This window comes from Flavobacterium qiangtangense (assembly GCF_042658345.1).
Lineage (GTDB): Bacteria > Bacteroidota > Bacteroidia > Flavobacteriales > Flavobacteriaceae > Flavobacterium > Flavobacterium qiangtangense.
The window spans coordinates 401,980-459,650 of the sequence record NZ_JBHSQB010000004.1 but is presented as its reverse complement, the minus strand read 5'-3'; the positions used below and the strand labels follow the sequence as shown (position 1 = coordinate 459,650).

General features: G+C 35.5%; 52 protein-coding genes (2 of these 52 only partly in view). 33 read left to right on the top strand and 19 right to left on the bottom strand.

Annotated features, from left to right (window positions below):
- Positions 1–433, top strand: the final stretch of a protein-coding gene (locus ACFPVY_RS05210; protein ID WP_379790830.1) for a GAF domain-containing sensor histidine kinase. The gene continues 809 nt to the left of window position 1, outside the view; only the last 433 of its 1,242 coding nucleotides appear in the window; the start codon falls outside the window, past its left edge; it ends in the stop codon at positions 431–433.
- 50 nt (positions 434–483) lie between these two features.
- Here ACFPVY_RS05210 and ACFPVY_RS05205 read toward each other — a convergent pair whose 3' ends face one another.
- The 3 genes from ACFPVY_RS05205 to ACFPVY_RS05195 all read right to left on the bottom strand — a co-directional run bounded on the left by ACFPVY_RS05205 (position 484) and on the right by ACFPVY_RS05195 (position 3,319).
- Positions 484–1,254 carry a dienelactone hydrolase family protein gene (locus ACFPVY_RS05205; RefSeq protein ID WP_379790828.1) on the bottom strand — a complete coding sequence of 257 codons (771 nt, stop codon included), beginning with the start codon at positions 1,252–1,254 and terminating at the stop codon, positions 484–486.
- Between the two features lie 111 nt (positions 1,255–1,365).
- The gene (locus ACFPVY_RS05200) at positions 1,366–2,649 is read right to left on the bottom strand and encodes an inorganic phosphate transporter (RefSeq protein WP_379790826.1); all 1,284 of its coding nucleotides are present in this window, start codon (positions 2,647–2,649) and stop codon (positions 1,366–1,368) included.
- Between the two features lie 25 nt (positions 2,650–2,674).
- Positions 2,675–3,319 (bottom strand): DUF47 domain-containing protein, encoded by a 645-nt coding sequence (locus tag ACFPVY_RS05195; RefSeq protein WP_379790824.1) that lies wholly within the window; start codon positions 3,317–3,319, stop codon positions 2,675–2,677.
- A gap of 173 nt (positions 3,320–3,492) precedes the next feature.
- On the opposite strand from ACFPVY_RS05195, the gene ACFPVY_RS05190 reads away from it, so the two are divergent.
- Genes ACFPVY_RS05190 through ACFPVY_RS05175 form a run of 4 tightly spaced genes read left to right on the top strand, consistent with a single transcriptional unit; the run spans position 3,493 to position 7,880 of the window.
- Positions 3,493–5,121, top strand: a complete 1,629-nt coding sequence (locus ACFPVY_RS05190) for an acyl-CoA carboxylase subunit beta (protein ID WP_379790822.1) — start codon at positions 3,493–3,495, stop codon at positions 5,119–5,121.
- A 45-nt stretch (positions 5,122–5,166) separates the two neighbouring features.
- Positions 5,167–5,832, top strand: a complete 666-nt coding sequence (locus ACFPVY_RS05185) for a class I SAM-dependent methyltransferase (protein ID WP_379790820.1) — start codon at positions 5,167–5,169, stop codon at positions 5,830–5,832.
- Complete coding sequence (locus ACFPVY_RS05180) at positions 5,833–6,264, top strand: RDD family protein (protein ID WP_379790818.1); 432 nt, start codon at positions 5,833–5,835, stop codon at positions 6,262–6,264.
- Entirely contained in the window at positions 6,261–7,880 is a 1,620-nt protein-coding gene (locus tag ACFPVY_RS05175) for a M1 family metallopeptidase (protein WP_379790816.1), read from the top strand. The genes ACFPVY_RS05180 and ACFPVY_RS05175 overlap by 4 nt, the downstream gene beginning before the upstream one ends.
- Before the next feature lie 35 nt (positions 7,881–7,915).
- Here ACFPVY_RS05175 and ACFPVY_RS05170 read toward each other — a convergent pair whose 3' ends face one another.
- Both ACFPVY_RS05170 and ACFPVY_RS05165 read right to left on the bottom strand, forming a co-directional pair.
- Positions 7,916–8,965, bottom strand: coding sequence for an AMP-binding protein (locus ACFPVY_RS05170; protein ID WP_379790814.1), 1,050 nt, complete (start codon positions 8,963–8,965; stop codon positions 7,916–7,918).
- A 17-nt stretch (positions 8,966–8,982) separates the two neighbouring features.
- Positions 8,983–9,885 (bottom strand): CPBP family intramembrane glutamic endopeptidase, encoded by a 903-nt coding sequence (locus ACFPVY_RS05165; protein WP_379790812.1) that lies wholly within the window; start codon positions 9,883–9,885, stop codon positions 8,983–8,985.
- Between the two features lie 101 nt (positions 9,886–9,986).
- Between ACFPVY_RS05165 and arsC the strand changes: the two genes are divergently transcribed.
- Together arsC and ACFPVY_RS05155 are read left to right on the top strand one after the other, a co-directional pair.
- Positions 9,987–10,328: an arsenate reductase (glutaredoxin) gene (gene arsC / locus ACFPVY_RS05160; protein WP_379790809.1), complete on the top strand. Its 342-nt coding sequence runs from the start codon at positions 9,987–9,989 to the stop codon at positions 10,326–10,328.
- 96 nt (positions 10,329–10,424) lie between these two features.
- Positions 10,425–12,923: a TonB-dependent receptor gene (locus tag ACFPVY_RS05155; protein WP_379790807.1), complete on the top strand. Its 2,499-nt coding sequence runs from the start codon at positions 10,425–10,427 to the stop codon at positions 12,921–12,923.
- Between the two features lie 100 nt (positions 12,924–13,023).
- Here ACFPVY_RS05155 and ACFPVY_RS05150 read toward each other — a convergent pair whose 3' ends face one another.
- The gene (locus ACFPVY_RS05150) at positions 13,024–13,194 is read right to left on the bottom strand and encodes a hypothetical protein (protein WP_379790805.1); all 171 of its coding nucleotides are present in this window, start codon (positions 13,192–13,194) and stop codon (positions 13,024–13,026) included.
- A gap of 174 nt (positions 13,195–13,368) precedes the next feature.
- Between ACFPVY_RS05150 and fumC the strand changes: the two genes are divergently transcribed.
- The gene (gene fumC, locus ACFPVY_RS05145; protein WP_379790803.1) at positions 13,369–14,766 is read left to right on the top strand and encodes a class II fumarate hydratase; all 1,398 of its coding nucleotides are present in this window, start codon (positions 13,369–13,371) and stop codon (positions 14,764–14,766) included.
- 118 nt (positions 14,767–14,884) lie between these two features.
- Entirely contained in the window at positions 14,885–15,241 is a 357-nt protein-coding gene (locus ACFPVY_RS05140; protein ID WP_379790801.1) for a hypothetical protein, read from the top strand.
- Positions 15,242–15,244: 3 nt separating this feature from the next.
- On the opposite strand, the gene ACFPVY_RS05135 is transcribed toward ACFPVY_RS05140, so the two are convergent.
- Positions 15,245–15,943, bottom strand: a complete 699-nt coding sequence (locus ACFPVY_RS05135; RefSeq protein ID WP_379790799.1) for a DUF1003 domain-containing protein — start codon at positions 15,941–15,943, stop codon at positions 15,245–15,247.
- A gap of 55 nt (positions 15,944–15,998) precedes the next feature.
- Entirely contained in the window at positions 15,999–17,078 is a 1,080-nt protein-coding gene (gene corA / locus ACFPVY_RS05130) for a magnesium/cobalt transporter CorA (RefSeq protein ID WP_379790797.1), read from the bottom strand.
- A 251-nt stretch (positions 17,079–17,329) separates the two neighbouring features.
- Between corA and hutI the strand changes: the two genes are divergently transcribed.
- Complete coding sequence (gene hutI / locus ACFPVY_RS05125) at positions 17,330–18,565, top strand: imidazolonepropionase (RefSeq protein ID WP_379790795.1); 1,236 nt, start codon at positions 17,330–17,332, stop codon at positions 18,563–18,565.
- A gap of 263 nt (positions 18,566–18,828) precedes the next feature.
- On the opposite strand, the gene ACFPVY_RS05120 is transcribed toward hutI, so the two are convergent.
- The gene (locus ACFPVY_RS05120) at positions 18,829–19,710 is read right to left on the bottom strand and encodes a hypothetical protein (RefSeq protein ID WP_379790793.1); all 882 of its coding nucleotides are present in this window, start codon (positions 19,708–19,710) and stop codon (positions 18,829–18,831) included.
- Positions 19,711–19,818: 108 nt separating this feature from the next.
- Between ACFPVY_RS05120 and ACFPVY_RS05115 the strand changes: the two genes are divergently transcribed.
- From ACFPVY_RS05115 to ACFPVY_RS05080, 8 genes are all read left to right on the top strand, one after another.
- Positions 19,819–20,856: a formimidoylglutamase gene (locus ACFPVY_RS05115; RefSeq protein WP_379790791.1), complete on the top strand. Its 1,038-nt coding sequence runs from the start codon at positions 19,819–19,821 to the stop codon at positions 20,854–20,856.
- Between the two features lies 1 nt (position 20,857).
- Complete coding sequence (locus ACFPVY_RS05110) at positions 20,858–21,532, top strand: response regulator transcription factor (protein ID WP_379790789.1); 675 nt, start codon at positions 20,858–20,860, stop codon at positions 21,530–21,532.
- A gap of 103 nt (positions 21,533–21,635) precedes the next feature.
- Entirely contained in the window at positions 21,636–22,988 is a 1,353-nt protein-coding gene (locus tag ACFPVY_RS05105; RefSeq protein ID WP_379790787.1) for a HAMP domain-containing sensor histidine kinase, read from the top strand.
- Between the two features lie 94 nt (positions 22,989–23,082).
- Positions 23,083–24,369 (top strand): TolC family protein, encoded by a 1,287-nt coding sequence (locus ACFPVY_RS05100; protein ID WP_379790785.1) that lies wholly within the window; start codon positions 23,083–23,085, stop codon positions 24,367–24,369.
- A 22-nt stretch (positions 24,370–24,391) separates the two neighbouring features.
- The gene (locus ACFPVY_RS05095; protein WP_379790783.1) at positions 24,392–25,471 is read left to right on the top strand and encodes an efflux RND transporter periplasmic adaptor subunit; all 1,080 of its coding nucleotides are present in this window, start codon (positions 24,392–24,394) and stop codon (positions 25,469–25,471) included.
- A gap of 132 nt (positions 25,472–25,603) precedes the next feature.
- Positions 25,604–28,693: an efflux RND transporter permease subunit gene (locus ACFPVY_RS05090; protein WP_379790781.1), complete on the top strand. Its 3,090-nt coding sequence runs from the start codon at positions 25,604–25,606 to the stop codon at positions 28,691–28,693.
- 231 nt (positions 28,694–28,924) lie between these two features.
- Entirely contained in the window at positions 28,925–30,184 is a 1,260-nt protein-coding gene (locus tag ACFPVY_RS05085; RefSeq protein WP_379790779.1) for a DEAD/DEAH box helicase, read from the top strand.
- Positions 30,185–30,235: 51 nt separating this feature from the next.
- Positions 30,236–31,072, top strand: a complete 837-nt coding sequence (locus ACFPVY_RS05080) for an endonuclease/exonuclease/phosphatase family protein (protein ID WP_379790777.1) — start codon at positions 30,236–30,238, stop codon at positions 31,070–31,072.
- On the opposite strand, the gene ACFPVY_RS05075 is transcribed toward ACFPVY_RS05080, so the two are convergent.
- The 6 genes from ACFPVY_RS05075 to holA all read right to left on the bottom strand — a co-directional run bounded on the left by ACFPVY_RS05075 (position 31,073) and on the right by holA (position 37,703).
- Positions 31,073–33,274, bottom strand: coding sequence for an ATP-binding response regulator (locus tag ACFPVY_RS05075; RefSeq protein WP_379790775.1), 2,202 nt, complete (start codon positions 33,272–33,274; stop codon positions 31,073–31,075). It lies immediately after the preceding gene.
- Positions 33,275–33,351: 77 nt separating this feature from the next.
- Positions 33,352–35,046 (bottom strand): energy-dependent translational throttle protein EttA, encoded by a 1,695-nt coding sequence (ettA, locus tag ACFPVY_RS05070; protein WP_379790773.1) that lies wholly within the window; start codon positions 35,044–35,046, stop codon positions 33,352–33,354.
- 86 nt (positions 35,047–35,132) lie between these two features.
- Complete coding sequence (locus ACFPVY_RS05065) at positions 35,133–35,309, bottom strand: CAL67264 family membrane protein (protein WP_379790771.1); 177 nt, start codon at positions 35,307–35,309, stop codon at positions 35,133–35,135.
- Positions 35,310–35,393: 84 nt separating this feature from the next.
- Positions 35,394–36,209 (bottom strand): alpha/beta hydrolase, encoded by an 816-nt coding sequence (locus ACFPVY_RS05060; protein WP_379790769.1) that lies wholly within the window; start codon positions 36,207–36,209, stop codon positions 35,394–35,396.
- 6 nt (positions 36,210–36,215) lie between these two features.
- Positions 36,216–36,689 carry a GyrI-like domain-containing protein gene (locus ACFPVY_RS05055; RefSeq protein WP_379790767.1) on the bottom strand — a complete coding sequence of 158 codons (474 nt, stop codon included), beginning with the start codon at positions 36,687–36,689 and terminating at the stop codon, positions 36,216–36,218.
- Positions 36,690–36,698: 9 nt separating this feature from the next.
- Positions 36,699–37,703, bottom strand: a complete 1,005-nt coding sequence (gene holA / locus ACFPVY_RS05050; RefSeq protein WP_379790765.1) for a DNA polymerase III subunit delta — start codon at positions 37,701–37,703, stop codon at positions 36,699–36,701.
- A gap of 97 nt (positions 37,704–37,800) precedes the next feature.
- Here holA and ACFPVY_RS05045 point away from each other — a divergent pair, with 97 nt between their 5' ends.
- The 3 genes from ACFPVY_RS05045 (at position 37,801) to ACFPVY_RS05035 (ending at position 40,209) form a co-directional block, all read left to right on the top strand.
- Positions 37,801–38,247, top strand: coding sequence for a type I restriction enzyme HsdR N-terminal domain-containing protein (locus ACFPVY_RS05045; RefSeq protein ID WP_379790763.1), 447 nt, complete (start codon positions 37,801–37,803; stop codon positions 38,245–38,247).
- Positions 38,248–38,297: 50 nt separating this feature from the next.
- Positions 38,298–39,305 carry a glycosyltransferase family 2 protein gene (locus tag ACFPVY_RS05040; protein WP_379790761.1) on the top strand — a complete coding sequence of 336 codons (1,008 nt, stop codon included), beginning with the start codon at positions 38,298–38,300 and terminating at the stop codon, positions 39,303–39,305.
- Between the two features lie 64 nt (positions 39,306–39,369).
- The gene (locus ACFPVY_RS05035; protein ID WP_379790759.1) at positions 39,370–40,209 is read left to right on the top strand and encodes an OmpA/MotB family protein; all 840 of its coding nucleotides are present in this window, start codon (positions 39,370–39,372) and stop codon (positions 40,207–40,209) included.
- Positions 40,210–40,418: 209 nt separating this feature from the next.
- Here the strand turns inward: ACFPVY_RS05035 and ACFPVY_RS05030 are convergent, their stop codons facing one another.
- The 3 genes from ACFPVY_RS05030 to ACFPVY_RS05020 form a co-directional block, all read right to left on the bottom strand.
- On the bottom strand, positions 40,419–41,039 hold the full coding sequence (locus tag ACFPVY_RS05030; RefSeq protein WP_379790757.1) for an L-threonylcarbamoyladenylate synthase: 621 nt from the start codon (positions 41,037–41,039) through the stop codon (positions 40,419–40,421).
- Positions 41,040–41,090: 51 nt separating this feature from the next.
- Positions 41,091–43,427 carry an ATP-dependent helicase gene (locus tag ACFPVY_RS05025; RefSeq protein ID WP_379790755.1) on the bottom strand — a complete coding sequence of 779 codons (2,337 nt, stop codon included), beginning with the start codon at positions 43,425–43,427 and terminating at the stop codon, positions 41,091–41,093.
- A 108-nt stretch (positions 43,428–43,535) separates the two neighbouring features.
- Positions 43,536–44,153: an alpha-ketoglutarate-dependent dioxygenase AlkB family protein gene (locus ACFPVY_RS05020; RefSeq protein ID WP_379790753.1), complete on the bottom strand. Its 618-nt coding sequence runs from the start codon at positions 44,151–44,153 to the stop codon at positions 43,536–43,538.
- Positions 44,154–44,244: 91 nt separating this feature from the next.
- Between ACFPVY_RS05020 and ACFPVY_RS05015 the strand changes: the two genes are divergently transcribed.
- The 11 genes from ACFPVY_RS05015 to ACFPVY_RS04965 all read left to right on the top strand — a co-directional run bounded on the left by ACFPVY_RS05015 (position 44,245) and on the right by ACFPVY_RS04965 (position 56,380).
- Positions 44,245–44,910, top strand: coding sequence for an HAD family hydrolase (locus ACFPVY_RS05015; protein ID WP_379790751.1), 666 nt, complete (start codon positions 44,245–44,247; stop codon positions 44,908–44,910).
- A 119-nt stretch (positions 44,911–45,029) separates the two neighbouring features.
- Positions 45,030–45,635 (top strand): flavin reductase family protein, encoded by a 606-nt coding sequence (locus ACFPVY_RS05010; protein ID WP_379790749.1) that lies wholly within the window; start codon positions 45,030–45,032, stop codon positions 45,633–45,635.
- An 18-nt stretch (positions 45,636–45,653) separates the two neighbouring features.
- On the top strand, positions 45,654–47,948 hold the full coding sequence (locus tag ACFPVY_RS05005) for an oxidoreductase (protein ID WP_379790747.1): 2,295 nt from the start codon (positions 45,654–45,656) through the stop codon (positions 47,946–47,948).
- A gap of 54 nt (positions 47,949–48,002) precedes the next feature.
- On the top strand, positions 48,003–49,622 hold the full coding sequence (locus ACFPVY_RS05000) for an AMP-binding protein (RefSeq protein ID WP_379790745.1): 1,620 nt from the start codon (positions 48,003–48,005) through the stop codon (positions 49,620–49,622).
- 50 nt (positions 49,623–49,672) lie between these two features.
- A complete protein-coding gene (locus tag ACFPVY_RS04995) occupies positions 49,673–51,256 on the top strand; it encodes an FMN-binding glutamate synthase family protein (RefSeq protein ID WP_379790743.1) in 1,584 nt (527 codons plus the stop codon).
- A gap of 31 nt (positions 51,257–51,287) precedes the next feature.
- Complete coding sequence (locus tag ACFPVY_RS04990) at positions 51,288–51,719, top strand: acyl-CoA thioesterase (protein ID WP_379790741.1); 432 nt, start codon at positions 51,288–51,290, stop codon at positions 51,717–51,719.
- Positions 51,720–51,745: 26 nt separating this feature from the next.
- Positions 51,746–52,726 carry a carbon-nitrogen hydrolase family protein gene (locus tag ACFPVY_RS04985; RefSeq protein ID WP_379790739.1) on the top strand — a complete coding sequence of 327 codons (981 nt, stop codon included), beginning with the start codon at positions 51,746–51,748 and terminating at the stop codon, positions 52,724–52,726.
- Positions 52,727–52,794: 68 nt separating this feature from the next.
- Entirely contained in the window at positions 52,795–53,409 is a 615-nt protein-coding gene (locus tag ACFPVY_RS04980; protein ID WP_379790737.1) for a transposase, read from the top strand.
- Between the two features lie 62 nt (positions 53,410–53,471).
- Entirely contained in the window at positions 53,472–54,581 is a 1,110-nt protein-coding gene (locus ACFPVY_RS04975; RefSeq protein ID WP_379790735.1) for a cupin domain-containing protein, read from the top strand.
- A 79-nt stretch (positions 54,582–54,660) separates the two neighbouring features.
- Entirely contained in the window at positions 54,661–55,569 is a 909-nt protein-coding gene (locus tag ACFPVY_RS04970) for a fumarylacetoacetate hydrolase family protein (RefSeq protein ID WP_379790733.1), read from the top strand.
- 61 nt (positions 55,570–55,630) lie between these two features.
- Positions 55,631–56,380: a maleate cis-trans isomerase family protein gene (locus tag ACFPVY_RS04965; protein WP_379790731.1), complete on the top strand. Its 750-nt coding sequence runs from the start codon at positions 55,631–55,633 to the stop codon at positions 56,378–56,380.
- A 250-nt stretch (positions 56,381–56,630) separates the two neighbouring features.
- Here ACFPVY_RS04965 and ACFPVY_RS04960 read toward each other — a convergent pair whose 3' ends face one another.
- Positions 56,631–57,347, bottom strand: coding sequence for a 3-ketoacyl-ACP reductase (locus tag ACFPVY_RS04960; protein WP_379790730.1), 717 nt, complete (start codon positions 57,345–57,347; stop codon positions 56,631–56,633).
- Between the two features lie 155 nt (positions 57,348–57,502).
- On the opposite strand from ACFPVY_RS04960, the gene ACFPVY_RS04955 reads away from it, so the two are divergent.
- A protein-coding gene (locus ACFPVY_RS04955; protein WP_379790728.1) for a nuclear transport factor 2 family protein crosses the window boundary here: on the top strand, positions 57,503–57,671 show its 5' portion. Its footprint extends 203 nt past the window's final position; 169 of the gene's 372 nt are visible here — the first part of the coding sequence; it begins with the start codon at positions 57,503–57,505; its stop codon lies beyond the right edge, outside the window.

The following is a 57,671-nucleotide window of genomic DNA, read 5'->3' as shown; positions in this document are numbered from 1 at the left end:
CAAGAAAAATCAAATCGTTGAATTGACAGTTGATGATTCGTTGCCAAAAATCAATATTGATAAAACTAAGATTTCTGATGTTTTGCACAATTTGATGAGTAATGCAATCAAATATTCTTACAGCAATTCTACTATAAAAATTATTGCCAAGAAAATTGACGACTTCGTGGAAATCGAATTTAAAGACCAAGGCCAAGGTTTGAACGATGAAGATGCTGAAAAACTTTTCAAGAAATTCGCAAAATTAAGTTCAAAACCCACAGGAAGAGAATCTTCAAACGGATTGGGCCTTTCCATCTGCAAATCTTTGGTGGAATTACACAACGGACAAATTTTTGCAAAAAGTCCGGGAAAAGAATTAGGAACTTCCTTTTATATTTCGCTTCCGATAATTTATAGACATCGAAACGAAACTGAAGAAGCTTATTCATAAAAAAAAAGCATCCGCTACAAACGGATGCTTTTTTTAACGAAGAAATAATTTTATTTGAATACTTCTTTAAAGAAAACTTTCATTGCTTCCCAAGAACGTTTATCTGCTAATTCATTGTAAGCTGCTCCTTTTGAATTGTCGTTTCCTGCACTTTTTTCAGTAAAAGCGTGAACTGCATTCGCATAATAATTCATCTGCCAATCTGCTTTTGAACTTCTCATTTCATCTTGAAAGGCTTTGATTTCAGCTTCTGGAACATAAGAATCATCAGCTCCGTGAAGCACTAAAACTTTTGGAGAAATTGGATTTATTTGTCTAGAAGCATCTTTTCCTAAACCTCCGTGAAACGAAATTACACCTTTCACTTTCATGTTGGTTCGAGCGGCTTCTATAGCTCCAGTTCCGCCGAAACAATAACCGATTACAATAATATTATCAACATTTGCTCCTTGTTTCACTAATTCGGCCAAAGCCAAAGAAATTCTTTTTTGGTATTCAGTGATATTCTTTTTGTAAAATCCTGCCTTCTCTCCTGCTTCTTTTGCATCTTTTGGTCTTTTGTTAACACCATAAATATCGGCCACAAAAGCATAATAGCCCATCGCAGAAAGTTCTGTCGCCACTTCTTCAGAATGTGCGTCAATTCCTTTCCAAGCTGGAAGAATCAAAACTCCTGGTTTATTGGTATTTGCTTTTTTCGGAATTGCAGAAAGACCGCTTAAAACTTGTGCATCGTCTTTGTATTCGACTTTTGTAAATTGCGCTGACGCGGAAGTTGTTATGATTATGGATAAAATCATAGGAATGTATTTTGCTCTCATAAATTGATTTTTTATAAAATTAGGCATTATTACCGAAACGAAAGTTAAGATTTGTTTAAAACAAAAAACCACCGCCGAAGCAATGGTTTTCATTATTTGATTTTATGCAGATTACATAAATAAAGATAAAATATAATAAACTAATGCAGCCAATACCGCAGAAATTGGAATAGTCAAAACCCAAGCCCACAAAAGGCTAACGGTAACTCCCCATCTTACCGCAGAAACACGTTTAGTTAATCCAACACCGATAATTGAACCTGTAATCGTGTGTGTTGTACTTACTGGAATTTTTAAATGTTCTGTAAAATATAAAGTCAATGCTCCGGCAGTTTCAGCAGCAACACCTTCAAAAGAAGTTACTTTGGTGATTTTTGATCCCATTGTTTTTACGATCTTCCAACCTCCGCTCATCGTTCCTGCAGCAATTGCAGAATAACAAGCTAACGGAATCCATTCTGGCATTTTAAAATGTCCTTCTCCATCCGGAAGCACAACGTCCAACCACTCAGGCATAGCGTCTTGGGCAGAACCAGTTGTGTGAATATAAACTGCAACGGCCGCTGCGATGATTCCCATTACTTTTTGCGAGTCATTTCCACCATGACCTAAACTGAATGCTGCGGAAGAAAGCAACTGCATTTTCTTTAGCCAAGATTCTGATTTGCTATGACTTAAGCTACTGAAAAATAAGCAAAATGTACTTACAGATAATATGATAAATGCCACTAAAAACCATTTGATATTGTGTGCTTCAAACGCAACACTCCAAAAATGTGAGTCAAAACGCGGTTCTTTAATTTTATCGTAAGGAACCATTTGGTACCAAACAAAAGCAATTGTAGCGATCATTAAGGCGCCTGTAAATAACTTTGGATAAATACTTTTTTTAGAAGAATTCAATAACCAAATTGAAATTAAATAGGAAGCCAAAGCTCCTAAAAGCGGTGCCAAAACAATAAAGGCGACAATAATTAAAACTCCAGAAGGCATTCCTCCATTTTTACCAGCACTATACCAATTGACAACGTCAAAACCGGCGTGAGCAATTGCAGCTCCGGCAAAACCACCAATTAATGTATGTGAAGAACTAGAAGGAATTCCGAGCCACCAAGTCAGTAAGTTCCAGCAGATTGCGGCGATGACTCCGGCTAAAATTACAACAAGATTGATATCCATCGTGTTGGCTGTTTTTGCAACTGTATCGGCGACACCAAATCCGAAAACCCAGTAAGCCAAGAAGTTAAAGAACGCAGCCCAAACAACAGCTTGAAATGGCGTAAGTACTTTTGTGGCAACAATTGTTGCAATTGCGTTCGCCGCATCGTGAAATCCATTGATATAATCAAAGATTAATGCGAGAACGATTATGACGATTAATAACGTAAAATCCATAAGATTGTTTAGTCAGAAATGAATATTATGAGTGCTTAACCACCACAGATTCTAGAACATTTGCTACACTTTTACATTTATCTGAAGCAGATTCAAGTGCTGACAAAACTTCTTTATATTTGATAATATTTTTAGCATCAGTCTCATTTTCAAAGATATCTGCAACTGCTTTATCAAAAACATTATCTGCTTTACTTTCCAACTTGTTGATTTTTTTACAAGCTTCAGAAATCGCTTTTAAGTTCTTCAAATCTTTCAATTCTTTAATTGCAATCTCAATTTGCTGACACGCTTCAAGGTTGATTTCAGTTAATTTACGAATAGATTTTGTAATTTTCTCAACTTGATAAAGTCTCATTCTTGAAGCAGAACCGTGCAAGTAATCGGCAACATCGTCCATTGATTTTACAAGTGCGTGAATATCTTCACGATCAAATGGAGTAATAAAATTTCTACTTAATTCAAGGTGCGTTTTATGAGTGATTTCCTCAATAACGGCTTCCAATTCTTCAATTTTTCTAAAATAATTTTCTCTTTCTCCCTTTGGCGCGTTAACTGCTTCGTGAAGAGTTTCGGCTAAAACGGTTAAATTTTGAGAAGCTTGTTCAAAAAGAGGAAAGAACTTTTTATCTTTCGGAACTAAAAACTGGAAAATGCTGTTTAAAGACATAGTTTAATTATTTATTGGTGCAAATGTATCTCTTTAATGTTAAGGCAATATTAAGAAATGATAAATATGCAGTTATTAAAATTTACGATTTGGTAATATTGAAAAGGCATCAATGAAAACGTTTTCGTACTTTAGCGCTCACAAAATTAAGCAGAACTATACTCAATACTATTATGGACATTAACTTCAATAAAAACGAAGACCACAACAAACTTTTATTATCTGATTTAAGACAAAAATTCGCCAAAGTAAAATTAGGCGGAGGCGAAAAAAGAATAGAAAAACTGCACGCGGAAGGCAAAATGACGGCTCGCGAAAGAATCGATTATTTGCTGGACTCCAATAAAGAGAGTATCGAAATTGGTGCTTTTGTTGGTGACGGAATGTATGCGGAACACGGAGGCTGTCCTTCCGGTGGCGTTGTCATCAAAATTGGATATGTCAAAGGAAAACAGTGCATTGTTGTTGCAAATGATGCAACTGTTAAGGCCGGAGCTTGGTTTCCGATTACTGGAAAAAAGAATCTTCGCGCGCAAGAAATTGCAATGGAAAACCGTCTTCCGATCATCTATTTGGTAGATTCTGCCGGAGTTTATTTGCCATTGCAAGATGAAATTTTTCCTGATAAAGAACATTTCGGAAGAATTTTTAGAAACAATGCCATCATGAGCAGTATGGGAATTACCCAAATCGCTGCTGTTATGGGAAGTTGTGTTGCCGGCGGAGCGTATCTTCCGATTATGTCTGACGAAGCTTTGATCGTTGATAAAACCGGAAGTATTTTCTTGGCCGGAAGTTATTTGGTTAAAGCAGCAATCGGGGAAAGTATTGATAATGAAACACTTGGCGGTGCAACAACACATTGTGAAATCTCTGGAGTGACTGATTATAAAGCAAAAGACGATAAAGATGCTTTGGATAAAATCAAAAATATAGTTGACAAAATTGGAGAATATGACAAAGCGGGTTTCAGCAGAATTAAGTCTGAAAAACCAGCTTTAGACGAAAAAGACATCTACGGAATTCTTCCAAAAGCAAGAAACGAACAATATGATATGATGGAAATCATCAATCGTTTGGTTGATAATTCTGAATTTGAGCCTTACAAAGATGGTTACGGACAAACGATTATCACAGGTTACGCCAGAATTGACGGCTGGGCTGTGGGAATCGTTGCCAATCAAAGAAAAGTGGTAAAATCAAAAAAGGGTGAAATGCAATTTGGAGGCGTAATTTACTCAGATTCTGCTGATAAAGCGACTCGTTTTATTGCGAATTGCAACCAAAAGAAAATTCCTTTGGTTTTTCTTCAAGATGTGACCGGTTTTATGGTCGGAAGCAAATCTGAACACGGCGGCATTATTAAAGATGGTGCCAAAATGGTAAACGCAGTTTCGAATTCCGTAGTTCCAAAATTTACCGTAATCGTAGGAAATTCGTATGGCGCCGGAAATTACGCAATGTGCGGAAAAGCGTATGATCCAAGATTGATTTTTGCTTGGCCAAGTGCAGAATTAGCAGTTATGGGCGGAACTCAAGCCGCAAAGGTTTTGGCACAAATCGAAGCCTCTTCTTTAAAAGCAAAAGGCGAAGTAATCGACGAAGTAAAAGAAAAAGAGCTTTTTGATAAAATCAAGGCAAAATATGACGCGCAAGTTTCTCCTTATTATGCTGCCTCACGTTTATGGACAGACGCAATCATCGATCCGCTTGAAACTAGAACTTGGATTTCCATGGGGATCGAAGCCGCAAACCACTCACCTATTGAAAAGAAATTTAATTTAGGCGTAATTCAGGTTTAAAACAGACCGCAGATTTCAGATTTCAGTGACACAGAATAATTACAAATGGGAAACCTTTCTGAACAAGAACTTAAAGAATTAGCATCGCAATTAAGCCATCCAAAAGGCAAAAACGGAACTGCGACTGCCAAAAGTATGAACGTTGCGAATGATAACATGATTCGCAACGTCATCAATCAAATCGATATTTTTGACGATATAAATGTCTTAGAAATCGGACCAGGAAATGGTTTGCACATCAAGTACTTATTCGAGAAAAAACCAAATATAAACTACACCGGAATTGATATTTCGGAATTAATGATTCAGGAAGCAACCGATTTAAATTCAGAATTTACCAAAAACGGAAAAGTAATTTTCGAACTGACAAATGGCGAAATCGTCGAAAAAGAAAACAATTCTTTAAATGCAATTTTCACGGTAAACACTTTATATTTCTGGAAAAACCCAAAAGAATACCTTCAAGAATTATATCGAGTTTTGAAAAATGAAGGCCAACTAATTTTAGGATTTGTTCCAAAAAGTACGATGGAGAAAATTCCGTTTACCAAATATGGTTTCGAATTGTATGACAGTGAAAGCGTTCAAAATTTATTGGAAGAAATCGGCTTTAAAATCGACAAAATTATTTCTGAAACCGAGGAAGTTTTAAGTAACACTGGAGATAAAAAGATTCGTACATTTACGGTAATTAAAGCCTTAAAGAATTAAATGGGAGTTATTATTGCTAAAAAACGGGAACGAATTGTTGCATTTATCGCTGACTTTTTAATTTATTTATTGATTTTTTTGCTCTTCCTTTTTTTGTGGGGAAACCCAAATTATAAAAGTAACGGATATGAAGTAACTGGATTTCCTGCATTTATTTTATTTTTAATTGGAATAATGCTTTGGCCAATCAGCGAAAGTATATTTGGGCAAACTATTGGAAAACGAATTGTTGGAATTCGTGTTTTAAATGGTAAAAATTATAAACATTTAAGTTTGGGCCAAGCATTCATCAGATTTATTTTCGGTTACATAGATATTATATTTTTTATAGGTTTAATCGTGGCTTCAACAAATAAAGAGAATAAACGAATTGGAGATTATGTGGCAAAAACAGTTGTGATTGATTTAGATAAATCTCAGATTCGAATATGAAAAAATTATTATTAGCTTCTTCATTACTTTTAACTTTTAGTATTTCTGCCCAAGAATTTACTAGAAAAGACTCACTTCAAGGCGGATTTTCTTTTGAAAGAATTTCTTATGACGTGCAACGATATGACTTGAATATCGCGATAAATATTGAAGAAAGGTCAATTACTGGTTACAACGATATTACGTTCAAGATTGTAGAAAATACATCGAAAATTCAAGTTGATTTGTTCGAAAATATGCAAGTGGACAGTATTGTTTTCGAAGGAAAAAAGTTAAACTACAAAAGAGAATTTGGTGCAGTATTTTTAGATTTTGGAAAACCATTGACGAAAAATTTTTCCGATAAAAAGATTCGGTTTTATTATTCAGGAAAGCCTTTGGTTGCCAAAAATGCGCCTTGGGATGGCGGTTTTGTTTTCAATAAAGATGTTAATGGAAAACCGTGGATTGGCGTTGCAGTTCAAGGAACTGGAGCGAGTTTGTGGTATCCGGTGAAAGATTCTCAGAGCGACGAACCAGATTTTGGCGCTTCAATAAAAGTTGCGGTTCAAAATGGTTTGATGAATGTTTCCAACGGAAGATTTTTGGGAAGCGAAGACTTGAAAAACGGTTACACGCGTTGGGATTGGGAAGTGAAAAGTCCGATAAATACCTATAACATTACGGTTAATATTGGCGATTATGTTCACATTCATGATAATCTTGATGGATTGGATTTGGATTATTACGTTTTACGAAATAACGAAGAAAAGGCAAAAAAACATTTTGAGGAAGTAAAACCGATGATGAATTGTTTTCAGTCTAAGTTTGGAAAATATCCTTTTGCACAAGACGGCTATAAATTGGTTGAAACTTCTTATTTAGGTATGGAACACCAAAGTGCTGTGGCTTACGGAAATAAGTATAGAAAAGGTTACGCCGGACGAGATATGACTGGCACCGGAATTGGGATACTTTTCGATTACATTACGATTCACGAAAGCGGTCACGAGTGGTTTGGAAACAGCATTACTTCAAAAGACATCGCCGATATGTGGATTCACGAAGGTTTTACAACCTATTCAGAATCAGTGTTTGTAGAATGTCTTTATGGTGCAGAAAAAGCCCAGGAATATCTTAACGGGCAAAAACGATCTGTGCAAAATGACCACCCGATCATCGGCCAATATCTAGTCAATAAAGAAGGTTCAACAGATATGTATTACAAAGGCGCGCAACTTTTAAATACGTTGCGACACATTGTAAATGACGATGAAAAATGGTGGAAAATGATTTTAAAATATTCTGAAACGTATCGTCATAAAATAATTGATACCAAAACTGTTGTCGATTATTTTAATACAGAAACAGGAAAAGATTTGACTGCTATTTTTAACCAATATTTGAATTACACCAACATTCCAATTCTAGAATATAAAATCGAAAAAAATAAAATCGATTACCGCTGGAAAACAGATGTTACAGATTTTAAAATGCCAGCCGTTTTAAAAGTTGGAAGTAAAGAAATTCGTTTAGATGCAACAAATGATTGGCAATCTTATAAAGTGAAAGCTAAAAAAGAAGAAGAGATTTCGTTTGAGAACAAAAGGTTTTTTATAAAGCTTTCTAAAAATTAAACATAAAAAAAGCGTTCGATTGAACGCTTTTTTTATTAAGATACACTCTCCAGACTCTCGGCTCTTAAAACTTTTCCGGTTGAAGTTTCTGAGAATTTTGGAACAAACAAAACCACTTTCGGTTTTTCATATTTTCCCAAGTCGCCAAACGCTTGGTCGTCGATAACATAAGGATCTCCTTCAACGGCCAAAACTAACATCTCGCCTAATTCTTCGCTTTCTCTTGAAGCTACAAAAAATCGTCGGTTAATTTTATGTGATAATTTTTCCTCAATTTGCTCTGGAAAAAGTTTTACGCCACCGCTGTTGATTACGTTGTCAATTCTTCCCAGCCAAATAAATTCTTGGTCGTTTAAAATTTTCACAACGTCATTCGTGACGATTGTTTCCACTGAAATTCTTGGCGCATTAATTACCAAACAATGTCTTTCGTCTTCAGAAACCGTAATATTTGGCAACACTTTAAAAGCCTCCTCGCCTACTTTTTTAGCAGCAATATGTGTGATTGTTTCAGTCATTCCATACGTTTCATAAATCTCCGTAGGAATTTCAACAAGCTCTTTTGTCAACGCCGAACTAACTTTTGCACCACCAATAATCAACTTTTTAATTTGTGGCAATTTATCTAACGAATGTTGCACTTGAAGTGGCACCATCGCACCAAAATCATACGTTTGATCATTTCTTTCCAACGGAGTTGACGTCGGTTCTACAAAATCAATATCTAAACCAAGGATAAAACCTCTGACCAGCATCATTTTTCCAGCAACATATTGCGCCGGAAGACAATGAAGAACACGATTTCCTGGTTCTAACTCAAAGAAATCTCCTGTTGATAACGCAGAATTTACCATCGATTGTTTATCTACTTTTATCTTTTTTGGAGCGCCAGTTGTTCCAGAAGTCGTCATTTCGATATAATCATTTTGGTCAAACCAATCAAGAATAAACATGCCGACTGGCTTTTCATACGCTTCACCTTCCTTAATATAACTGTATGCAATTCTGCACAAATCATCTCTATCCAAACTAAAACCATTTAATTTAAAACGGTTGTGAACATTATTATATGTTGGAGTTTCCATATTTTTTTCTTTCTAAATTAATCAATTTTTTCAACCAAAAGTAATTTGCCCGTAAGTTTTTGTTTCCAATTTTTCCACTTGTATTTTCTAGCAAAAATGTACAGAAGAATTGGGAAAACAATAAAAACAGGAAGCACGATATCAAATCCAGCGGAAGGTTCAGAAACGTCTTTAAGTATGGAATGCGTTTGAAAAGCAGTCCAATCGGCGGTTAAAAGTAAGGCTCCAACTAAATTATTGGCGGCGTGAAATCCGAGTGAAAGTTCCAAACCTTCGTCCATCAAAGTTAAAATTCCTAAGAAAAATCCAGTACCGATGTAATAAATCATGATTAACGGTCCAATTTTCGCCACTTCTGGATTTGCAGCGTGCATCAATCCAAATAAAATCGATGTAATTAATAACGGAATTAATCTACTATTTGTCACAACGCCAATTCCTTGCATCATGTAACCTCTGAATAAATATTCTTCAAAACTGGTTTGCAACGGAATTAAAATCATTCCTAAAAATAAAAAGGTGAAAAACGGACCTGGCTTAAAATTGTAAACATAATTTTCTGGAGTTGCCAAATATGCCAATAAAATCATGACAATTGTTATTGTTGAACATAATCCGAAGGAGAAAAAAATTCGTTTCCAATCGACTTTTGGCCGCGACGTTGTCAAACTTCTAATGCTTTGGCCGTGAACAAATTTGACCCAAAACAGAAGAAATAAACACGCAAAAGAAAGCGGCCCAACCATCAGCACAAAAGTTACATTTGTACCCAATTGTTCAATCATATTGTGCATCATTTTTTCAACATCCATTCCCTGTGTTCCTATAAAATTTAGGACCATCAAGCCAATGAAACCAACCGGAATTGGCAGATATAACCAAATATTAAAGCGACTATTTTTTACTTGTTCGATATACATTTATCTGATTTTTAAGTGTTTCTAAATTTTAGAATTTAAAATTCGTTTCCGACTAAATTAGTGCATTTTAAAAATATATTGGTTTCTTTGTAGAAAAATTTATGATAAAAATATATCACAATCCGCGTTGCGGGAAATCAAGAGAAGGCCTTCAGATACTTGAAAACTCTGGAAAAGATTTTGAAGTTGTAAAATATTTTGAAAATGTTCCGAGTTTTGAGGAATTGGAATCTATAATTGAAAAATTAGCAATCAAACCAATTGACTTGGTTAGACAAAAAGAAAAAATTTGGATAGAAAATTTTAAAGGAAAAACAATGTCTGATGATGAGACGATTTCTGCGATGATTTCAAACCCCATTTTAATCGAAAGACCAATTGTTGTTAACGGAAATAAGGTCGCAATAGGCCGTCCTCCACAAAATATAGCGGAAATCCTTTAAGATATTCGTTCCAAGTTTTAACAAAGGTTTGTGAAATCACGGTTAAACCTAGTCTTACTTTTGCGGTCTAAAGTCAATGAACCAACTTTCTATTTAATGAAAAATTTAAAATTTGCAATATCCCTCCTATTGCTATTCGTTTCGCTTTTGAGTTCTGCACAAGAACGATCTCAAGCAAAAAAAGTCACAATTACTGGTAAAATTACTGAAAAACTTTCGGCACAACCACTTGCCTACGCAACAGTTTCGTTACACAAAAGCGAAAATCCTGAAGTCGCTGTTGCCGGCGGATTGGCTGACGAAAACGGTAATTTTACGATTGAGGTAAACGCTGGAACTTATGATATTAAGTTCGAATTTATTTCTTTTAAAGCTATTGAATTAAAATCTCAGAGCATTCAAACTGATAAAAATTTAGGCACAGTTGCTTTAGACCAAGATGCAGAAATGCTTGACGCCGTTGAAATTCGTGCCGAAAGATCTACTGTCGAAATAAAACTTGACAAAAAAGTTTATAATGTGGGAAGCGACATGATTGTAAAAGGCGGAAGCGTGAGCGACGTTCTTGACAATGTGCCGTCAGTTTCTGTGGATGTTGAAGGAAATGTGAGCCTTCGCGGAAATGAAAATGTTAGAATTTTGATCGACGGAAGACCTTCTGGTGGTGTAAATATCGCTGATGTTTTAAAATTGCTTCCGGCTGATTCTGTTGATAAAGTGGAAGTTATCACAAATCCTTCAGCGAGATATGATGCTGAAGGTGGCGGTGGAATCTTGAATATTATTCTGAAAAAAGGTAAAAATCAAGGAATTAACGGTATCGTAACTTTATCAACCGGAGATCCTGCAAATCATGGTTTTACCGGAAATGTAAACTACAAGACAGAAAATTTCAACCTTTTTACAACGCAAGGTTACAGTTACAGAAAAGGTCCTGGAAATTTCTTGAATAATACAGAATATTTAGACCAAGAAACTGGCCAAACTACTGGTTTTCTTGACGAAAGAAGAAACAACGAACGATTGAATAAAAGTTACAACGGAAACTTTGGTTTTGATTGGTACTTAGATAAATCAACAACTTGGACAAATACTGTGGGTTACAGAAGAAGCACGGGCGGAAATCCAGACAATGTTTTTCAATATAGATATGACGCCGACAGAAATTTGACGTCGATCGTAAACCGTTTTAACAGTGAAGATAATAAAGATACAAACCTTGATTTCTCTTCAAATTTCATTAAAAAATTCGCGAAAGAAGGACATCAGTTGACGGTTGATTTTTTAGTTTCAAAAAGTAAAGACGACGATAATTCTGGAATCAGCACAGATGAATTGCTTGAAGGTTCAGCAAATGTTCCGGCTGGCGATCAAAGAACTACAAGTCTTCAGGATCAAACCAGAACGATGATTCAAGCAGATTATGTTTTGCCGATTGGCGAGAAAAGTCAATTTGAAGCAGGTTACCGCGGAAATTTCACCGAATTGCTTACAGATTACAACGTTGAAAATTTTCAAAATGGACTTTGGGTAAATGATGAAACGTTTACAAATAGCCTTGAATATGTAGAAAATATCAATGCTTTGTACACAAGTTTTGGATCAAAAATAAATAAATTCTCATATTTGTTAGGACTTCGTTGGGAAGATTCAAATATCCAAATCAACCAATTTACGACGGCTGATTTCAACACAAAAAAGTATAATAATTTTTTCCCAAGTGCTTTCGTGGCCTACGAATTTGGAGAATCTAGTAGTGTTTCGTTAAGTTACAGCAGAAGAATTTCTAGACCAAGATCACGTTCGATCAACCCGTTTTCAAGCTTGTCAAGTAACGTAAATTTATTTACAGGTAATCCAGATTTGGATGCTTCGTTAACCGATTCATTTGACTTGGGATTCTTGAAAAAATGGAGCCAATTTACATTCAATACTTCGATGTATTTTAACAGAACAAACGACGCTGTTCAATATGTAAGAAACACAGAAACAATTGATTTTAATAACGTTCCTACTGAAGTTTTGGTAACAAGACCAGTAAACATTGGAGTTGAAGACCGTTTTGGTTTTGAATTTACATTATCGTACACTCCTTATAAATGGTGGAAATTGAACAGTAATTTCAACTTATTTAGAAACCAAACTAAAGGAAGTTACGCATATTTAGACTTAGACGGAAATGAAGAACTAATTGATTTCAGCAACACGGCTTACTCTTGGTTTGCAAGAATTAATTCAAGAATAAACCTGCCACTTGGAATCGATTGGCAAACTAATGCAACTTACAACGCGCCTCAAACAAACGCTCAAGGTCGTTCAAAAGGTATTTTAGCAGCAAATCTTGCTTTCAGCAAAGACGTTTTAAAAGACAAAGCAACGATTGCCTTAAATGTAAATGACTTATTTAATTCAAGAAAAAGAATTACGGAAACCAACTTGCCTACTCAAAATGCTTATACCGAAATGCAATGGAGAGAAAGACAAGTAACTTTGACTTTCACGTATCGTTTCAACAAACAGAAAAATGAAAGAGAAAAAACCGCCAAAAAACCTGGATCAGATTCAGACAACGGCGGTGAAGAATATGGTGGATAAAACACAAAAAGGGCAATCGATTTGATTGCCCTTTTTTAATAAATAGCTTGCATAAAAAAAGGAACCAATTTGGTTCCTTTTTATTTTTAGAGTGTCAGAATTAAACTGATTGCTCTTGTTTCTTTTTTGCTCTTCTTTCTTTGATTAATTCAATGATAGAACCTCCAAGCCAATATTGCACGAAGCCAACCAAGAAAATCATTAGCCAAAACCCTAAAGTCAAGACGCTTAAGAAAAGTAAGAAACCTAAATACTGTTGAAATTCAAACATATTTTCCGGAATTTTTTTGAATATCTGTCAAAGATAAGCGTAATAATGGTTTTGACCAATAAAAACAGGGAAAATAATTTTTAAATCATTTTTTAAACCTACTTATAATCCTTATTTTTGGGCTGATTTAAAAAAATCATCTTTTATAAATAACAAACAACAAACATACACACAATGGAATACAGAATTGAAAAAGACACGATGGGTGAAGTAAAAGTTCCTTCTGAAAAATATTGGGGAGCTCAAACAGAACGTTCAAGAAACAACTTTAAAATTGGTCCGTCGGCGTCAATGCCAAAAGAAATCATCGAAGGTTTTGCTTATTTGAAAAAAGCGGCTGCTTATGCAAACCACGATTTAGGCGTTTTGCCAGTTGAAAAAAGAGATGCAATTGCAGCAGTTTGTGATGAAATCTTGGCAGGAAAATTAGATGCAGAATTTCCATTAGTAATTTGGCAAACAGGTTCTGGAACGCAAAGTAACATGAACGTGAACGAAGTTGTGGCAAACAGAGCGCAAGTTTTAGCCGGACACAAAATTGGCGAAGGCGAGCAATTCATCAAAGCAAATGACGATGTAAACAAATCACAATCTTCAAACGATACTTACCCAACAGGAATGCACATTGCAGCTTACAAAGCAGTTGTGGAAGTAACGATTCCGGGTGTTGAAAAATTAAGAGATACGCTTCACGCAAAATCTGAAGCTTTTAAAAACGTAGTAAAAATTGGAAGAACGCATTTAATGGATGCGACGCCGCTGACTTTAGGTCAAGAAATTTCTGGTTATGTGGCGCAATTAAACTACGGATTAAAAGCGTTAAAAAATACGTTGGCACACCTTTCAGAAGTAGCTTTAGGAGGAACTGCCGTTGGAACTGGATTAAATACTCCAGAAGGTTATGACGTGAAAGTAGCTGAATACATTGCTAAATTCACAGGCCATCCATTCGTTACAGCTCCAAATAAATTTGAAGCTTTAGCCGCTCACGACGCAATTGTTGAAACACACGGCGCTTTAAAACAATTGGCGGTTTCTTTGAATAAAATTGCAAATGACGTGAGAATGATGGCTTCAGGACCACGTTCAGGAATTGGCGAAATCTTGATTCCAGAAAACGAACCGGGTTCTTCAATCATGCCAGGAAAAGTAAATCCTACGCAATGTGAGGCGTTGACAATGGTTTGCGCTCAAGTTATGGGTAACGACGTGACCATCACAATCGGCGGAACTCAAGGTCATTATGAATTGAATGTTTTCAAACCATTAATGGCGGCAAACTTCTTACAATCGGCTCGTTTGTTAGGCGATGCTTGTGTTTCTTTCGACGAACATTGCGCAAAAGGAATCGAACCAAATTACACAAGAATCAAAGAATTGGTTGACAATTCATTGATGTTGGTTACGGCTTTAAACACAAAAATTGGATATTACAAAGCAGCAGAAATTGCTCAAACAGCCCACAAAAACGGAACAACTTTGAAAGAAGAATCAGTACGTTTAAGCTATGTAACTCCAGAAGATTTTGATGCTTGGGTAAAACCGGAAGATATGGTGGGAAGCTTGAAATAATTATGAATTATGAATTATAAGTTATGAATTACTTTAAGTAATTTGTGATTTAAATATAAAAAACCTGAAGTTTGTGCTTCAGGTTTTTTTGCATGTTTACAATTAAAATTTTTGAATTATGAATTATAAACAAATTATAATCCTGTTTTTATTATCAAGTATATTTTCTTGTAAAAACCATACAACAAAATTTGATAAAATTTTATGGGATAAAAAAGAAGATGTATTTTTTGATAACCGAAAAGATATTGTGGATGACTTAATGAAAAATCATTTGCGTAGAGGAATGCATTACAAACAAATTATACAACTAATCGGAGAACCACAATACAAACAAGATTCAACAGAAATATCTTATGAGATTTCCGTAGAGTTTGGACGACTAGATATTGATCCTATAAAATCATCAAGTTTAGTTCTTCAATTTAATGATTCGCTTTTACAAAACTTTCATCTTGAAGAATATGGAAAATAAAATCTATTTCTTCTCATTAATTTTCGACAAAATATCCTGCATCATATCCATTTGCACTTTTTGGATTTCGAGCATCGATTGTTCTTGATGAAGCAATAAATGATCTATTTTCTCATGTAACATTCTGATTTCCAATTCAGATTTTAAGTTGATCATATAATCTTTTTTGGCACGATCGCGATCTCTTTCCTCCGTTCTATTTTGGCTCATCATAATCACCGGAGCTTGCAATGCGGCAACGCAAGACAAAATTAAATTCAGCAAAATAAACGGATACGGATCAAAACCTTTGTTAGAAAGTATAAAAACATTTGCCGCAATCCAAATCAATAAAAAAGATAAGAACGAAATTATAAAAGTCCAACTTCCGCCAAAAGTAGCTACTTTATCAGCAACTTTTTGCCCAAAGGTAAAATCCTGAATTTCGTCATCCAATTTATCAGAAAGCGTCGCATTATCGCTCAAAGCATCCACAACAGTCTGCTCCATCGTTGACAATTCTCCCGTTTCCTTAATCAGCATTTCAGCAATATATTTCTCTCTGAAGGAATGCAATTCGCCCATCGACATACATTTTTCGCCTTCAAAATCTGGGTGTTCTTCCTTAATAAAATCCAATATCGATTTGCGAACCAATTTCGCCGAAACTTTCTCCGCTTCAGAATATTCCTTCCCAGAAATATCGCTAGTAAATTTTTTCATATAAATAAGTCATAAGTTGTAAAGTCTAAAAATCTAACCATCTAAGAAGTCTAAACTAAAACCAATGCTTCCTCCTAAAATAATAAACCATCCCAATAACCGTCAAAAACATCACGCCAAGCACAATAAAATAGCCATTTTCGCTCTTTAGTTCGGGCATATTTTCAAAGTTCATCCCATAAACTCCTACGATAAAAGTCAACGGCATAAAAATTACAGAAAAAATTGTCAATGTCTTCATAATCTGGTTCATCCGCTGACTTTGCATCGAAAAAAAGATATTTGAAGCACTTTCAAGCGACTTCAAATCATAATCAATCTGCTCTAAAATCTCCAAACTTTTTTGGTGCAAACGCTCAAAAAAAGCATAATTCGACTTTTCCATCAAAGCCAATTCATCTTCCCTACCCGATTTCAAAATAAACAGCGCGTCACGTAAAGGCACAATCGCACGCTTTAAAAAGTTCAAGTTTTCGCGCTCTCTTTCAATATTTTCTAAAACAATCGAACGATGATTATTTTTAGCTTCCACCAAAAGATTTTCAACCGCATTTTCATAATTTTCAATCGTGATGAAAAAATTTTCCATCACGGCATCCAGCAAAAGATACAGCAAATAATCATTCTTCTTTTTCCTTACAATCCCGCTGTGCGTCTTGATTCTTTCCCGAATATGTGTAAAAAACTCGCTCTTTTTCTCCTGAAAAGAAACTAAGATATTGTCTTTTAAAAGAAAACTAATCTGCTCCACACGAATCACATCGCTCTCATCTTTTTGCAAAACCGACTTGATGCTGAAGAACAAAACCTCGTCTAATTCGTCCATTTTTGTGCGTCGCGAAACATTCAAAACATCGCTCACAATAAAATTATCAAGCCCCAGCAAATCGCCCACATTCTTGATCAAATCCACATCGTGAAGCCCGTGAACATTCAACCATTTCACATCATTCGCCTGCAACGGATCTTCCAATTCCTTTTTCACGCGGTCCAACTTCACATTTTTATATTCCTCATAACCAGAATCATCATACACAAACAACTGCATTTCAACAGGTTCCGTCGTATAAATTCCGGTATATTCAAAATAATTTGGCTGCACGCGCCTAACTTCCTTATATTTTATTCGTCTCAAATCACTTTAATTTGTCATAAAGATAGGAGTTTTTAAAATTCCATTTTACATTTACAAAAATATTTGAAACGAATGGCAAATGATTTATCAGCCATCCATTTTCCCGCTTTCTGCAGTAGCTTTTCTCCGTACCGGAAGAAAAGGCTACTGTCGCCAATCGGGGTTAGAAAACAAACAAAAGGCTTACTTTTAAACATCAGAACCATTGCGCAAAACCGTGAACCTTAAACCCAAAACCCTGAACCATTAAAATGAGAACACTAATCACCAACATAAAAGAACTAATCCAAGTCAGAGAAACGCCATTAAAAAAAGTTTCAGGCGCTGCAATGGCCATTCTTCCAACCATCGAAAACGCGTATCTTTTAATCGAAGACAATATCATCGCTGACTTCGGAAAAATGGAAAACCTTCCAACTATTTCTCCAGAAAAAACCATCGACGCTGCAGGAAAAGTCGTTCTTCCCGCTTGGTGCGACAGCCACACGCACATTGTTTATGCAGGAAATCGCGTCCAAGAATTCGTCGACAGAATCAACGGATTATCCTATGAAGAAATTGCAAATCGTGGCGGTGGAATTTTAAATTCCGCTAAAAAACTAAACGAAACTTCCGAAGAAGAAATTTACAATCAGTCAAAATTGCGACTTGAAGAAGTGATGAGCCAAGGAACCGGAGCCGTAGAAATAAAATCGGGCTACGGCTTAACGGTCGAAGGCGAATTAAAAATGCTTCGCGTTATCAAGAAGTTGAAAGAAAATTATCCTGTTGAAATAAAAGCTACTTTTCTTGGAGCGCACGCATTTCCAACAGAATTTAAAGAAAATCATGCTGGATATATTGATGTAATAATAAACGAAATGCTTCCCAAAATTGACGAAGAAAATCTCGCAGATTACATCGACGCTTTCCTTGAAACTGGCTATTTTTCCATTGAAGAAACAGAAAAAATTATGGAAGCTGGAAAGAAATACGGCTTGACCGCAAAAATCCACGTCAATCAATTTACCGCCATCAACGGAATCGAAGCTTGCGTAAAACATAACGCGCTGTCTGTCGACCACCTTGAAATTGTAACCGATGAAGACATTGAAATCTTGAAAGATTCTGAAACAATGCCGGTTGCTTTGCCGTCGTGTTCTTATTTTATCAGCATTCCGTACACGCCAGCCAGAAAAATGATTCAAGCCGGTTTGCCAATTGCTTTAGCCTCTGATTTCAACCCAGGAACGACACCTTCTGGAAATATGAATTTCGTGGTTGCAACCGCTTGCATCAAAATGAAAATGACTCCAGAAGAAGCGATAAATGCCGCTACAATAAACGGCGCTTATGCCATAGGAATTTCTGAAACTCACGGTTCAATCACAAAAGGAAAACGCGCTAATTTAATTATTACAAAACCCATAACTTCTTATTATCAAATGCCTTACGCCTTTGGAACTAATTTAATTGATGAAGTAATTATTGAAGGAAAATTGATTTAAAAATTACACGGAGATTCTGAAAAAACAAACACAGATTTCTCAGATTTGCACAGATTTTTAAGTTATATTAATCGACGATCTTGTTTTCGAGGAACGAGGAATCCCCGCAAAATTTTCCATTTAGTGAGATGGGTAGAAATGGGCTAAAGCCCATTTTATTGAAAATTGCTCCCGCAAGTCGGCTTTAGCCAAATAGAAAGCACAAAAAAAGGAGCCAAATCGGCTCCTTTTAATTGCAGTTTAAGTTCTTGATGTTTTGTTTGTTATTTCAGCGTAAAGCTTGTTTTTGAAACCAAAGTTCCTTTGTCAAAAATGTTTACAAAGTAAGTTCCTTTTTCAAAATCAACGCCGTTGTTATCTAAAGATTCACAAACATCAACCGATTTATTTTCATAAGCAACAGTTGTTGTAAAGCTATAAGTTAACGTTTGGTCGCCAAAATTCTCAACTCTTTTCTCTCCTAAAACATTGTTTTTGCTATCGATAATTTGAACATAATACAATTTATCTCCAGATTGTGCCACTTCATTTTGCGCGATTGAGAAACAAACTTTTAATTTGTCAGCTCTTCTCGCTCTTTCAGTAACCACTTCTCTACCTGAACTTTTCTCTTTAATCGCTTGAGTTCTCAAGTTCATTACGATAAGTTTTTGAGCTTTTTCAACGGTTTTAGCTAAGTTTTCGTTTTGGATAACCAAGGTATCATTAAACCTGATTTTCTCTCCAAGAGCCATATTTAAGCTGTCCACTTTTGAAACCAAAGTCATATTTTGGTCTTTTAGCAAGCCATTTTCTTTAACCAAAGCTTGGAATTTAGAATTTAAAGCGTTGTATTGAGCTTGGATTTTCTTCAAAGAAGCAACATCTCCTTTTGATTTTTCAAGATCTGCCATCAATTTGACAACTTTTTCTCTTTCCGCAATTAATTCGTCAGAAACTGAAGTGTTTTCTGCAATTGCAGCATCTAATTTTGTCTTTAGCAAAGTAAGTTCTTCCATTGCTGTGTCTTTGTCTTTAACTAAAGCCGTTTCAGTAGTTTTTGCATCACTGCTGATTTTGTACATGTAAGCTAAACTCCCCGCGAGCAAGATTGCTAAAACGACGATTATCGCCTTTAGACTTGAATTGTTTTTTTGATTTTCCATAATGGTTAGTGGTAAGGTTTAAAACAAATTAAATATAATTTTGGGGGATTTCTGAAAGTGTTAACGTAAATTTATATAATTATATTATTTTTGGAGTAAATATTTTTTATGGAAAAACTGATTCCGTTCACAGTCCACGACTTAGCAAGAGTTACCAATTTTAGAAGTGGTGAAGTCAAATTTGGCGAAAAAATGCAGACCATTCCAAAGGACGCTGACATTGCAACATTTTTAAAAGAGTGTGACGCAAAGTTTGTGTTACTTGGTGTTCCAGAAGATATTGGAGTTCGTGCCAATTATGGACGTCCTGGCGCAGCGTCAGCTTGGGAAAGTGCCATAAAAAGCATTGCAAATATTCAACACAATCGATTCAATAAAGGGAGTTCGATTTTGGTTTTAGGCCATTTGAATGTAGAAGAAGAGATGAAAGCTGTTGAAAGTCTCGACTTTAATAATATTGACGAAAGAAAAGAACTTTCAAAATGGGTTGAAAAAATCGATAAAGAAGTTTCTCATATTATTTTCACGATTGTCAAAGCAGGAAAAATTCCGATTGTTATTGGCGGAGGCCATAACAATGCCTACGGAAATATAAAAGGAACTGCTTTAGCAAAAGGAAAAGCCATTAATGCAATCAATTTTGATGCACATTCTGACTTTAGAATTTTAGAAGGAAGACACTCTGGTAATGGATTTTCGTATGCTTTTGAAGAAGGTTTTTTGAAAAAATATTTTGTCTTTGGTTTGCATGAAAGTTATACTTCAAAAAGTGTTTTGCACGAAATCAAAAAATTGGAAGACCGAGTAAGAATCAACACTTATGACGAAATAAATATCAGAAAACAGAAAGATTTTAGGCAAGAAATGGAAAAAGCTTATACTTTCATCAAAAATGATTTTTATGGCGTTGAAATCGACTTAGATTCCATACCAAATATTCCTTCGAGTGCAATGACTTTAAGCGGTTTTTCTGTAGAAGAATTGCGACAATTTATTCACTTTTTTAGTCAAAACGAAAATGCCGCCTATTTACATATTTGTGAAGGAGCTCCAGATTTAGGTGATGAAAAAAACAGCCACTTGGTTGGTAAATTAATTGGTTATTTGGTAACAGATTTCATCAAAGCCAAAAGTGAATTAGAATAAAATGAATATACTTCTCATTGAAGACGACAAACGAATCAGCGACTTTGTAATCAAAGGTTTAGAAGAAAACGGATTTTCTGTAAGCCTTGCTATTACGGGAGAAATCGCCCGAGAAATGGTATCAGAAAACGAATGGGATATCATTTTGATGGACATCATGCTTCCCGGAATCGACGGAATTCAGCTTACCAAATTGATTCGTTTCAAGAAGAACCACACTCCTATTTTGGTCTTAAGCGCTCTCGATGACGCTGATAACAAAGTTTCAGCTTTGGATAGCGGAGCCGATGATTATTTGGTAAAACCCTTTCATTTTAAGGAATTAATTTCAAGAATAAACGCTTTAACACGAAGAACAAAATTCAATTATAAAGAAAAAGAACAGGTTTACATTTGCCATAATTTAAAAGTAAACCTCGATGAACACTCGGTTTTTCAAAACGAAAATCCGATTGATTTGTCACCAAGAGAATACAAATTATTGCTTTTTCTTTTAGAAAATAAAAATAAAGTGGTTTCCCGAACGCAGATTTTAAATGCCGTTTGGGGAATCAATTATGACAATAATACTAATGTTGTTGATGTCTATATTTCGTATCTTAGGAATAAAATCGACGAAAACCAGTACAAATTCATCCATACCATTAAAGGAACTGGATATATGCTTAAAGAGTAAAAAATAATCTGTGCTAATCTGTGAAATCTGTGTCAAAAATTCAACAGTAAATTCATACAGAATCTCTTAATTCTTAAATCTTTAAAATTTTCAATATAAATCAATGAAACTCCGAAACCGCCTAACGCTCATTTCATCCGCCACTTTTGGGTTTGTGTTCATTATCGCTTCGGTTTTGATTTATATTTCGTTTTACAATAGTTCTGAAAAAGTAGTTTTTAAAGAATTGCAGAAAACGTGCTTGCTTTCAGCGATTTATTACCTTGAAAAAGATGAACTTCCAAATTATGAGCATTCGGCGATTAAGGAACAATTTGAAGAAAACATCCAGAATGACATCGTTCGGGTTTATGACGAATACAACAGAATTGCTTTTGGAAACAAGGAAACAGACCGAAATATTAATGCTCAAAATTTAGAATTTATCCGTAAAAATAAAAAGTTGAGTTTCAAGTCCAACAATCATTTTTACTACGGAATTTTCTACAACGATAATCAAGGAGATTTTGTGGTTTTTGTTAAAACAACTAGCGAAGTTTTTAATTCCCAAACCAATCGATTATTGGTAATTATGATTATCGTTTTATTCGCTGGATTGTTTTTAATTTTTCTGCTGAGTCGATTACTGTCAAACATTGCTTACAAACCAATTACAAAAGTTATTGATCAAGTTAATTCTATGGAATTGAATAATTTAGACAAACCTATATCAAGTTCTAATACAAATGACGAAGTTCAAGATTTGATTACTACTTTCAATAATTTATTAAGCAGATTATCCGATACTTTTGCAATTCAAAGGAATTTTATCAATTATGTTTCACACGAATTTAAAACACCTTTGGCTTCCATCTCTGGAAATTTAGAAGTGTTTGCTCAAAAGGAAAGAACGCCGGAAGAATACCAAAAAGTGACTTCCGAAGCGTTGGAAAATGTCTATCACATTGAAGAAATTCTGAACAATTTGATGATGCTTTCTGGTTTGAAAACTATTAATTCTGACAATGAAACTTTCCGAATTGACGAAACCGTTTTCAATATAAATGACAAGATTTTTGAAGTTTATAACAACCAAGAGATAAAAATCGACTTGGAAGTTATGGACGAAAAATTGCTTTCAGTCAAAGGAAGCGAAATGCAGATTCAATTGGCACTCTATAATTTAATTGAAAATGCGGTGAAATATTCCAACCAAAATCCGATAAGAATCTCACTTTCTGAAAGCAATAATCAACTCCTAATTACAATTGAAGATTTCGGAAAAGGCATTCAAAAAGACGATTTGAATTTGGTACAGCAAACTTTTTATCGAGGTAAAAATGTCGGCAATATCAAAGGAAGCGGAATCGGTTTGTCTCTAGCCACAATAATCTTCAAACAAAATAATATCCAATTTTTTATCACTTCAGAAGAAAACTCGGGAACCCAAATTACGCTACTATTTCCAAAACTCTAATCGTTTTCTAATTTTGAATTAACCTACTCTTAATGTGAGTCAAATTTGGCTGTAATCTTTGCATGATAGCTTTGCAGTCATAAAAAGATACACATTGAAAAGTATAGTAATTTCCGGAATTTTTGTCGCTTTTTGCTTTCAAGCGAACGCACAAAATACAATTCTAAAGGACACAATCAACATTTCTAGAGCGGAAGCCGAAACTATTTTCTTGAAAAATAATTTAAAGCTTTTGTCTGAAAAACTCAACATTGACCAAGCCGAAGCGCAAGTGGTTCAAGCCAAATTATGGCCAAATCCCACGCTTGAAGTCAGCGAAATTAACTTGTGGTCAAATGCTTATTCGGAGCAACTTCCTCCTATTTCTGGCAACTGGGGAAAAACTTCGCAAGTTGGAGTGAGCTTGGAACAAATGATTCAAACCGCTGGAAAACGCAAAAAAATGATTGCGATGGAAAAAGTTGGTATGGAAATGGCGCACGAATATTTCAAAGATTTTCTTCGCGTTTTAAAAGTAGAATTTCGTAGCAATTTGACCGATTTACAATATGTACAGCAAAAGCAAGACATCTACAAAAAGCAATTGAGTTCAATGCAAAAATTGTTGAAAGCCTATGAAAATCAATCCAAACAAGGAAACATCAGCCGAAGCGAATTCATCAGATTGAAAGCTTCAGAATTGGAATTTTTAAAGGAAATCGGCGATTTGCAAAAGGAAAATAATCAATTGCAAAAAGAACTTAAAACCTTGATGAACCTTCCTTCGTCAAGCCACTTAAAAATTATCAACGACAAATTTGTTCCTGAATTATCAAAGTTGAATTTCATCAACTTGGCTGATTTGACTTCTTCCGCTTTAGAAAATCGTCCTGATGTAAAAGTTTCGATTTTGGAAGAAAAATACAATGAACGCAAATATAAATATGAATTGGCGCAACACACGCCAGACGTGACTTTCGGAATAAATTATGACCGTGGAGGGAACATTATGAATGACTTTGTGGGAATCGGTTTTTCAATGGATTTGCCTTTTTTCAATAAAAATCAAGGAAATATAAAATCGGCGAAATTTGATATTGAAAAAAGTAAGTATGCCAAAACAGAAAAATACAACGAGGCTCAAAACGAAGTGATTAAAGCTTTTGAAGATGTTTTGATTGCTAAAAAAATGTATGAAAACACCAATGAAGAATACGAAAAAGATTTAGATACGCTTTTGGAAAGTTATTTCAAAAATTTTGCCCAAAGAAACACAAGTATGCTCGAATACCTTGACTTTGTGGAAGCTTACCTTCAAAATAAAACCATCATTTTAGATTCAAAAAAAGAATTAAACGAGCATTTTGAGGAACTGCAATTTGTCATCGGGAAAGAACTTTAATAAAAACTCACTCAAAAATATTATGAAATACACTTATTATTTATTCCCAATCCTCTTTCTTTTCAGTTGTCAAGAAAAAGAAGTCATTCCAGAAAAAGACGATAAATTCTGCCTGAACGAAGACATTAAAAAGAAAATTACCATTCAAGAAGTCAAAAAAGAAGCCGTTTTAGAAACTTTTTCTTTGACAGGAAGCGTGACGTACAACGCTGACAACGTGGTTCAATTTACAAGTTTGGTTAACGGAATTGTGAACAATACCTTTTTCTCTTTAGGTGATTATGTCAAAAAAGGACAAGTTTTGGCTGAAATAAAAAGCACAGAATTAAACGGATTGCAATCTGAAAATAAGTCGTTGACTTCGCAATTATTGGTGGCTCAACGACAATTGGCTTCCACAAAATCAATGTATGAAGACGGAATTGCTTCCCAAAAAGATTTGATTCAAGCGGAAAGCGAAGTGAATGTTTTAAAATCTTCATTGGAAAATATTAAAGGAAATTTGGCTTTGTATAGCGCAAGTTCAGAGAAATCGGTTTTTCAGATAAAAGCACCTTCTAACGGATATATTGTGGCGAAAAATATGAGCTCAGGAATGCAGATTTCCGAGGGAAGCGAACCTTTATTTACCATTTCAGATTTGAATGAAGTTTGGGTTATGGTCAATATTTATGCGACAGATATGCAAAATATCCGAGAAAATATGGACGTTAAAATCAAGACTTTGGCATATACTGATGAAACTTTCACCGGAAAAATTACGTCGCTTTCTCAAGTTTTTGATTCGGAAGAACGCGTTCTGAAAGCACGAATTGTGATGAAAAACAAAGACTTGAAATTAAAACCAGGAATGTCAGCGGATATTATTTTGAACAAGGAAACCAAATTCACCGAACCGATGATTGCAATTCCCACAAAAGCGATGATTTTTGATAACAACGTAAATTTTGTAGTGGTTTACAAAGGCGATTGTGATTTGGAAATTCGACAAGTACAACCGACTACTCAAAATTCTGAAACTATTTATTTCGAGAAAGGAATTTCAGAAAACGAAAAGATTATTTCAAAAAATCAGCTTTTGATTTATGAAAGCTTGAGGTAATTTTTTAAATCAAAAATTAAACACATAATTGTCTTTCCGACGAAGGAGGAATCCTAGCATCATGAATAACTAACGAAGATTCCTCCTTCTTCGGAATGACAAAATTATTGATAAAACTTATTTAAAAAATATATGCAAAAGTTTGTACAAAATTTAGTCGCGTTTTCGCTAAAAAACTCGCTTATCGTGTTCTTTGCGACGGGACTTTTACTCGCGGCGGGAATCTACAGTTACATCCACACGCCCATTGAAGCGTTTCCAGATGTGACGAATACGCGCGCGAGAATTATTACGCAATGGCCAGGAAGAAGTGCCGAAGAAGTAGAAAAATTCATCACGTTGCCGATTTCAAAAGAAATGAATACCATTCCAAAAAAGTCGGAAGTTCGTTCGATTTCATTGTTTGGATTGTCGGTTGTCACGGTTTTATTTGAAGACGATGTCGAAGATTTTTATGCCCAACAATATGCGTCGAATCGAATGGCAGGCATTGATTTACCTGAAGGAAGTGATATTTCGATTGAGCCTCCGTATGGCGCGACAGGAGAAATTTTTCGTTATGTAGTAAAAGGCGATTTGCCAATTAAGGAATTGACGGCGATTCAGGATTGGGTCATTGAGCGAGAATTGGTTTCCGTTCCCGGAGTTGCCGATGTAGTGAGTTTTGGTGGTGAAGAAAAGGTGTATGAAATAAAAATTAATCCGACAGAATTGGTGAATTACGGACTTTCTCCGTTGGATGTTTATGAAGCGGTTTCGAAAAGCAATATCAATGTTGGCGGTGATGTGATTCAGCGTGGCGACCAAGCTTATGTGGTTCGTGGCGTGGGATTGCTTGATAACATTGAAGATATCGGCAATATTTTGATTCAAGTGAAAGGCTCCACTCCTGTTTTGGTCAAGCACGTTGCCGAAATTTCGATTGATGCAAAACCCAGATTGGGACAAGTTGGTTTGGACAATGAAGATGATTTGGTGGAAGGAATTGTGGTGATGCTTCGCGGTGAAAATCCGAGTGAAGTGATTGAAAATCTAAAACTTAGGATCGATGATTTGAACGAAAGAGTTTTGCCGAAAGGCGTTCAAATCGTTCCGTTTATCGACAGAACTGAATTGGTCAACACCACTGTTCATACGGTAACGAAAAATCTTATCGAAGGAATTTTGCTGGTTTCCTTAATCGTTTTCATCTTTTTATACAATTGGCGAACGACGGTTATTGTGGCTTCCGTGATTCCGCTTTCGTTTTTATTTGCAATTACAATGCTGAAAATACAAGGACTTCCGGCAAATTTAATTTCGATGGGTGCTTTAGATTTCGGACTTTTATTGGAAGGAACGCTCGTCATTGTCGAACAGGTTTTTGTATCGCTCGAAAAGAAAGCACATAAAGTTGGAATGGAAAAATTCAACAAAATGTCGAAAATGGGCTTGATAAAAAAGAGTGTAGGAAGCGTGGCAACCTACATTTTCTTCGCCTTGATTATTTTGATTGTAGCCTTGATGCCGATTTTCTCCTTCCAAAAAGTGGAAGGAAAAATGTTCTCGCCGTTGGCATTTACGTTAGGATATGCTTTACTTGGCTCGCTGATTTTAAGTTTGACGTATGTTCCGGCGATGTGTAAAGTTTTGTTGACGAAAAATATAGTGGAGAAAGAAAATATGATTTCGAGATTTTTCAGAGTAAATCTATTCAAACTTTTCAATTTTAGTGCCAAGAGAAAAAAACAGACAATTGCAGTTTTCTTAATCATTCTTGCTATTTGCGCCGGAAGATTTGCTTTTTATGGTTCAGAATTTATTCCGAAATTAAATGAAGGCGCGGTTTATATCAGAGCGACTTTGCCAAACAGCATCAACTTGGAAGAATCGACGCGATTGACAAAAGAGATGAAAAAAAAATTGCAAAAATTTGAAGAAGTACAATTTATTTTGACGCAAACTGGCCGACCAAATGATGGAACTGACCCAACAGGTTTCTTTAATATCGAATTTAACGTACAATTAATTCCGGAAAAAGAATGGAAACGGAAACTTTCGAAAGAAGAATTGATTGCCGAAATCAAAAAAGTTTTGGATGATTATCCTGGAATTAATTTTGGCTTCAGCCAGCCAATTCAGGACAATGTGGAAGAATATGTGGCCGGAGTAAAAAGTCCGTTGGTGATTAAGATTTTTGGCGAAGATTTAGAAGAACTAGAAAAATATGCCGGACAAGTGGCAAATTCCATCAAAACCGTGGACGGAATTGAAGATATAAATGTTTTCAAAAACATTGGTCTTCCCGAACTGAGAATTCAGCTTCACGATGCGCAAATGGCAAAATATGCGGTCACGACGGCCGATGCGCAAGCGGTTATTGCAATGACAATTGGCGGTCAGGCAGCGTCCACTTTTTACGACCAAGAAAGAACTTTTGATATCAGAATCCGTTTTCTGAAAGAATATCGCGATTCTAAAGAAAAAATTGAGACAATTTTGATTCCAACGATGGACGGAAAACAAGTGCCTTTGAAAGAAATTGCGACGGTGAGTTATAAAACCGGACCTACATTTATTTACCGCGAAGGAAACAGCCGATACATCGCGATTGGTTTTGCCATCGAAGGACGAGATTTGGGAAGTACAATCGCGGAAGCGCAAGCAAAAGTGGCAAAAGAAGTCAAGCTTCCGAAGCAGAATACGATGAAATGGGCTGGTGAATTTGAAAGCAAAGAACGCGCTTCAAAGCAATTGGCAATGATTGTTCCGGTTGTTTTGATTTTCATTATGTTCTTGCTGTATTTTAATTTTGGAAATGTGAAAGACACATTATTAGCCTTAAGTACAATGCCTTACGCTTTTATCGGAGGATTTATTTCACTTTGGGCAACGGGAACAATTTTCGGAATTTCCGCAGGAATTGGATTCATCATCTTATTTGGAGTCAGCGCCATCGACGGAATCGTATTGATTGGCGTGATGAAAGAAAATTTAAAAGCAGGAATGGGCTTGCGAAAAGCAATTTCCGAAGGCGTTCACAGCAGAATTCGTCCCGTCGTGATGATTGCGTTGATGGGTTCATTGGGACTGCTTCCGGCGGCATTATCAACCGGAATGGGTTCTGAAATCCAAAAACCATTGGCCATTATGATCGTTGGAGGAATTGTAATCTGTATGATTTTGTCGTTAACCGTTTTACCGCAGGTGTTTTATTATGCCTACAGAAAGAAGCACGAGTAGTTTTATAATGATTGGTTTATTATTGTATTGTGCGATTAAAGCTCCATTAATTTGGAGCTTTTTTTTTAACCGCAGATTCGCAGATTTTTTCTCCACAGATTGTAAAAATTCTAAAATTAATAAAATACAAACACATAAAAAATCTGCGAATCTGCGGTCAAACATCTTTAAATAATAAAAACTATCTTTGTACCGTCTTTGCGAAAATTGCAGAGAATTAATTTACATTTTATGTTATTCGAAGATTTATCACTTTCCAAAAGTATACAGCGAGCCGTTTTTGAAATCGGTTATTTGGAAGCAACGCCAATTCAAGAAAAATCAATCCCGATTATTTTAGCGGGAAATGACCTTGTCGGCTGCGCACAAACCGGTACCGGAAAAACAGGCGCATTTGCAATTCCTATCATTCATCATATTCACCGCATTGTTGGTTCGTCAAAAAAGGCAAAAGTTATCAGAACCCTTGTCGTTACTCCCACTCGTGAGTTAGCAGTTCAAATCGGGCAAAGTTTTGAAACATATGCAAAATATACGAATTTAAATCAGCTGACCATTTTTGGTGGCGTTTCCCAAGTGCCGCAAGTCGACACTTTGAAAAAAGGCGTTGATATTTTGATTGCAACACCAGGAAGATTATTGGATTTGCACAAGCAAGGTTTTATTGATTTAGACCATTTGCACACTTTAGTTTTAGATGAAGCCGACCAAATGCTGGATATGGGTTTCATCAACGACGTAAAGAAAATTGTGAAGCTTACGCCAAAAAACAGACAGACGCTTTTATTTTCGGCAACAATGCCAATGGCAATTCGTGAATTAGCCGAAACATTTTTGACAAAACCAGAATATGTTTCTGTTTCTCCTGTTTCTTCTACGGCCGAAACTGTGGAACAACGCGTTTATTTTGTGAACAAAGAAGACAAACGTCAGCTTTTATATCATTTGATTAAAAACGAGGACATTTCAGATGTTTTGGTTTTTTCCCGTACAAAACACGGAGCCGATAACGTAGTTAAAGCCTTGAGAAAACAAGGAATTGCTGCAGAAGCGATTCACGGAGACAAATCTCAAAACGCAAGACAGCGTGTTTTAGACGCTTTTAAAAGCAAGGAAGTTGGCGTTTTAGTAGCTACAGACATTGCAGCGAGAGGAATTGACATTGACAAATTGCCTTTTATTATCAACTTTGATCTGCCAAATATTCCAGAAACTTATGTGCATAGAATTGGAAGAACGGGTCGTGCCGGAAACGGTGGCATCGCAATTTCTTTCTGTTCAAAAGACGAAGAAGGTTATTGGAAAGATATTCAGAAATTGGTAAAAGTCAATATCAAAACCGTAAATGACCATCCTTATCCTTGGAAAGAAGGAAGTCTGGATGCGAAACCTGATTTGAGAAATAAAACCAAATTTGGAGAAAATAAAGCAAAAGAGAACAATTCAAGAAAATCTGATGCTTCAAAAAAGAATAAAAAACGCTGGTACTAACCGGCGTTTTTGTTTTAAATTTGTGAGAAATCCTACCCAAAACAAATACGAATGAAAAAACTATTTTTTACCTTTTTAATTATGTCCCAAATTACTGCTTCGGCTCAAGATTTAAAAATTATGAGCTACAATCTTCGCCTTGATACCGCAAGCGACAAAGAAAATCAATGGTCCAACCGAAAAGAATATTTAACCGATCAAGTAAAATTTTACAATCCAGATTTTATGGGAGTTCAAGAAGCTTTACCAAATCAAATGGAATATATCGACCAAGTTTTAACTTCGCATAAATTCATCGGAAAAGGTCGTGATGACGGACAATCAAAAGGAGAACACAGCGCTATTTTTTACAATTCAGATAAGTTTAAATTGTTAGAAGAAAATACTTTTTGGTTGTCAGAAACTCCGTCAACGCCTTCAAAAGCTTGGGATGCGGCCTATCCAAGAGTTTGCACTTATGGCTTGTTCCAAAATAAAACTACGAAGAAAAAAATGTGGATTTTCAACACACATTTTGACCACGTTGGAGATATCGCAAGAGCGGAAAGTTCTAAATTAATTTTGGCTAAAATAAAAGAGATTAACAAAGAAAATCTTCCTGTGGTTTTGACCGGAGATTTTAATCTGGAGTCAGAAACGCTTCCTTTAAAATTGATCAAAGAAGAATTAGACGATGCTCAAAAAGTATGCACCGGAATTGTTTTTGGTCCAGAAGGAACCTTCAGTAATTTTGAATTTAACAAACCTGTGACAATGCGAATTGACTATATTTTTATCAACAGAAATAAAATGGAAGTTACAAAATTTGCTACTTTGAGTGATTCTAAAAATTGCAGATATCCTTCTGATCACTTTCCGGTTTACGCAGAAATAAATTTCAAAAAATAATTATTTAGATCGAGCAATTTGGGCGCTGATCACTTGAAAAAGTCGAACAGGCTCAAATGGCTTGATCAAAATATCGTTCATCCCAGAAAGTTTTGCTTCGTCAGTAACTTCATCTTTGTCAAACGCCGTTAACGCTACAATTGGAACCGTAATTCCCATGCTTCTAATCATTCTAGTAGTTTCAAAACCATTGATTATCGGCATATTAATGTCCATTAAAATTACGTCGAAAACTTCAGTTTTTAAGATTTCTAACGCCGCGTAACCGTCATCAACAACAATACATTGAAAGTTATGTTTCTCAATGATTTTGCGAGTTACAAGCTGATTTATTTTATTATCTTCCACCACCAAAATTTTGTAATTTGAGGCGCTTGTGGTGTCAACATCAATATTTTCTATGTATTTTTGAGTAGTTTCTTGATTGTATTCAAAAGGAATCGTGAACGTAATTGTCGTTCCCAAATTTTCTTCGCTTTTCAAATGAATCTGGCTTCCCAATAATTCCAAAAGCTTTTTTACAATCGAAAGTCCCAAACCAGTTCCTTGGTAATCGCCTTCTTTTCGGTCAATTTGAACAAATTTTTCGAAGATCTTATTTTGGTTTTCAGGAGCAATTCCTACTCCATTGTCAGCAATTTCAAATTTTATAAAATGTAAATTCCTGTCCTTTTTTTCTAAACTTGCTTTTAATTTAATCTCGCCGTCTTTGGTAAATTTTAAGGCGTTGCTGGTTAGATTTACCAATATTTGCGAAAGACGAAGCTTATCTCCTATCAAATATTCAGGAATATTTTGATCCACATCAACAACGATTTTGTTCTGATTTTTTATCGCGATAAATTGAAGCGCCTGATTTACTTTCTCAATTTCATCCAAGACATTTAAGGGCGTTTCGTCTAAAACAATTTTTCTGTCTTCAATTTTATGAATTTGCAATAAATCATTGACCAAAGACAAAAGATATTTGGCCGAAAATTTCAAAGAATTAATATGCGGACTGTTTTCTAATTCGCGATGTTCGTCTAAAATTAAGTCAGTAATTCCAATGACGCCATACAATGGCGTTCGCAATTCGTGGGTAACTGTCGAAATAAATTGGCTTTTTAAAATCGATGATTCTTCCGCTTTATCTTTTGCAATTTTTAATTCGGCATTGTTTTCAAGCAATTGCTGGTTTACTTTTTTTCTAAATAAATTATTTCTGTAAAAAGTATAAAGTAGCAAAAGTAATACGATTAAAACCGCCAAAAACAGAACCACAATAATTTTTGAATATCTTAAATTCTTTTCTTGCGCATATTTTTCAAGCTCAATTTCGTTGATTTCTCGTTTTGATTCGTCTAATTCAATCTGGATTCCAGCAATTTGCGCACTTTTTAACTTTTCTTGGTTGTGAATTTCGTCCTTCAATTTTTCATATTGACCTTTAACGTCATACGCCAATTTAAAATCTTTGATTTGGTACAAATGTTTTGAATATTCTTCATAAGCGTCTACCAAAGCCATGTCTTGCTTATATTTTATTCCTAACTCGATCGCTTTTTTGAAGTAAAAATCTGCACTTTTTTCATTATTTTGCGAGCTATGATACATCCCAAAAAGGTTGTTCATGATCACGTGAGATTCTAAATCGCCATAATTAGAAATATTTTGGCTGATGTAATTCAAGTGTGGTAGTCCTAAAGCAAATTCCTTTTTGTTGAAATAAGCCCAAGTCAGGTTTAATTCAGTAAAAATTATTTCAGAAGTATCTTTGTTTTTTTTGGCGTAAGCTAACGACTTTTGATAATGGTAAATTCCTTTGTCATAATTCTTTAAGTCGAAGTTATAAATGTTTCCAAGGTTATTGTGGATCCAATCTTTTATCGTGTCATTGGTAGTTTTATTGGCAAAAGTCAATGCCTTTTCATAATAAGCAAGCGCTTTTTTAGTGTCAAAAAGTTCTTCATGACTGCCCGCAATCGTATTGTACGACATCGCAACGTAGTCGTACTGCTTATTTTTGTAGGCTAAGTTGAGCGCCTTTTTCGAAATCTGAAGTGACTCCTTAAATTTTAGCTCCGTCAGCAAAGCATCTGCCTCGCAGATATATTCATAAATTTCTTTTCTAACATCTTTCTTTTTCAATTCTTGGGAGAAACTGAAGTGGTACGAAAACAGCAAGAAAATAATAAATGAAATTAGTCTAATTTGGGGCATAGAATAATTAAATTTTATCCAAATATACGCTATATTTTAAAAAAAAATCTCGGACAATGCCGAGATTTTTGTAAGAACTAATTTCTAATCAGTTTTTTGTATTTGATACGTTTTGGAGTTAAATCACCGCCAAGACGTTTTTTCTTGTTTTCTTCATATTCAGAGAAACTTCCTTCAAAGAAATATACTTCTGAATTCCCCTCAAAAGCAAGGATGTGTGTACAAATTCTGTCTAAAAACCATCTGTCGTGAGAAATTACAACCGCACAACCTGCGAAGTTTTCTAAACCTTCTTCCAGCGCTCTTAAAGTATTGATATCCAAATCATTTGTTGGCTCATCTAAAAGCAAAACGTTTCCTTCTTCTTTCAAAGTCATTGCCAAATGCAATCTGTTTCTTTCACCACCAGAAAGTGTTGCCACTTTTTTATTTTGGTCGCTTCCGCCAAAGTTGAAACGCGACAAATAAGCTCTAGAATTCACTTGCTTTCCTCCCATCATGATCAATTCTTGACCGTCACAGAAGTTTTCCCAGATTGATTTATTTGGGTCAATGTTAGAGTGAGCTTGATCAACATAAGCAATTTTCACTGTTTCTCCGATTGAAAATTCACCTTTATCCGGAGTTTCTTCGCCCATGATCATTCTAAAAATTGTCGTTTTACCAGCACCGTTTGGCCCGATGATTCCAACAATTCCTGCTTGTGGCAACGTGAAATTCAAATCTTCGTAAAGCAATTTATCGCCATAACCTTTGGCAACACCTTTCGCTTCGATAACATTTGTACCCAAACGAGGTCCGTTTGGAATATAGATTTCTAGATTTTCGTCTAGTTGTTTTTGGTCTTCATTTAAAAGCTTGTCATAGTTTTGAAGACGTGCTTTTTGCTTCGTTTGACGGCCTTTTGCACCTTGACGAACCCAGTCCAACTCACGCTCTAAAGTTTTTCTTCTTTTTGAAGCTACTTTTTCTTCCAAAGCCATTCTGCTTGATTTTTGGTCTAGCCAAGAAGAATAGTTTCCTTTCCACGGAATACCTTCTCCTCTGTCTAATTCAAGAATCCATCCAGCTACATTATCCAGGAAATAACGGTCGTGCGTTACGGCAATTACCGTTCCAGAATATTGCGCCAAATGTTGTTCTAACCAAAGAACAGATTCCGCATCCAAGTGATTTGTTGGCTCATCTAGAAGCAAAACGTCTGGCTGTTGCAACAAAAGTCGGCATAAAGCCACACGTCTTTTTTCTCCACCAGAAAGCACTTTTATTGGCGTATCAGGTTCTGGAGTACGCAAGGCATCCATCGCAATTTCTAATTTTGTATCGATTTCCCAAGCGCCCAAAGCATCAATTTTATCTTGCAGAGCCGCTTGACGATCCATCAATTTGTCCATTTTATCTGGATCTGAATAATTTTCTTCAAGACCAAATAAATCGTTGATTTGGTTGTATTCTTCTAAAACCGCCATCGTTTCAGCCACACCTTCTCTTACAATTTCAATTACCGTTTTATTTTCGTCTAATTGTGGCTCTTGTTCCAAATAACCTACAGAATATCCTGGCGCAAAAACAACATCACCTTGATAGTTTTTATCAACTCCGGCGATAATTTTTAACAAAGAAGATTTTCCGGAACCGTTGAGACCAAGAATACCAATTTTTGCTCCGTAGAAAAAGCTCAGGTAAATATTTTTTAAAACTTGTTTATCACTGCTTGAGTAGGTTTTACTCAATTTCTGCATTGAAAAAATTACTTTTTTATCGTCAGACATATATTGATTATTAAATTTTTAGACTTCTTAGATTATTAGATTTCAAAGGTTTTACAACCTCTTGAAACTCATAATTCATAACTATTTTAAACTCTTCCTTTTAAAGAACTGAAAACCCAGGCAATTGCAAAAAAACCAATCCCGACGGCGCCAAATCCCCAGCCTGCAACGTCATTATAACGAAACGCACCAAGACCAATCAATAGCATTCCCATCAATATCATTATAAAAGTGGCCCATCCTAAAATGGTATTTTTATTCATCCCCATAGTTTTTTGTTTTATTCTTTTTATAGCAAGCGCAAATATCGTGATTTAAATTGTTTTTTGAAAGAATATTGCAAGCACTTAATCCTTAAAAGGAAACAATTTCTTAAACGCTTCACTGATACTTTGATGTAAAACTGTCGCGTGATTTTCTTTTTCTAATGGAAGATATTCGACTTTCAATTTTTGGTTTGACTTCTTTAAAATCGAAGCAATTTCTTGCGCTTCTTTCACCATAATCTTGTCCTCCTGCATTCCCACAGAAATATAAACGTATTGGTTCATCACTTTTTGTTGTTCGAGAAGATGATTCGCTTCTTTCAAAAGACTTTCGTTATCCCACCAAAGACTAGGGCTTACAATCAGATAATGTGTAAAAAGTGAAGGCTTTTTCAAAAGAATTTCTGTGGCCAAAAGTCCGCCGAGCGATTGCCCGATGATGTATTTTGTTTCGGTCGTTTTATAGGTTTTATTAATAAACGGTTGCAATTCTTTTTCGATAAATTCAATAAATTTTACTGAATGTCCTGTCGTTGGATAGTCTTTCTGTAAATCTTTTAAATCTGTATGAAAAGTAAAATCTCGCTTTCTATCGACATTTGCAATTCCTACAACCAAGAAATCAGGCATATTAAATTGCATTTTGTAAAATTGAACCAGGCCAACAATGTGCAAAAAATCTTCATTAGCCGAACCATCCAGCAAATAAATAACTGGATAACTTTTCGTTTTGTCAAAACCTTCCGGAAGATAAATATTTAATGTGCGGTTTTCATTAAGAATTGCTGACTTTAAAATTCTTGATTCTCCAATTGTAAAAGGTTTTACAAAATCTTGAGAATTCATTTTAAACAAACTCAAAAGCAATAAACAGGAAGTAATTATTTTAGTTTTCATAATTTGTTATTTTATCGGAATCCAAATTTCTTCCTCGCTTTCGTCGCTGTCGTTTTTATATTTTGTTCCTAAAATTTCAAAATGCGGTCGATTATCTAATGAAAAACCTGAATTTGGAAACCATTCTTGAAAAATATATTGAAAAGCTTCGCCTCCACTTTTCGGATTTCCTTTGTATTCAAAAACAGCATATTTTCCACTTTTCAACACATAAGCTTCCATTCCATTCGGAATATTTTCAAGAGAATTCACTTCCAAACCAGCCATTTTTAGAAACTCTTTTTTAGGATTAAATCCTTCAAAATAATTGCTTTCATAAATTTGAATAGAAAATAAATCCGAACCAATTGCATTTTGAATTTCGCCTTTTCGTTTCATAAATGAATTCCAAAGAAGAAATGTTTTGTTTTCAAAAATTGACATTTTTTGAGTTAAAACTACCAATTTCTTTTCAGGAAGGATTTCGATTCTAAAATTCATACGTTGAAATTAAGAAAAAATCTTCGCCAACATTTCTTTCATCAAATCGCCATTTCCTAAACTGCTTGCTCCAACACCTTTGCTTTTTACATCAATATCTCGCAATGTAGCCACAACTGCGCTCACCTTTTTCATCGGATAATTCTTCACTGCCACATCATATTCCTTTACAAAAAACGGATTTATTCCCAATGCAGAAGCCACGTTTTTAGGATTCTTGTCTTTCAATCCGTGGTATTTTAAAAGTTGAATAAAGAACCCAAAAGTCTGTCCGACGGTCACTATCAACGGATTGTCTTTTGGATTATCAGCAAAATATTTCGCAATTTGGTACGCCTTTTTTTGGTTCTTTTCGCCAATAGCCTTTCGCAATTCAAACACATTAAAATCTTTGCTGAAACCGATATTCTCTTCAATAACTTCCGGTGTAATTATGCTTCCTTGGGGTAAAATAATTGCTAATTTGTCTAATTCATTGGCAATTTTACTCAAATCGGTTCCCAGAAAGTCAACCAACATCGCCGAAGCTTTTGGTTCAATATTTAGTTTTTTCCCAGCAAGAACGCGCTTCAACCAATCTCCCACTTGGTTTTCATAAAGCTTTTTACTTTCGTAAACCAAACCATTTTTGCCCAAAACTTTGGTTACCTTTTTCCTTTTGTCAAGCGTTTTATATTTGTAAGCAAAAATCAAAACTGTCGTAGGCATCGGATTTTCAGCATAACTTTCTAACTTATCGATAGTTCGGACTAATTCCTGCGCTTCTCTCACGATAACAACCTGTCTTTCAGCCATCATCGGATACCGTTTTGCCGTGGAAACCACATCTTCGATTGTTACATCGCGACCATAAAGAATGGTTTGGTTAAAACCTTTTTCTTCTTCTGCCAAAAGATTAGCTTCCATAAATTCAGTCAATTTATCAATATAATAAGGCTCTTCTCCCATTAAAAAATAAATTGGTTTGATGTTTCCGGCTTTGATGTCGTTGACAATTTTTACTACTTCGTCCAATTGAATGTGTGTTTTATTCCTATAAATTATCTAAAATACAAAAGCTTATCGCTGTCTGCCTATTGCCTATTGCTTTTCTAAAAACTATCTTTGTCTTATGCAACAGCTCAATTTTCCTGCTTATAAATTTCGATTCAAAAATAGCGAAAATAAAGTCGCTATCTTCGATGAAATCCGTAAAAAATTTATCGTGCTTACGCCAGAAGAATGGGTGCGCCAAAACGTGGTTCAGTATCTTTTGCAGGAAAAAAAATATCCAAAATCATATATAAATGTGGAAAAATTAATTAAACTTAATGGTTTAGTTAAACGCTATGATGTTGTTGTATTTCAGCCAAATGGAAGATTATTTTTATTGATTGAATGCAAATCTACCGACATAAAAATCAGCCAAGATACTTTTGACCAAATCGCTCGTTACAATATGGCTTTAGAATCAAAATATTTAATGGTGACCAATGGCTTAAATCATTATTTTTGCCAAATGGATTATGGCGAAGAAAAATATAATTTTCTTCAAGAGCTTCCTGAATTTACGGTTTAAAAGCTGATAAATTCTAAGAAGTCTAGCAATCAAAAAATCGAAGAAGTCAAATGAAAAAAATAGCGGTCGTAATTTTAAATTGGAATGGCAAAAAATTATTAGAGGAATTTCTTCCATCGATTGTTCGATTTTCTCCGGAAGCCACTATTTATTTGGCTGACAATGCTTCTTCTGATGATTCTATTTCCTTTGTGAAAAACACTTTTTCGTCTATAAAAATCATCCAAAACACTGATAATTTTGGCTTTGCCAAAGGGTACAACCAGGCGATGCGTTTTGTGGAAGAGGACTATTATGCTTTGGTCAATTCTGATATTGAAGTGACTGAAAATTGGCTTGCTCCTATTTTAGAAATCTTTGAAAACCAACCCGAAACAGCAATCATTCAACCGAAAATTCTGGATTACAAAAACAAAGAAATGTTTGAATATGCTGGTGCTGGCGGTGGTTTTATCGACAAATATGGCTTTCCTTTTTGCCGTGGCAGAATTTTTCAATCCTTAGAAAAAGATAATAATCAGTATAATGACGAGATTGATATTTTTTGGGCTTCCGGCGCTTGCTTCTTTATTAGGAAGGAAATTTTTAGAAAATTAAATGGTTTTGACGAAGATTTTTTTGCCCACCAAGAAGAAATTGATTTATGCTGGCGCGCGTTCAACTTAAATTATAAAGTAAAATATACCGGAAAATCAACGGTTTATCACGTTGGCGGAGCGACTTTAAAAGAATCTAGTCCGCATAAAACTTTTTTAAATTTCAGAAACTCTTTGTGGATGATGCTGAAGAATGTGCCACAGCGAAAATTGTTTCAAACTATGTTTGTAAGATTGTTTTTAGACGGTCAAGCGGGAATTCAGTTCGCATTACACGGAAAGTTTCCACATCTATGGGCGATTTTGAAAGCACACTTTTATTTTTATTTATTAATTTTTAAATTTTTAAATAAAAGAGAATCAAATCAATATGTTAATTACTACAAAATAAACAGCATCGTTTACTATCATTTCATCAAAAAAGGCAAGGTATTTGAATCCAATTTTAACAATAGTTTATAGCATCGAACGTTATTTACTCTTTTATTAATCCTTAAATTTGTTAAAATCACTAAATTTTAAAACTATGAGAAAAGCTGTTTTGATACTTTCTTTAGTAGCGTTCACGTTAACCTCGTGCGGTTCAAAGAAAAAAATTGCTGAATTAGAAGCAAAAAACAAAGAGATTCAGGACTTACTGAATACGGCAACCGTTAAGCTGAACACGTGCTTGACTGAACGAGAAGCATTTGCTAATCAACTGGATTTCTTGAAAAAGAACAATTCTGACTTGATTAACAATATGGGTAATTTGACAACATTGTCGTCAAAAGGAGCTGAAAACCTTGAGAAATCATTGGAAAGCTTGAAAGAAAAAGACTTGAAAATCACAAGATTGCAAGATGCTTTGACTAAAAAAGATTCTGTGACTTTGGCAATCGTTACTAGCTTAAAAAGTTCAGTGGGAATCAGCGATCCAGACATCCAAATCAATGTGGAAAAAGGAGTTGTATTTATCTCAATTGCTGATAAATTGCTTTTCAAAAGCGGAAGTTACGTAGTAAGTGACAAAGCGAAAGAAGTTTTGGCTAAAGTGGCTAAAGTGGTAAACAGCAAACCAGATTTTGAGTGTATGGTTGAAGGTCACACAGATAACGTGCCTTACAAATCAAACGGAGTTATCCTTGACAACTGGGATTTGAGCGTGAAACGTTCAACTTCGATCATCAGAGTATTGCAAGAATTGAATGTGAATCCAAAACAATTGATCGCCGCAGGTAGAGCTGATTATATTCCATTAGTGGATAACAATTCTGCAGAAAACAGAGCAATCAACAGAAGAACAAGAATTGTGGTTCTTCCAAAAATTGATCAATTCTATGATATGATCGAAAAAGAAATGAAAAATATGTCAGCGAAACAATAAGCTGATTTTAAATAGTTTAAATGAAAAAGCAGGCCCAAAAGCCTGCTTTTTATGTATCCTCAATTTTGTTTATTAATAACCAATTAAATATTTAAATTAAGAATAGCATATGGTAAGTATTGTTATCACTAGTAGGACTTCTTAATTGGTGGTGCTAAATTATGATTAATTATTACAATAGCAAATATTTTGCCAGAAAAGTAAGAAAATTATAAGAAATCAATTGGGCCTTTTCCTTCCCTGATTACGACAGGTTCTCCTTCGGATAAATCAATGATTGTGGAAGCTTGATTGTCGCCATAACCTCCGTCAATTACCACATCAACTAAGTTTTGCCATTTCTCAAAAATCAACTCTGGATCAGTTGTATATTCAATCACATCATCATCATCATGAATAGACGTGGAAACAATCGGATTTCCTAATTGTCGCACGATTTCTAAAGCAATTGAATTATCTGGCACACGGATCCCGACAGTTGTTTTCTTCTTAAATTCCTTCGGAAGATTATTATTTCCTGGTAAAATAAAAGTGTACGGACCAGGTAATGTTCTCTTCAAAAGCTTAAAAGTCGAAGTGTCGATTTGTTTTACGTAATCTGAAATATTGCTCAAATCGTGACAAACAAAAGAGAAATTCGCTTTTTCAAGTTTAATTCCTTTGATTTTTGCAATGCGTTCTAAAGCCTTCGTGTTTGTAATATCGCAACCCAAACCATAAACGGTATCTGTTGGATAAATTACTAAACCGCCGTCTTTCAAAACTTTAACTACCTTTGCAATCTCTTTTTCGCTTGGATTTTGAGGGTATATTTTTATAAATTGTGCCATAAAATTGTAGTTGTGTTCTTATAAAGTTACAACTTTTTCTTTAAAAATGCATTATGATAAAACATCCAATCTCGCAAAACGAAGCAATAATTTTTTGATGCCGCCCACTTCAAATTTAATTTCCGCCTTTTTATCAGCGCCAACTCCTTCGATATTTAAAACCTCGCCTTTTCCAAAACGTTCGTGCATCACAACATTTCCAACATTCAACTTGCTATCCGGAAGATTCGATGAACTCACAGAAGAAGATCCGTTTGAGGATACGGGCTTCAGTCTTCTCACGCTGGTATTTGGTTCAGAATCTTCACCATATTTCTTTGGAGGAATTCCTGCTTGTGGTTTATTCAAACGCAATTTCGATTTATCAACGTCGCCAAAAACATCAATATCAATCATTGGTTTATAGCGATAACTTCCTTCATTTGGAGTCAAATATTCTAAAAATTGTCCGTGAATTTCTTCAATAAATCGTGATGGTTCTGAGTCTGTCAATTTTCCCCAACGGTAACGCGATTGCGCATACGTCAAATAAGCTTGATGTTCGGCTCTTGTTAAAGCCACATAAAACAAACGTCTTTCTTCTTCCAATTCACTTCTCGTGCTCATTGACATTGCACTCGGAAACAAATCTTCTTCCATTCCCACGACAAAAACGTATGGAAATTCAAGTCCTTTTGCCAAGTGAATCGTCATCAAAGCAACACGATCATCGTCGCCTGTATCTTTATCTAAATCGGTTGCCAAAGCCACATCTTCCATAAATTCAGAGAGAGCGCCTCTCGCACCATCAATTTCTTTTTGGCCTTCAATAAAATCTTTGATACCGTTTAATAATTCTTCGATATTCTCCAATTTGGCAATACCTTCAGGCGTGCCGTCTTTTTTCATTTCTTGAATCAAACCCGTTTTTTTCGTCACATGTTCTGACAAATAAAACGCATCTTGATTTTGATCAATCACTTGAAAACTCTTGATCATGGTTACAAAATCAGAAATTCTGCCACGAGTTCCGGTGTTTAATTTCAAGTCAATTTTGTCGATATGTTCCATCACCTCAAAAATCGAACGCTTGTAATGATTGGCAGCAATTGTCAGTTTTTCAACCGTCGTATCGCCAATTCCACGCGCCGGATAATTGATCACACGAATCAAAGCTTCTTCATCTTTTGGGTTGATAATCAATCGCAAATAAGCCAAAACGTCCTTGATTTCTTTTCTTTGGTAGAAAGACAAACCTCCATAAATTCTATATGGAATGTCGCGTTTTCTCAAGGCGTCTTCCATCGCACGCGATTGTGCATTGGTTCGGTATAAAATGGCGAAGTTTCCGTTGTTCATCTGGTTTTGCATCTTTTTTTCAAAGATTTCTCCAGCCACAAAACGACCTTCTTCACCGTCAGTTAAACTTCGATGTACTTTAATTTTTGGACCATCATCATTAGCCGTCCAAACAATTTTATCTAATTTGGTTTTATTTTTATCAATGATGGAATTCGCCGCTTCAACAATATTTTTTGAAGAACGGTAATTTTGTTCCAATCTATAAGTTTGAACTCCAGCGTAATCTTTTTGGAAGTTCAAAATGTTGTTAATATTCGCGCCTCGGAAAGCATAAATACTCTGAGCATCATCCCCAACCACGCAAATATTTTGGAATTTATCTGATAAAGCCCTAACAATCAGATACTGAGAGTGATTTGTATCTTGGTACTCATCAACCAAAATATATCTGAAACGATTTTGATATTTTGCCAAAACATCTGGAAAAAGATTCAGCAATTCATTGGTTTTCAATAATAAATCATCAAAATCCATTGCGCCAGCTTTGAAACATCTTTCCACATAAGCTTGGTAAATTTCACCCAAACGAGGTTTTTTTGACATTGCGTCTTGTTCCTGCAATTCTGGATTATTGAAATATGCTTTTACGGTAATCAAGCTATTTTTATAGGAAGAAATTCTGCCCAAAATTTGTTTTGGTTTGTAAACATCTCTATCCAATTGCATTTCCTTAATAATCGAGCTGATTAATCGAACGGAATCTTGCGAATCATAAATCGAGAAATTTGACGGATAACCTAATTTATCAGCTTCAGAACGAAGAATTCTGGCAAAAACCGAGTGAAAAGTTCCCATCCAAAGGTTTTTTGCTTCGGTTGAACCCACAATATCAGAAATACGCTTTTTCATTTCACGAGCGGCTTTGTTCGTAAAAGTCAATGACAAAATGTTGAACGCGTCAACGCCTTGGTGCATCAAATAAGCAATTCTGATGGTTAATACTCTGGTTTTTCCTGAACCTGCTCCCGCAATGATGATCATTGGCCCATCTTTTTGAAGAACTGGCTGTTGTTGGGCATCATTAAGCTGGCTAATATATTGTTGCATTTTTTTCTGTTTTCAAATGCAAAAATACGGAATATATTGGTGATTTGCGAACTTGGAAATAAGCTTTTGTTGCTTTAAATTTTCAGTTATTAAAGCTTTGAAAAATAATTATTTAGAAAAATTTTCGATTGTTCTAAAAGTCAAATTTACTCTCGGAGATTGAACCGTTTTCGTCGGAGGCAATCGATGCAACCAATGAGTTTGTGTTTCATCTTTCATCACAATTAAACTTCCGGGCTCGAGAATAATATTGACAACTTCTTTTGATTCTTTGTGTTTAAACGCAAATTTTCTTGTTGCTCCAAAACTTAATGAAGCAATCGCGCCATTTTTCTTCAGATCTTTTTCGCCGTCGCTGTGCCAAGCCATTCCTTCTTCGCCCGAATGATAGAGATTTAAAAGACAAGAATTGTAAGTTTCTCCCGTAATTTCTTCAACATTTTTTTTCAACTCCAAAAGTTCGTGTGTCCAAAAAAGTGCTTTTTTAGTCCTATTTGAGTAAGTGTATTCAAATTCAGAATCTCCATACCAAGCCACTTTTCTCTTGGTTACAATCAACTTTCCAAAAATAATCGCTTCATCATTTTTCCAGTCAATTTCCGAAAAAAGCGTCTGGTAATAATGATTGGCTTCCGCTTGCGAAAAAACTTTTCCATAATAATTTACCGTTCCATCTTTCGGAAGTAAATTTCTATCCGCGCCTATTTCGGTATTGAATAAATCCATAGTACAAATATCTTTAATTTAAATTTAGTAGATTTTGATTTCTTTCGAAAGCTTTTCCGCCTTACCTTTAAAATTATTGAAAATTGTAAGTATGGAATCTAAATCAGCTCAAAAATACGAATGCATCATCTTTGATTGCGACAATGTTTTGGTCGATACCGAAGCGATAATGTTATCCGTTTTAGTAGAAATTGTGAAAGATTTTGGCGTAAATATGACCGTTGAGGAAGCTGTTTATAAATTCTGCGGAAAGCCGATGCAAGAAATAATAAGCAACTTAGAAGCAATTGCAAATTCCAAATTTCCGGAAGATTTTGAGTCAAGATATAGAGCGATTTCCTATGAAAAATTCCGAAAAGAATTACAACCAAAAGATGGCGTTCAAGAATTATTGGCAAAAATCGAAGTCCCGTTTTGCGTAGCTTCCAACGGGCCAAGACAAAAAATCGAACTAAATCTCGGCTTAACCGGATTATTACAATTTTTTACGCCAGAAACAATTTTTAGCGCTTACGACATAAATCACTGGAAACCAGATCCACAAATTTATATTCACGCTTCAAAGGCAATGGGATTTCTTCCTTCGCAGTGCGTTGTAATTGAAGACAGTCTTCCGGGAATTGAAGCTGGAATCAAGGGTGGCTTCAAGGTTTATGGTTTATCAAACGGATTTAATCATCAAGAATTAGCAGAAAAAGGTGCTATCGTTTTTAATGACATGCGTGAACTTAACACTCTTTTAAGAATTAAAAAATAAAATTTCGCTTGATCTAAATCGTCATAAAATTGCCATATCAATAATTTTTAGAACTTAAAAATACATTTCATTAAAAATTGTTCTAAAAATTTTCTTTAATTTGTACAAACACAAACTAAATGCAATTCAATCCTGAAGATTTAGACCAGCGTGCAATTTACAAATTGCTCACTGGAGCGATAATTCCCCGCCCAATTGGCTGGATTTCCTCAATAAGCGAAGATGGAATTCCAAATCTCGCTCCTTTTTCCTTTTTTAATGTCGTTGGCGACGATCCGCCACACGTAATGTTTTCAACTTCTCACGCGAATAATCATAAAAAAGATACATTGAATAACGTTTTGACAACCAAGCAATTTGTGGTCAATATGGTTACAGAAGAAATTGTCGAACAAATGAATATCACGGGACAAAATGTGCCACACGATGTGAATGAATTTGAATTAGCAGGCCTTACTCCTATTGATTCTATCAAAATTAAACCACCCAGAGTTTTAGAAAGTCAGGTTTCTTTTGAATGCGAATTGGTGCATCATTATACTTTAGAAAATCACAAATTTGGAGGTGGAACAATCATCATCGGAAAAATCGTGATGTTTCATTTCAACGACGAAGTATTGCTTGAAAATCACAAAATAAATTTAGAAAATTACAAGCCAGTTTCAAGATTGGCTGGCGCCGGATATGCAAAACTCGGAGAAATTTTCGACATAAAAAGAACTTAATTTTTTCAGAAAAACATCATGAAAATAGCAGTAATTGGTGGCGGTCCCGGAGGTTTATACTTTTCGATTTTGGTCAAAAAAGCGATTCCAGATTGTCAAATTGATCTTTATGAACGCAATAAAGCAGACGATTCTTTTGGTTTTGGAGTGGTTTTTTCGGATGAAACTTTGAGTGAATTTTTGACAAGAGATCCAAAATCATACAACTTGATCAGAAGCCGTTTTGCTTACTGGGATGATTTGGATGTTGCCAGAAACGGAGAAAAGATCCGCATTACCGGAAACGGTTTTTGTGGCTGTTCCCGAAAAACTTTGCTTCAATTATTGCAACAGCGCTGTAAAGAAGAAGCTGTAAATTTACATTTTGAGCACAACGTTGATGATCTTTTACAATTCAAAGATGCCGATGTAATTGTCGCTGGAGACGGAATAAACAGCGGAATAAGAGAACAATTTAAGGAAGATTTTGGAACTACAACTGTATTGCAAAAAAATAAATTTGTTTGGATGGGTTCCACAAAACCATTGGACGCATTCACTTATTTTTTCAGAGAAACGCCCCACGGAACTTTCGTCGCGCATACGTATCAATATGAAGAAGGAATGAGCACGTGGATTTTTGAAACAACCGAAAACACTTGGGAAAAGGCTGGTTTTGAAACTACTAATGAAGAAGATACGATCCAAAAACTTTCAGATATTTTCAAGGAAGAATTAGACGGCCACGGACTGATTTCGAACAGATCGCATTGGCGAAATTTCCCAATAATTACGAATAAAAATTGGTATAAAGATAATGTTGTTTTGCTTGGAGATGCCAAAGCTACAGCACATTATTCGATTGGTTCTGGAACAAAATTGGCGATGGAATGTGCGATTGCTTTGGCCGATTCTATTGTTGAAAATCAAGATAATATCCAAAAAGCTTTTCAAGAATACGATAACAAACGTCGCCAGCGCGTTGAAATGATTCAGCACGCCGCAAAGGTTTCGCTTGAATGGTTTGAAGATATGGATCGCCATATAAAACACAATTTTTTGCCGTTCGCTTTTGGCGTAATGACGCGCTCCAAGAAAGTGACTTTTGAAAATTTAGCCATAAGAGATTCGTCTTTTACTGATGCGGTTTTAGCAAATTTTAATCAGTCAATTGGAAATGAAAATCTTAAAAATCCACCTGCTTTTTCGACTTACTATTTAAGAAAAATGCACTTGCAAAATAGAATTGTGATGGCGCCGATGGAACAATATTCTGCTGAAAACGGATTGATTTCTGACTGGCATTTGGTTCATTATGGAAGTCGTGCAATTGGCGGCGTTGGACTGATTATTACAGAATCTGTTGCTGTTTCAGATATTGGAAAAGTTACTTTAGGTTGCGCAACGATAAATACTAAAGAACAGATAGATAGTTGGAAAAAAGTTATTGAATTTGTACATAAAAATAGTAAAGCAAAAATAGCAATTCAACTCGGACATTCAGGAAGACGCGGTGGTGTAAAATTGCCCTCTGAAGGTTATAATATTCCGTTGGAAAAATCTTGGGACTTACTTTCAGCTTCTGCAATTCCGTATAAAAATGGAATGCCTGTTCCAAAGGAAATGGATGCGGAAGATATGAAAATGGTAATTTCAGAATTTATTCAAGCCACAGAAAATGCCGAAGAAGCTGGATTTGATATGATTGAAATTCAAGCAAACCACGGGTTTTTGCTGGCGTCCTTCCTATCGCCATTGACAAATTTAAGAACGGATGAATTTGGCGGAAGCATTGAAAACAAATTAAAATTTCCTTTGGAAGTTTTTAAAGCGGTTCGAGAAAATTTTGATCAAAACAAGCCAATTTCAATCAGAATTTCTGCTTTTGATTGGGCTGAAAACGGTATTTCTGAAGCAGATGTTTTAGAAATTGCAAAAGCATTTAAGGAATCTGGAGTCGATATTATCAATGTTTCCACAGGTTACACTGTTGCCAAACAAAAACCAGGCTATGGAAGAATGTACCAAACTCCGTTTTCTGACGCTATTAAAAATACAATTGATATTCCAACAATTACGACAGGAACGATTCAAGATATCGACCAAATTAATACGATCATCTTAAACGGAAGAGCGGATTTAGTCGCGTTGGGAAGACCTTTATTATTAGATCCAAATTTTGTCAGAAACGCTCAGGCTTACGAACAATTTGAAGCAAACGATATTCCGTGGCAATACGAAAGCGGGATTTCGCATTTGTATCCTTATAAATTAAGCGAAAGAAAAGCCGTTGAAACTATGAAAAGAGAATTGAAACCAGAAAGCCATAAGTAAAAGAGTAACTCCGACAGAGTTTTAAACTCTGTCGGAGTTAAATAAAGACTAAAAATGACACAGTACAAAGATAATTTCGCACAAAAACATCTTCCTTCGCAAAAACTCCAACCTGATTATATTTATGATGGCGAAGAATTTCAGTTGCCTGAAGATTTGAATTGCGTTGAAAAATTATTAGACAATCATATTAAGGAAGGTCGCGGACAAAATATCGCCATTCGAACTTTTGAAAAAACGTGGAATTTTCAAGATTTATATGAAAAGTCGAACCAAATTGCGCACGTTTTGGTCGATGATTTGGGCTTGATTTCTGGCAACCGCGTTTTGATTCGTTCTGCAAATAATCCGATGTTTGTGGCTATTTGGTTTGCTATTTTAAAAGCTGGCGGAATTGTTGTTGCCACAATGCCTTTGCTCCGCGAAAAAGAACTGGAAGTGATGATTGACAGCGCTGAAATCTCGCACGCTTTCTGTGATTACCGCCTCGAAGAAGCGATGGCTTCGGTAAAATCTCAATTTTTAAGACAAGTCATTACGTTTGACGGAACAGAAACTTCGACTTCAAAATTAGAAGTTTTGATGCACAACAAGCCAAAATATTTTACCAATTTTCCGAGCAAAGCCAATGATATTTGCTTAATCGGATTTACATCAGGAACTACAGGAAACCCTAAAATGACATCGCATTATCACAAAGATATTCTGCTAATTTGTGAAGCTTTTCCAAAATATGCTTTGCAGCCAAAGCCAGAAGATATTTTTACAGGAAGTCCGCCATTAGGATTCACTTTTGGTCTTGGAGGTCTGGTTTTATTTCCTTTTTATTATGGAGCTTCCACTTTTTTGATCGAAAAACCTTCGCCAGAATTATTGTTGAAAGCAATTCAGGAACACAAAGTTTCGGTTATGTTTACAGCACCAACAGCATACCGAGTTTTAGCAACAAAAGTGGCAGATTTTGATATTTCTTCGCTCAGAAGATGTGTTTCTGCGGGAGAAACTTTGCCCGAAAAAGTCTGGGATGATTGGTTTGATGAAACCGGATTGAAAATTATCGACGGAATTGGAGCCACAGAAATGCTTCATATTTTCATAGCTTCCAGCGAAGAAAATATGAAAAAAGGTTCCACTGGAAAGCCTATTTTTGGATACGAAGCAAAAATAGTTGATAAAAAAGGAAATGAATTAGGAACAAATGAACCCGGAAAATTGGCTGTCAGAGGAATCACGGGTTGCAAATATTTAAACCGAACCGACAAACAAAAAGAATATGTGCAAAACGGCTGGAACCTGACCGGAGATATTTTCAGAAAAGACGAAGACGGCTATTATTGGTTCGTGGCTCGTGGCGACGATATGATTATTTCTTCAGGATATAATATTGCGGCAATTGAAGTGGAAAGTGTGCTTTTAAAACATGAAGACATTGCTGAATGTGCTGTCGTTGGGCTTCCGGATGAAAATCGTGGCATGTTAGTTTGCGCGTTTATCGTTTTGAATGACAAGTCAAAAGCTTGTGAAGAATACGCAAAATCAATTCAAAATTGGTTCAAGGAAAATGCGGCGCCTTATAAATATCCGAGGGAAATTCGTTTTTTAGAGATGCTTCCAAAAACAGAAACTGGTAAAATTCAGCGATTCAAATTGAAAGCGATTTCTGCCAAGAATTGATTAAAATTCACTAATATTAGCCTAAATAATAAAAGTCAAAATCCAACAGAATGAGGAAAGTATTTGTAGTCTTTAGTATCACGTCATTATCGATAATCGCGCTGATGACATACATTAATTGGAAAGCCATTTTCCTTTTATTGATATTCTTGCCGTTGATCATTATGGGATTTTATGATATGTTTCAGTCCAAAAAAACGATCAGAAGAAATTTTCCGCTGTTAGGAAGAATGCGTTATTTATTAGAATCCATCGGGCCAGAAATCAGGCAATATTTCGTAGAAACTGATTTAGACGGAACACCTTTTAACCGTTTGGAAAGAAGTTTGGTGTATCAAAGAAGCAAAAAAGAATCCGATTCGCACCCTTTCGGAACACAATTAGATGTTTATAACATTGGTTATCAATGGATAAACCACAGTATAAAAGCGATTCCGTTTGCAGAAATTGATATGAATCCGAGAGTAAAAATTGGCTCATCGCAATGCGAGAAACCCTATTTTGCAAGTTTGTATAATATTAGTGCAATGAGTTATGGATCGCTAAGTAAAAATGCGATTATGGCTTTAAATGCTGGCGCAAAACAAGGCGGTTTTTACCATAATACTGGTGAAGGCGGGCTTTCACCCTATCATCTTGAAGGCGGTGGCGACATCGTTTGGAACATTGGAACGGGTTATTTCAGCTGTCGCGATGATGATGGAAATTTCTCCTACGAACATTTTGAGAAAAGAGCGCATTTTGAAAACGTAAAAATGATTGAAATCAAGTTTTCTCAAGGCGCAAAACCTGGCCACGGAGGAATTCTTCCGAAGGAAAAAGTGACTGATGAAATCGCTGCAATTCGTTTGGTTGGAAAAGGAAAAGATATTATTTCGCCACCAACCCACTCGGCTTTCAAAACGCCGTTAGAATTAATGGATTTTATAAAATTATTGCGAAAAGGTTCTGGCGGAAAACCAATCGGGATGAAAATCTGTATTGGAAACAAATCGGAATTTCTCTCGATCTGTAAAGCAATGGTCGAAACGCAAACTTTCTTCGATTTTATTACGGTTGACGGCGGTGAAGGTGGAACTGGCGCAGCACCTATCGAATATTCGGATCACGTGGGAATGCCGTTGCGTGACGCGTTGGCTTTTGTGTATGATTCGCTAAAAGGTTTTGGAATTAAGGAAGAAATAAAAATTATTTGCAGTGGCAAAATTATTTCCGGTTTTGACATTATAAAAACACTTTCTACTGGAGCTGATTTGTGTAATTCAGCCCGAGGAATGATGTTCGCTTTGGGTTGCATTCAAGCGTTAGAATGTCACGCAAATACGTGTCCGACTGGTGTTGCAACGCAAGATCCGAAGTTGGTTAAAGGTTTGGTTCCCGAAGAAAAAAGCATTCGTGTGGCAAGATTCCAGCACGAAACGGTTAAAAATGCAATGGATTTGATGGCTTCTGCCGGAATTCGTCATCCAGATGATGTGGATCGAAGCGTTGTCAGTATGCGTGTTGACCGAACTAAAATCCAGACGTTTGCTGAGACTTACCCTGAATTAGAAACGGGATGTTTATTAGATGAAAATGCAATTCCGGATACGTTTAAATATTATATGAAGAAAGCTAGTGTTGAAAGTTTTTAATTATAGCCACTAGTCAAAATAGATTTAAAATATGAATAATTATTTTATAAAAGAAGAAAAAATACGTTTCAAACACGTTGATTATGCCGGAATTGTTTTCTATCCAAGATTCTTGGAAATGCTAAATGATTTGGTGGAAGATTGGTTCGAAGAAGCTTTGGAAAGGCCATTTTCAACAATTCACGAAACCAATGGAATCCCGACGGTTGATTTAAAAGTACAGTTTAAAAAAGCGGCACGTTTAGGAGAAACTTTAACCAAATCACTTTGGGTTAAAAATCTTGGCGGTGCTTCTGTAAACTGTGGTTTTCGTTTTGCCGATGAAAATAATAAAACGTGTTTGGAAGGCGAAGTGACTGTGGTAAATGTAGCTTTTAACGAAGAAAGAAACGACATCAAAGCTGAAGTTTTTTCAGAAGAAATGAAAGAAAAAATTTCTAAATACCTATTTCAAGAATCATAATTCGTAATTAATAATTTGCAATTAAAATGAATTTTCCAAAATTTAAAGCCGCAGCGGTTCAAACGTCTCCCGTTTTTCTAAATGCGGAAGCAACTGTCGATAAAGCTATTTCGTTTATCAAAGAAGCAACTCAAAACGGAGCGAGTCTTGTGGCTTTTCCGGAGGTTTTTATTGCCGGATATCCTTATTGGAATTGGATTATGACGCCAGTTCAAGGAAGTAAATGGTATGAAGTTTTATACAAATGCTCGGTTTTAGCGGACGGCCCAGAAGTTCAGAAAATTTGTGATGCAGCGAAAAAATTCAACGCTCACATTGTTATTGGAATTAACGAGCAAGGAAAAAGCTACGGAGAAATTTACAATACAAATCTGATTATAAATAACGAAGGAAAAGTTATCGGTAAACATCGAAAATTAGTCCCGACTTGGGCAGAAAAACTAACTTGGACAAGTGGTGACGGCTCTTCTTTAAAAGTCTATGACACTGAAATTGGCCCGATTGGAACTTTGGCTTGTGGCGAAAACACAAATACTTTGGCGCGATTTACATTGCTTTCGCAAGGCGAATTGATTCATATTGCCAATTACATTTCGCTTCCGGTTGCCCCACCAGATTATGATATGGCGGAAGCTATAAAAATTCGTGCGGCAGCGCATTCGTTTGAAGGAAAATTGTTTACCGTGGTTTCGTGTTCAACAATTTCCAAAGAAATTATGGATGCGTTAAAACCAGATGTTCCAAATGTAGAAGAATTATTGACTCGAAAAAATTCAGCTTTTTCGGGAATTATTGGCCCAAATGGCGCTGTTGTCGGCGAACCTTTGATTGATGACGAAGGAATTGTTTATGCCGAAATTGATTTGGCTAAATGTATCCAACCAAAACAAATGCACGATATCTTAGGACATTACAATCGCTTTGATATTTTTGATTTGAGAGTAAATGTAGCTCCAACGAGGAAGATTACTTTTATTGATAATCACGAAGAGTTTCATAAACGGTAACACTTTTAACCCAGGGTTTGAAACCCTAGCAGGGTTAAAAATTTTAAAAAATAAAAATAATCGCCATTATGCCAGAACACAAACAACCATTAATTCAAGGTCAGTATTTTCATATTTATAATCGAGGAAATAACGGAATTGATCTCTTTTATGATGCCGATTCTTATTACTACTTTTTAAAATTGTATGAAAAATATATTGAGCCAATAGCAGAAACGTATGCTTGGTGTTTGATGAAAAATCATTTTCACATTTTGGTATATTTAAAAATTGACACAGAAATTGACAAAAGTAAACTTGAGTATTCAACAGTTGAAAAAGCAAAAATAATTACTGCTTCAAAACAGTTTTCGCATTTTTTCAATGCTTATACTCAATCTATTAATAAACGATTTAAAAGAACTGGTAGCTTATTTGAAAAACCTTTTGAAAGAAAGATCATAACATCAAATAATTATTTACAAAAAGTAATTTTTTACATCCATAATAATCCGGTTCACCACGGATTTACAGATCATATTTGGAATTATCCTTGGTCTTCTTATGAAAGTATAATTTCGGAGAAATCAACCAAAATAAAGAGAAAAGAAGTAATTGATTTATTTCAAAACAAAGACGGTTTCTTAGAATTCCATACTATTGAACAAGATTTAAATGATGTTGCTAATTTATTAATTGATTAAATTTTTAACCCTGCTAGGGTTTGAAACCCTAGCAGGGTTAGGAAAGTAATAAAAATATTAAAATGGAAGGAAAATTCAACGACGATCAAATTGGCCGAGCGAGAGTTCAAACGACTCCAGAATTAGAAGCCTATTACAAAGAATTAGAAACTTTGGGAGCTGGTGCTTTGTGGACGGTTGCCAATGATATTGAACCTTGGGAACCACGAACATCATCCGTTCCAATGCTTTGGAAATATGATAATTTGCGCGAATTAGTTTTGAAATCATCTGAATTGGTAACGCCAGAACAAGCAGGACGACGCGTGGTTTATTTGGTAAATGATAACAGAAAAGATGTGAGCGCGGCAGTTGGCTGGTTGTATACCGGAATTCAAGTGACGCGACCTGGAGAAAGTACTTCGGCACATCGCCACAAGGCTTCGGCATTGCGTTTTATTATGGAAGGCGAAGGCGGTTATACAGTGGTTGACGGACATAAAATTACGTTTGAAGTTAATGACTTTGTGATTACTCCGAATTCAACTTGGCACGAACATGGCGTAAATGCGGATGGAAAAACGTGTATCTGGCAAGACGGTTTGGATATTCCGTTAATTAATGCTTTGGAAGCCAACGATTATGCAGTTTATGATGGAAAACAAGACTTAAAGCATCCGGTTAATTTTTCACCTATAACTTTCGGAAATTCAGGACTTTTGCCAGCCGATGGAATTTGGGAGAAACCATATTCTCCGTTGTTTAAATATTCATGGAAAAATGTCTATCCAGCTTTATTAGAAATGGCAAAAATAAACGAAGGTTCACCTTATGACGGAATTTTAATGCATTATTCTAACCCAAAAACTGGCGGTCACGTGATGCAAACAATGGGCGCTTCGATGCAATTATTGAAACCAGGACTACATACAAAAGCCCACCAACACACAGGTTCTTTCGTTTATCAATGCGCTAAAGGAAAAGGCTATTCTGTTATAAACGGAAAACGTTTCGACTGGAAAGAACGAGATATTTTTTGCATACCGTCTTGGGCAGTTCACGAACACGTCAATTTAAGCGACACTGAAGATGCTTGTTTGTTTTCTTTCAATGATTTGCCCGTAATTGAGTCTTTGGGATTGTATCAAGAGCGAACTTACGAAGAAAATGGAGGCTTTCAGAAAGTTATTTAAATAACAGAGTTTAGATAGCAGATTTCAGACATTAACAACACAATTTAATTCACCTTATACCAAAACCTTTTACCCAATAATGAAATTACTTACATATAAAACACAAGAATCAGAAGCAAGATTAGGATTTGTCCACAATAATAAAATTGTTGATATGGAAGATTTTGGCGAAACCGTAAATTTCCCGCTTCCGTCCACGATGCTCGAATTAATTGACTTGGGAATTGAAATTATTCCAGAAATTAATGATTTTTTGGAAGATTTAGACCAAGAATCTCTTGATGAAATTTCGTACTCATTTGATGAAGCAACAATCTTGGCTCCGATTCCAAAACCTAGAAAAAACATTATTGGAATTGGATTAAATTATACAGAACACGTTGCCGAAAGCGCACGAAACCTTGATACAACAGGCAAGCTTCCGCAGAAACCAATTATTTTTTCAAAACCGCCAACTGCAGTTATTGGGACAAATGACAATATTTTGTTGAACAAAAAATTGACACAACAATTAGATTGGGAAGTTGAATTGGCGGTCATAATCGGTAAAAAAGGAAAATATGTTTCCAAAGAAAACGCCATGGATTATGTTTTTGGATATACAATAATCAACGATATTTCTGCACGTGATTGCCGTCGCGAAGGACAATGGATTGTTTCAAAAGGTCAAGATACTTTTGCTCCGATGGGGCCGTATATTGTAACAAAAGACGAAATCGAAAATCCGCATAATTTGAATTTGTCATTAGAATTAAATGGCGTTGAAAAACAGAATTCTAACACTAAATTTCTGCTGTTCAATATAAATGATTTGATTGAAGATTTGAGCACTGTTTTTACAATTGAGCCAGGAGATATTATTGCAACAGGAACTCCGGCCGGCGTTGGCGCAGGAAGAACGCCTCAAGAATGGATGTGGGAAGGTGATGTTGTGGAAGCGACTGTGGAAGGAATTGGAACAATTAAGAATACCGTAAAAGAATTTTAATATAGTAAAAAGTTAAGATCCAAAAGGCAAAAGCTTGAACCCAAAACCTTACACCCAAAAAATGAAAAAATACAAAATAGGACAAATAGTTCCATCAAGTAACGTAACGATGGAAACAGAAATTCCAGCATTATTTCGTTCGAGAGAAACCATTTTTCCAGAAAGATTTACATTCCATTCTAGCAGAATGCGAATGAAAAAAGTTACCAAAGAAGAATTGGAAGCCATGGATGCAATGAGTTTGAAGTGCGCCCAAGAGCTTTCTGACGCAAGAGTTGACGTGATGGGTTATGCCTGTCTGGTTGCCATTATGAGCATGGGACGCGGTTATCATTGTGTTTCTGAAACCAATCTCCACGAAGAAACTGTGAAAAATGACTTCCCTACTCCAATTGTTACAAGTGCTGGCGCTTTGATAAACGGATTAAAAGTTTTAGGAGCGAAAAAAGTTGCCGTAATTACACCTTATATGAAACCTTTGACGCAATTAGTTGTTGATTACATTGAACATCAAGGTTTTGAAGTTGTGGATTTTATAGCTTTAGAAATTTCAGATAATCTGGAAGTTGCCGCTCAAAATCCTATGAATTTATTGGAGATTTACAAACGTTTAGATTTAACTGGCGTTGACGTTCTGGTAGCTTCCGCATGTGTTCAAATGCCTTCTTTGGAAGCTGTTGATTTAATCGAAAAAGAAATTGGTATTCCGGTCACAACTGCGGCGATTTGCACGACTTATGAAATGATGAAGAAATTAGGCTTGGAAACAAAAGTTCCGATTGGTGGTGCTTTGTTAAGTGGAAAGTATTGATTTGGTAAAACTATCTTAAATATAAAAAGAACCTAAATAGAATTAGTTAACTTTAATTACAAACATTAAAAAACTAACGCTATGAACGGATTTTTCAAAACAATTTTGGCCGGATGGGGAGCCAAAAAATTAGGAGGCGGTTGCCTTGGTACCATCATTTTATTCTTTATTATTTATTGGCTTTTAGGATATTTATAAAATCAAAAATCCCTTCAATTCGAAGGGATTTTTTTGTATCTATTTCAATTCATTACGGGTTTGTTGACCAAAGTGATGCTGATTTTAACATCGCTCTTCGGTTTAATTTTAATTGCGCCACGATTAATTCTGCAAAATCTTCTGCTTGCAAAACCTTGTCTGGATTCCCGTCAGTTAAGTTCAATGAAAGCGACATATCTGTAGCAATCGTGCTTGGAGTCAAGGTTGAAACTCTGATATTGTGTTTTCTAACCTCCATCATTAATGCTTCTGAAAGCCCCACAACCGCAAATTTTGATGCAGAATATGCGGTGGTATTCGCATTGCCACGCAAACCGGCAGTTGACGCCACATTAATGATGTCTCCGGTACTTCTCTCAATCATTTGCGGTAAAACTTCATAAGTGACATTGTAAATTCCCATCACATTTACATTTAAAATTTCTTGCCATCTTACAGGATCCATTTCCAGAAAGCTTCCAAAAGTTGCCGTTCCTGCGTTGTTAATCAAAATGTCAATGTGCCCAAAAGCCTCTTTTATATAATTTATCGATTTTTTAGTTTCCTCTAAATTTGTTACGTTAAAAACTGAATAAATCGCTTTTATACCAAAAGCTTGCAGTTCAGCCACAGTTTCCAACAGAATATCTTCATTTCTTCCAGTTATTGCAACATTAACACCTTCAGCAGCTAAAGCCAAAGCAGTTGCCTTACCCAAACCTTTGCCTCCGCCTGTAATCAAAGCATTCTTCCCCTGTAATTGTTCCATTTTTAAAGTATATTATTTGTAGATACAAATTTAAGGAAGAAGATAATTTTAAAATTATTTTTTAACTAATATTTTAGTAGGATTTTTATAAACAAAAAATATTTTGCTGACTTAAAGAAATAATCACTAACTTTAGTAACCCAATTATTACCATAATGCCCAAAACGCATCAAGAAATAATTTATCAAGCTGAATCAGAGCTACTTAATGCATTGACAAATAATGATAGGGGATTGTTGCGTCAAATTATCCATAAGGATATTGTCTACACTAATGAAAATGGAGAAACTTTTATTGGAATTGATAATCTTCAAATCAATGATC

Bases quoted from the DNA above. Each gene is read 5' to 3' on its own strand.
- ACFPVY_RS05205 (WP_379790828.1), bottom strand. From the start codon at position 1,254: ATGAGAGCAAAATACATTCCTATGATTTTATCCATAATCATAACAACT.
- ACFPVY_RS05200 (WP_379790826.1), bottom strand. From the start codon at position 2,649: ATGGATTTTACGTTATTAATCGTCATAATCGTTCTCGCATTAATCTTT.
- ACFPVY_RS05195 (WP_379790824.1), bottom strand. From the start codon at position 3,319: ATGTCTTTAAACAGCATTTTCCAGTTTTTAGTTCCGAAAGATAAAAAG.
- ACFPVY_RS05190 (WP_379790822.1), top strand. From the start codon at position 3,493: ATGGACATTAACTTCAATAAAAACGAAGACCACAACAAACTTTTATTA.
- ACFPVY_RS05185 (WP_379790820.1), top strand. From the start codon at position 5,167: ATGGGAAACCTTTCTGAACAAGAACTTAAAGAATTAGCATCGCAATTA.
- ACFPVY_RS05180 (WP_379790818.1), top strand. From the start codon at position 5,833: ATGGGAGTTATTATTGCTAAAAAACGGGAACGAATTGTTGCATTTATC.
- ACFPVY_RS05175 (WP_379790816.1), top strand. From the start codon at position 6,261: ATGAAAAAATTATTATTAGCTTCTTCATTACTTTTAACTTTTAGTATT.
- ACFPVY_RS05170 (WP_379790814.1), bottom strand. From the start codon at position 8,965: ATGGAAACTCCAACATATAATAATGTTCACAACCGTTTTAAATTAAAT.
- ACFPVY_RS05165 (WP_379790812.1), bottom strand. From the start codon at position 9,885: ATGTATATCGAACAAGTAAAAAATAGTCGCTTTAATATTTGGTTATAT.
- arsC (WP_379790809.1), top strand. From the start codon at position 9,987: ATGATAAAAATATATCACAATCCGCGTTGCGGGAAATCAAGAGAAGGC.
- ACFPVY_RS05155 (WP_379790807.1), top strand. From the start codon at position 10,425: ATGAAAAATTTAAAATTTGCAATATCCCTCCTATTGCTATTCGTTTCG.
- ACFPVY_RS05150 (WP_379790805.1), bottom strand. From the start codon at position 13,194: ATGTTTGAATTTCAACAGTATTTAGGTTTCTTACTTTTCTTAAGCGTC.
- fumC (WP_379790803.1), top strand. From the start codon at position 13,369: ATGGAATACAGAATTGAAAAAGACACGATGGGTGAAGTAAAAGTTCCT.
- ACFPVY_RS05140 (WP_379790801.1), top strand. From the start codon at position 14,885: ATGAATTATAAACAAATTATAATCCTGTTTTTATTATCAAGTATATTT.
- ACFPVY_RS05135 (WP_379790799.1), bottom strand. From the start codon at position 15,943: ATGAAAAAATTTACTAGCGATATTTCTGGGAAGGAATATTCTGAAGCG.
- hutI (WP_379790795.1), top strand. From the start codon at position 17,330: ATGAGAACACTAATCACCAACATAAAAGAACTAATCCAAGTCAGAGAA.
- ACFPVY_RS05120 (WP_379790793.1), bottom strand. From the start codon at position 19,710: ATGGAAAATCAAAAAAACAATTCAAGTCTAAAGGCGATAATCGTCGTT.
- ACFPVY_RS05115 (WP_379790791.1), top strand. From the start codon at position 19,819: ATGGAAAAACTGATTCCGTTCACAGTCCACGACTTAGCAAGAGTTACC.
- ACFPVY_RS05110 (WP_379790789.1), top strand. From the start codon at position 20,858: ATGAATATACTTCTCATTGAAGACGACAAACGAATCAGCGACTTTGTA.
- ACFPVY_RS05105 (WP_379790787.1), top strand. From the start codon at position 21,636: ATGAAACTCCGAAACCGCCTAACGCTCATTTCATCCGCCACTTTTGGG.
- ACFPVY_RS05095 (WP_379790783.1), top strand. From the start codon at position 24,392: ATGAAATACACTTATTATTTATTCCCAATCCTCTTTCTTTTCAGTTGT.
- ACFPVY_RS05090 (WP_379790781.1), top strand. From the start codon at position 25,604: ATGCAAAAGTTTGTACAAAATTTAGTCGCGTTTTCGCTAAAAAACTCG.
- ACFPVY_RS05085 (WP_379790779.1), top strand. From the start codon at position 28,925: ATGTTATTCGAAGATTTATCACTTTCCAAAAGTATACAGCGAGCCGTT.
- ACFPVY_RS05080 (WP_379790777.1), top strand. From the start codon at position 30,236: ATGAAAAAACTATTTTTTACCTTTTTAATTATGTCCCAAATTACTGCT.
- ACFPVY_RS05075 (WP_379790775.1), bottom strand. From the start codon at position 33,274: ATGCCCCAAATTAGACTAATTTCATTTATTATTTTCTTGCTGTTTTCG.
- ettA (WP_379790773.1), bottom strand. From the start codon at position 35,046: ATGTCTGACGATAAAAAAGTAATTTTTTCAATGCAGAAATTGAGTAAA.
- ACFPVY_RS05065 (WP_379790771.1), bottom strand. From the start codon at position 35,309: ATGAATAAAAATACCATTTTAGGATGGGCCACTTTTATAATGATATTG.
- ACFPVY_RS05060 (WP_379790769.1), bottom strand. From the start codon at position 36,209: ATGAAAACTAAAATAATTACTTCCTGTTTATTGCTTTTGAGTTTGTTT.
- ACFPVY_RS05055 (WP_379790767.1), bottom strand. From the start codon at position 36,689: ATGAATTTTAGAATCGAAATCCTTCCTGAAAAGAAATTGGTAGTTTTA.
- ACFPVY_RS05045 (WP_379790763.1), top strand. From the start codon at position 37,801: ATGCAACAGCTCAATTTTCCTGCTTATAAATTTCGATTCAAAAATAGC.
- ACFPVY_RS05040 (WP_379790761.1), top strand. From the start codon at position 38,298: ATGAAAAAAATAGCGGTCGTAATTTTAAATTGGAATGGCAAAAAATTA.
- ACFPVY_RS05035 (WP_379790759.1), top strand. From the start codon at position 39,370: ATGAGAAAAGCTGTTTTGATACTTTCTTTAGTAGCGTTCACGTTAACC.
- ACFPVY_RS05030 (WP_379790757.1), bottom strand. From the start codon at position 41,039: ATGGCACAATTTATAAAAATATACCCTCAAAATCCAAGCGAAAAAGAG.
- ACFPVY_RS05025 (WP_379790755.1), bottom strand. From the start codon at position 43,427: ATGCAACAATATATTAGCCAGCTTAATGATGCCCAACAACAGCCAGTT.
- ACFPVY_RS05020 (WP_379790753.1), bottom strand. From the start codon at position 44,153: ATGGATTTATTCAATACCGAAATAGGCGCGGATAGAAATTTACTTCCG.
- ACFPVY_RS05015 (WP_379790751.1), top strand. From the start codon at position 44,245: ATGGAATCTAAATCAGCTCAAAAATACGAATGCATCATCTTTGATTGC.
- ACFPVY_RS05010 (WP_379790749.1), top strand. From the start codon at position 45,030: ATGCAATTCAATCCTGAAGATTTAGACCAGCGTGCAATTTACAAATTG.
- ACFPVY_RS05005 (WP_379790747.1), top strand. From the start codon at position 45,654: ATGAAAATAGCAGTAATTGGTGGCGGTCCCGGAGGTTTATACTTTTCG.
- ACFPVY_RS05000 (WP_379790745.1), top strand. From the start codon at position 48,003: ATGACACAGTACAAAGATAATTTCGCACAAAAACATCTTCCTTCGCAA.
- ACFPVY_RS04995 (WP_379790743.1), top strand. From the start codon at position 49,673: ATGAGGAAAGTATTTGTAGTCTTTAGTATCACGTCATTATCGATAATC.
- ACFPVY_RS04990 (WP_379790741.1), top strand. From the start codon at position 51,288: ATGAATAATTATTTTATAAAAGAAGAAAAAATACGTTTCAAACACGTT.
- ACFPVY_RS04985 (WP_379790739.1), top strand. From the start codon at position 51,746: ATGAATTTTCCAAAATTTAAAGCCGCAGCGGTTCAAACGTCTCCCGTT.
- ACFPVY_RS04980 (WP_379790737.1), top strand. From the start codon at position 52,795: ATGCCAGAACACAAACAACCATTAATTCAAGGTCAGTATTTTCATATT.
- ACFPVY_RS04975 (WP_379790735.1), top strand. From the start codon at position 53,472: ATGGAAGGAAAATTCAACGACGATCAAATTGGCCGAGCGAGAGTTCAA.
- ACFPVY_RS04970 (WP_379790733.1), top strand. From the start codon at position 54,661: ATGAAATTACTTACATATAAAACACAAGAATCAGAAGCAAGATTAGGA.
- ACFPVY_RS04965 (WP_379790731.1), top strand. From the start codon at position 55,631: ATGAAAAAATACAAAATAGGACAAATAGTTCCATCAAGTAACGTAACG.
- ACFPVY_RS04960 (WP_379790730.1), bottom strand. From the start codon at position 57,347: ATGGAACAATTACAGGGGAAGAATGCTTTGATTACAGGCGGAGGCAAA.